General features: G+C 69.3%; 51 protein-coding genes and 4 pseudogenes (1 of these 55 cut by a window edge). 30 read left to right on the top strand and 25 right to left on the bottom strand.

Going from position 1 to position 57,165, the window contains the following annotated elements:
* Positions 1-104: 104 nt before the first annotated feature.
* Together ABZU99_RS19670 and ABZU99_RS19675 are read right to left on the bottom strand one after the other, a co-directional pair.
* Positions 105-710 carry a hypothetical protein gene (locus ABZU99_RS19670; protein WP_356050173.1) on the bottom strand — a complete coding sequence of 202 codons (606 nt, stop codon included), beginning with the start codon at positions 708-710 and terminating at the stop codon, positions 105-107.
* Positions 711-910: 200 nt separating this feature from the next.
* Entirely contained in the window at positions 911-2,650 is a 1,740-nt protein-coding gene (locus tag ABZU99_RS19675) for a PKD domain-containing protein (RefSeq protein ID WP_355944118.1), read from the bottom strand.
* An 855-nt stretch (positions 2,651-3,505) separates the two neighbouring features.
* On the opposite strand from ABZU99_RS19675, the gene ABZU99_RS19680 reads away from it, so the two are divergent.
* Entirely contained in the window at positions 3,506-3,874 is a 369-nt protein-coding gene (locus ABZU99_RS19680) for a VOC family protein (RefSeq protein ID WP_356050172.1), read from the top strand.
* A gap of 76 nt (positions 3,875-3,950) precedes the next feature.
* On the opposite strand, the gene ABZU99_RS19685 is transcribed toward ABZU99_RS19680, so the two are convergent.
* Complete coding sequence (locus ABZU99_RS19685; protein WP_356050171.1) at positions 3,951-4,253, bottom strand: transposase family protein; 303 nt, start codon at positions 4,251-4,253, stop codon at positions 3,951-3,953.
* 199 nt (positions 4,254-4,452) lie between these two features.
* On the opposite strand from ABZU99_RS19685, the gene ABZU99_RS19690 reads away from it, so the two are divergent.
* Positions 4,453-5,130 carry a hypothetical protein gene (locus ABZU99_RS19690; RefSeq protein WP_356050170.1) on the top strand — a complete coding sequence of 226 codons (678 nt, stop codon included), beginning with the start codon at positions 4,453-4,455 and terminating at the stop codon, positions 5,128-5,130.
* Between the two features lie 193 nt (positions 5,131-5,323).
* Here the strand turns inward: ABZU99_RS19690 and ABZU99_RS19695 are convergent.
* A pseudogene (locus tag ABZU99_RS19695) lies at positions 5,324-6,022 on the bottom strand (transposase); the annotation flags it as partial.
* 148 nt (positions 6,023-6,170) lie between these two features.
* Here ABZU99_RS19695 and ABZU99_RS19700 point away from each other — a divergent pair.
* From ABZU99_RS19700 to ABZU99_RS19720, 5 genes are all read left to right on the top strand, one after another.
* Positions 6,171-7,010 (top strand): class I SAM-dependent methyltransferase, encoded by an 840-nt coding sequence (locus ABZU99_RS19700; RefSeq protein WP_356050169.1) that lies wholly within the window; start codon positions 6,171-6,173, stop codon positions 7,008-7,010.
* Between the two features lie 2,010 nt (positions 7,011-9,020).
* On the top strand, positions 9,021-10,049 hold the full coding sequence (locus tag ABZU99_RS19705; RefSeq protein ID WP_356046051.1) for an extracellular solute-binding protein: 1,029 nt from the start codon (positions 9,021-9,023) through the stop codon (positions 10,047-10,049).
* Positions 10,050-10,051: 2 nt separating this feature from the next.
* A complete protein-coding gene (locus ABZU99_RS19710; protein WP_355944132.1) occupies positions 10,052-10,924 on the top strand; it encodes an ABC transporter permease in 873 nt (290 codons plus the stop codon).
* Positions 10,911-11,747, top strand: coding sequence for an ABC transporter permease (locus tag ABZU99_RS19715; protein ID WP_355944134.1), 837 nt, complete (start codon positions 10,911-10,913; stop codon positions 11,745-11,747). Before ABZU99_RS19710 ends, ABZU99_RS19715 begins: the two co-directional genes overlap by 14 nt.
* Positions 11,748-11,751: 4 nt before the next feature.
* Positions 11,752-12,876, top strand: a complete 1,125-nt coding sequence (locus tag ABZU99_RS19720; protein WP_355944136.1) for an ABC transporter ATP-binding protein — start codon at positions 11,752-11,754, stop codon at positions 12,874-12,876.
* A 116-nt stretch (positions 12,877-12,992) separates the two neighbouring features.
* Here the strand turns inward: ABZU99_RS19720 and panD are convergent, their stop codons facing one another.
* Positions 12,993-13,424, bottom strand: coding sequence for an aspartate 1-decarboxylase (gene panD / locus ABZU99_RS19725; protein ID WP_356046054.1), 432 nt, complete (start codon positions 13,422-13,424; stop codon positions 12,993-12,995).
* Positions 13,425-13,775: 351 nt separating this feature from the next.
* Here panD and ABZU99_RS19730 point away from each other — a divergent pair, with 351 nt between their 5' ends.
* A complete protein-coding gene (locus tag ABZU99_RS19730) occupies positions 13,776-14,612 on the top strand; it encodes a hypothetical protein (RefSeq protein ID WP_356046056.1) in 837 nt (278 codons plus the stop codon).
* A gap of 429 nt (positions 14,613-15,041) precedes the next feature.
* On the opposite strand, the gene ABZU99_RS19735 is transcribed toward ABZU99_RS19730, so the two are convergent.
* A complete protein-coding gene (locus ABZU99_RS19735; RefSeq protein ID WP_356046057.1) occupies positions 15,042-16,280 on the bottom strand; it encodes a hypothetical protein in 1,239 nt (412 codons plus the stop codon).
* A gap of 287 nt (positions 16,281-16,567) precedes the next feature.
* On the opposite strand from ABZU99_RS19735, the gene ABZU99_RS19740 reads away from it, so the two are divergent.
* The 4 genes from ABZU99_RS19740 to ABZU99_RS19755 all read left to right on the top strand — a co-directional run bounded on the left by ABZU99_RS19740 (position 16,568) and on the right by ABZU99_RS19755 (position 20,474).
* Positions 16,568-17,020: a VOC family protein gene (locus tag ABZU99_RS19740; RefSeq protein ID WP_355944143.1), complete on the top strand. Its 453-nt coding sequence runs from the start codon at positions 16,568-16,570 to the stop codon at positions 17,018-17,020.
* 165 nt (positions 17,021-17,185) lie between these two features.
* A complete protein-coding gene (locus ABZU99_RS19745) occupies positions 17,186-17,620 on the top strand; it encodes an archease (RefSeq protein ID WP_356046059.1) in 435 nt (144 codons plus the stop codon).
* A gap of 123 nt (positions 17,621-17,743) precedes the next feature.
* Positions 17,744-18,388 (top strand): protein-L-isoaspartate(D-aspartate) O-methyltransferase, encoded by a 645-nt coding sequence (locus ABZU99_RS19750; RefSeq protein ID WP_356046061.1) that lies wholly within the window; start codon positions 17,744-17,746, stop codon positions 18,386-18,388.
* A gap of 661 nt (positions 18,389-19,049) precedes the next feature.
* Complete coding sequence (locus ABZU99_RS19755; protein WP_355944149.1) at positions 19,050-20,474, top strand: RtcB family protein; 1,425 nt, start codon at positions 19,050-19,052, stop codon at positions 20,472-20,474.
* Positions 20,475-20,907: 433 nt separating this feature from the next.
* Here the strand turns inward: ABZU99_RS19755 and ABZU99_RS19760 are convergent, their stop codons facing one another.
* Positions 20,908-21,159, bottom strand: a complete 252-nt coding sequence (locus ABZU99_RS19760; protein WP_355944151.1) for a hypothetical protein — start codon at positions 21,157-21,159, stop codon at positions 20,908-20,910.
* Between the two features lie 676 nt (positions 21,160-21,835).
* On the opposite strand from ABZU99_RS19760, the gene ABZU99_RS19765 reads away from it, so the two are divergent.
* From ABZU99_RS19765 to ABZU99_RS19805, 9 genes are all read left to right on the top strand, one after another.
* Entirely contained in the window at positions 21,836-23,035 is a 1,200-nt protein-coding gene (locus tag ABZU99_RS19765) for an acetyl-CoA C-acyltransferase (RefSeq protein ID WP_355944152.1), read from the top strand.
* 112 nt (positions 23,036-23,147) lie between these two features.
* On the top strand, positions 23,148-23,777 hold the full coding sequence (locus tag ABZU99_RS19770; protein WP_355944154.1) for an HAD family phosphatase: 630 nt from the start codon (positions 23,148-23,150) through the stop codon (positions 23,775-23,777).
* 329 nt (positions 23,778-24,106) lie between these two features.
* Entirely contained in the window at positions 24,107-25,633 is a 1,527-nt protein-coding gene (locus tag ABZU99_RS19775) for an AMP-binding protein (protein WP_356046064.1), read from the top strand.
* A 216-nt stretch (positions 25,634-25,849) separates the two neighbouring features.
* Positions 25,850-26,542 (top strand): TetR/AcrR family transcriptional regulator, encoded by a 693-nt coding sequence (locus tag ABZU99_RS19780; RefSeq protein WP_355944158.1) that lies wholly within the window; start codon positions 25,850-25,852, stop codon positions 26,540-26,542.
* Between the two features lie 414 nt (positions 26,543-26,956).
* Positions 26,957-27,775, top strand: a complete 819-nt coding sequence (locus ABZU99_RS19785) for an SDR family oxidoreductase (RefSeq protein ID WP_356046066.1) — start codon at positions 26,957-26,959, stop codon at positions 27,773-27,775.
* Positions 27,772-28,569, top strand: coding sequence for an enoyl-CoA hydratase-related protein (locus ABZU99_RS19790; RefSeq protein WP_356046068.1), 798 nt, complete (start codon positions 27,772-27,774; stop codon positions 28,567-28,569). The genes ABZU99_RS19785 and ABZU99_RS19790 overlap by 4 nt, the downstream gene beginning before the upstream one ends.
* 1 nt (position 28,570) lies before the next feature.
* Entirely contained in the window at positions 28,571-29,839 is a 1,269-nt protein-coding gene (locus ABZU99_RS19795) for an acyl-CoA dehydrogenase family protein (protein ID WP_355944164.1), read from the top strand.
* A gap of 1 nt (position 29,840) precedes the next feature.
* Complete coding sequence (locus tag ABZU99_RS19800) at positions 29,841-30,623, top strand: SDR family oxidoreductase (protein WP_356046070.1); 783 nt, start codon at positions 29,841-29,843, stop codon at positions 30,621-30,623.
* On the top strand, positions 30,616-31,653 hold the full coding sequence (locus ABZU99_RS19805) for a phosphotransferase family protein (RefSeq protein WP_356046072.1): 1,038 nt from the start codon (positions 30,616-30,618) through the stop codon (positions 31,651-31,653). The genes ABZU99_RS19800 and ABZU99_RS19805 overlap by 8 nt, the downstream gene beginning before the upstream one ends.
* 445 nt (positions 31,654-32,098) lie before the next feature.
* On the opposite strand, the gene ABZU99_RS19810 is transcribed toward ABZU99_RS19805, so the two are convergent.
* From ABZU99_RS19810 to ABZU99_RS19820, 3 genes are all read right to left on the bottom strand, one after another.
* Positions 32,099-32,317, bottom strand: coding sequence for a hypothetical protein (locus tag ABZU99_RS19810; protein WP_355944170.1), 219 nt, complete (start codon positions 32,315-32,317; stop codon positions 32,099-32,101).
* A gap of 549 nt (positions 32,318-32,866) precedes the next feature.
* Complete coding sequence (locus ABZU99_RS19815; RefSeq protein ID WP_355944172.1) at positions 32,867-33,499, bottom strand: response regulator transcription factor; 633 nt, start codon at positions 33,497-33,499, stop codon at positions 32,867-32,869.
* Entirely contained in the window at positions 33,496-34,632 is a 1,137-nt protein-coding gene (locus ABZU99_RS19820; RefSeq protein WP_355944174.1) for a GAF domain-containing protein, read from the bottom strand. The genes ABZU99_RS19815 and ABZU99_RS19820 overlap by 4 nt, the downstream gene beginning before the upstream one ends.
* 271 nt (positions 34,633-34,903) lie before the next feature.
* Between ABZU99_RS19820 and ABZU99_RS19825 the strand changes: the two genes are divergently transcribed.
* From ABZU99_RS19825 to ABZU99_RS19845, 5 genes are all read left to right on the top strand, one after another.
* Positions 34,904-36,550 carry a fatty acid--CoA ligase gene (locus tag ABZU99_RS19825; RefSeq protein WP_356046075.1) on the top strand — a complete coding sequence of 549 codons (1,647 nt, stop codon included), beginning with the start codon at positions 34,904-34,906 and terminating at the stop codon, positions 36,548-36,550.
* 47 nt (positions 36,551-36,597) lie between these two features.
* Positions 36,598-36,759: a hypothetical protein gene (locus ABZU99_RS19830; RefSeq protein WP_355944178.1), complete on the top strand. Its 162-nt coding sequence runs from the start codon at positions 36,598-36,600 to the stop codon at positions 36,757-36,759.
* Positions 36,756-37,130, top strand: a complete 375-nt coding sequence (locus ABZU99_RS19835) for a DUF485 domain-containing protein (RefSeq protein ID WP_355944180.1) — start codon at positions 36,756-36,758, stop codon at positions 37,128-37,130. The genes ABZU99_RS19830 and ABZU99_RS19835 overlap by 4 nt, the downstream gene beginning before the upstream one ends.
* Complete coding sequence (locus tag ABZU99_RS19840; RefSeq protein WP_356046079.1) at positions 37,127-38,734, top strand: cation acetate symporter; 1,608 nt, start codon at positions 37,127-37,129, stop codon at positions 38,732-38,734. The genes ABZU99_RS19835 and ABZU99_RS19840 overlap by 4 nt, the downstream gene beginning before the upstream one ends.
* 237 nt (positions 38,735-38,971) lie before the next feature.
* Entirely contained in the window at positions 38,972-39,259 is a 288-nt protein-coding gene (locus tag ABZU99_RS19845) for a YiaA/YiaB family inner membrane protein (RefSeq protein ID WP_355944184.1), read from the top strand.
* Between the two features lie 793 nt (positions 39,260-40,052).
* Here ABZU99_RS19845 and ABZU99_RS19850 read toward each other — a convergent pair.
* From ABZU99_RS19850 to ABZU99_RS19875, 6 genes and pseudogenes are all read right to left on the bottom strand, one after another.
* Positions 40,053-40,310: a hypothetical protein gene (locus ABZU99_RS19850; protein ID WP_355944186.1), complete on the bottom strand. Its 258-nt coding sequence runs from the start codon at positions 40,308-40,310 to the stop codon at positions 40,053-40,055.
* 375 nt (positions 40,311-40,685) lie between these two features.
* Entirely contained in the window at positions 40,686-41,228 is a 543-nt protein-coding gene (locus tag ABZU99_RS19855; protein WP_356046205.1) for a DUF488 domain-containing protein, read from the bottom strand.
* 419 nt (positions 41,229-41,647) lie between these two features.
* On the bottom strand, positions 41,648-44,032 hold the full coding sequence (locus ABZU99_RS19860; RefSeq protein ID WP_356046082.1) for an excinuclease ABC subunit UvrA: 2,385 nt from the start codon (positions 44,030-44,032) through the stop codon (positions 41,648-41,650).
* Between the two features lie 248 nt (positions 44,033-44,280).
* Positions 44,281-44,489: pseudogene (locus tag ABZU99_RS19865) on the bottom strand (pyridoxamine 5'-phosphate oxidase family protein); the annotation flags it as partial.
* A 21-nt stretch (positions 44,490-44,510) separates the two neighbouring features.
* On the bottom strand, positions 44,511-44,921 hold the full coding sequence (locus tag ABZU99_RS19870) for a VOC family protein (protein ID WP_355944190.1): 411 nt from the start codon (positions 44,919-44,921) through the stop codon (positions 44,511-44,513).
* A gap of 5 nt (positions 44,922-44,926) precedes the next feature.
* Entirely contained in the window at positions 44,927-45,352 is a 426-nt protein-coding gene (locus ABZU99_RS19875; protein ID WP_355944192.1) for a helix-turn-helix transcriptional regulator, read from the bottom strand.
* Positions 45,353-45,717: 365 nt separating this feature from the next.
* On the opposite strand from ABZU99_RS19875, the gene ABZU99_RS19880 reads away from it, so the two are divergent.
* A complete protein-coding gene (locus ABZU99_RS19880) occupies positions 45,718-45,840 on the top strand; it encodes a hypothetical protein (protein WP_355944194.1) in 123 nt (40 codons plus the stop codon).
* Positions 45,841-47,075: 1,235 nt separating this feature from the next.
* On the opposite strand, the gene ABZU99_RS19885 is transcribed toward ABZU99_RS19880, so the two are convergent.
* The 4 genes and pseudogenes from ABZU99_RS19885 to ABZU99_RS19900 form a co-directional block, all read right to left on the bottom strand.
* Positions 47,076-47,300, bottom strand: coding sequence for a hypothetical protein (locus tag ABZU99_RS19885; RefSeq protein WP_355944196.1), 225 nt, complete (start codon positions 47,298-47,300; stop codon positions 47,076-47,078).
* A 178-nt stretch (positions 47,301-47,478) separates the two neighbouring features.
* Positions 47,479-48,474, bottom strand: coding sequence for an LLM class flavin-dependent oxidoreductase (locus ABZU99_RS19890; RefSeq protein WP_356046086.1), 996 nt, complete (start codon positions 48,472-48,474; stop codon positions 47,479-47,481).
* 139 nt (positions 48,475-48,613) lie between these two features.
* Positions 48,614-48,747: pseudogene (locus tag ABZU99_RS19895) on the bottom strand (MBL fold metallo-hydrolase); the annotation flags it as partial.
* A gap of 191 nt (positions 48,748-48,938) precedes the next feature.
* On the bottom strand, positions 48,939-49,967 hold the full coding sequence (locus ABZU99_RS19900; RefSeq protein ID WP_355944200.1) for an alpha/beta hydrolase: 1,029 nt from the start codon (positions 49,965-49,967) through the stop codon (positions 48,939-48,941).
* Positions 49,968-50,403: 436 nt separating this feature from the next.
* Here ABZU99_RS19900 and ABZU99_RS19905 point away from each other — a divergent pair, with 436 nt between their 5' ends.
* From ABZU99_RS19905 to ABZU99_RS19915, 3 genes are all read left to right on the top strand, one after another.
* Positions 50,404-50,625 carry a hypothetical protein gene (locus ABZU99_RS19905; RefSeq protein WP_355944202.1) on the top strand — a complete coding sequence of 74 codons (222 nt, stop codon included), beginning with the start codon at positions 50,404-50,406 and terminating at the stop codon, positions 50,623-50,625.
* A 210-nt stretch (positions 50,626-50,835) separates the two neighbouring features.
* Positions 50,836-52,278, top strand: a complete 1,443-nt coding sequence (locus tag ABZU99_RS19910) for a glyceraldehyde-3-phosphate dehydrogenase (RefSeq protein WP_355944204.1) — start codon at positions 50,836-50,838, stop codon at positions 52,276-52,278.
* A gap of 217 nt (positions 52,279-52,495) precedes the next feature.
* A complete protein-coding gene (locus ABZU99_RS19915) occupies positions 52,496-52,606 on the top strand; it encodes an SDR family oxidoreductase (protein ID WP_355944206.1) in 111 nt (36 codons plus the stop codon).
* Here the strand turns inward: ABZU99_RS19915 and ABZU99_RS19920 are convergent.
* From ABZU99_RS19920 to ABZU99_RS19940, 5 genes and pseudogenes are all read right to left on the bottom strand, one after another.
* Entirely contained in the window at positions 52,575-52,997 is a 423-nt protein-coding gene (locus ABZU99_RS19920; protein ID WP_355944208.1) for a hypothetical protein, read from the bottom strand. The genes ABZU99_RS19915 and ABZU99_RS19920 overlap by 32 nt on opposite strands.
* Positions 52,990-54,165: a zinc-dependent alcohol dehydrogenase gene (locus ABZU99_RS19925; RefSeq protein ID WP_355944210.1), complete on the bottom strand. Its 1,176-nt coding sequence runs from the start codon at positions 54,163-54,165 to the stop codon at positions 52,990-52,992. The genes ABZU99_RS19920 and ABZU99_RS19925 overlap by 8 nt, the downstream gene beginning before the upstream one ends.
* The gene (locus tag ABZU99_RS19930) at positions 54,162-54,512 is read right to left on the bottom strand and encodes a hypothetical protein (protein ID WP_355944212.1); all 351 of its coding nucleotides are present in this window, start codon (positions 54,510-54,512) and stop codon (positions 54,162-54,164) included. Before ABZU99_RS19930 ends, ABZU99_RS19925 begins: the two co-directional genes overlap by 4 nt.
* 252 nt (positions 54,513-54,764) lie before the next feature.
* Positions 54,765-55,044: pseudogene (locus ABZU99_RS19935) on the bottom strand (L-seryl-tRNA(Sec) selenium transferase); the annotation flags it as partial.
* Positions 55,045-55,125: 81 nt separating this feature from the next.
* Positions 55,126-57,165, bottom strand: the 3' portion of a protein-coding gene (locus ABZU99_RS19940) for a carboxyl transferase domain-containing protein (RefSeq protein WP_356046090.1). The gene runs 1,260 nt beyond the window's last position; only the last 2,040 of its 3,300 coding nucleotides appear in the window; its start codon lies off the right edge, out of view; its stop codon occupies positions 55,126-55,128.

Here is a 57,165-nt window from a genome sequence, read left to right on the forward strand (position 1 = left end):
GAACCGGGTCACCCCGGCCGCGCGCTGGCAGAACTCCACGCGGCCGGGCAGGGCGGCGAGGACGTCGATGGCCTCGCCCATCTCCCGCAGGGCACTCCGGCGGATCAGCTTGAGTCCGCCGTATCCGTAGGCAGGTACGGGCTCCGGTCGAACCGGGTCACCCCGGCCGCGCGCTGGCAGAACTCCACGCGGCCGGGCAGGGCGGCGAGGACGTCGATGGCCTCGCCCATCTCCCGCAGGGCACTGCGGCGGATCAGCTTGAGTCCGCCGTATCCGTAGGTGAGCCCGATCCGCTCCGGGCTGCGCGTACCGAACAGGTCCATCACCGTCAGCCGCGCCGCAGCCCGCTCGGTCTGGTCCTTGGCGAGCGTGGCGAAGCGGGCGGTGCCGTAGTGCGCGTAGAGCCGGTGGTTGCACACCCCGATCACCTCGTCGCCGTCCGGCAGGGCCGCGTCCGCCGGGTCACGCACGAGGCACTCGTCGCGCGGGGCAGGCACGACGCGCAGCCGCTTGGTGAGATCCACGCCCATCCGGCTGGCCGCCGCGCTGGTCCACGAGGCCGCGGTGGAGGAGTGGACCAGCACCTGTTCGCAGGCCGCCAGGCCGGCGGCGAACGCCAGCAGGACACCGCGCCCCAGACGCCGGTCGTCGAGCGCCGGATCGACCTGGAACACACCGGCGTCGGTGAAGAAGAACGGCTCGGCGAGCATTGGTCCGTGAATGGCCCAGATCTTGGTGCCGCCAGGCGCCCGGGGCCAACAGTGGCGGGGCCGACAGTGGCGGGGCCGACAGTGGCGGGGCCGACAGCGGCGGGGCCGAGGCGATCGACCGATACGGCGCGATCAGGTGCTGGCGCGGCCGTGCCGAGGGGCGGCCCGGCGCCTGCGAGCCGTCCCCCTGGACGGAGCCTTCATTCCGCGGTGACGGCCCGGGCGGCCTCGACCAGGACCGCCCCGCCATCCTGGCCGGTCATCACGACACGTGACAGCCAGGGCCCCTTGCGGTCGTAGGCGTGGGTGACGGTGGCCTCGCTGGTCTCCCGCTGCGTACCGTCGCCGAAGTACCAGTGGTAGCGGTACCCGACGGCGGGCGGCTTTCCATCCACCGTCACCGACATGCGCATCTCACTGCCGACGTGCGCCTTCTCCGGGACGTTCAGCTGCGCCCGGGGCCCGTGCCGGGGGAGGTGGAACCACTCGCGAATACTTGGGTTGAGGAGAATGGCGTCGGCGTACTGCCGGGCGCCCTCGATGTCGGGGTGAGCGACCGCCGCGGTCAAACACTGCGCCGGAGTCGGGCTGAGCTCGGGGCAGGCCCGCGTGCGGAGCGGGAACGCCGGGTCGGTCACCGGCGTGCCCCAGACCTTGGAGTCCCGGGTGAGAGCGGCATTGTCCACGGTGAACAGTCCGTCGGCGGCAGTCGCGTACGGACCGTCCGTGGAGGCATCGTTGGCGGCGGCCGCCGCCTGACGGTAGGCGGCGTTGACCAGTTGTGTGTACTGCTCGTAACGCTCGGCCACGCCGCCGAGGGCGCTCTTGCAGGAGGTCAGCCGTGCCCCGGTGACCCCCGGCTCCGAACAGGTCTTCACCGGGATCGGAGAACTGCTGCGGCTCAGCGCGTAGTAGAAGTCGGCCACGACCACCTTCGGCCGTCCCGGCAGGGAATGGGCTTTCTCGATCGCCGCCTGCATCCCGCGTCCGCCGTACCCGACCTTGGCGCCGCTGAAGTAGGGCACGTCCTTGGCCGGGTTCTCCGCTGCCGCGCCGATGCCGGAGCACTCGCGCTTCACCGCCTCGGGCAGGTTCTTCGAGCCGGGAGTGATGCCGACTCCGATGCCGAAGAAGGGATCGAGGTCGTTGATACACCCGTTGATCACGACCAGATCGAGACCGTAGCCGCCCGCCCGCGCCTGCGCGCCCGCCTTTTCCAATTGGCAGAACACGTCCGGCATTTGCTGGGTGACCTCGCCGAACTCCATCTCCCCGTCGCCGTCCGGGTCCTGCTTCTCCGTCGTGTCCAGACAGGCCGCGTCATCGTTGCCCGCGGGCAGCTCGGGCGCGTCGAGCACCGCTCCGGAGATCGAGTAGTCCATGTTCTGATGGCCCCGGCCGGTCTCGCGGCCGAGCAACTGACCCGTCAGATAGGGAAACTTCTGGTCGTGGTCCAGGCCCTGCCCCCAGACCACGGAGTCACCGACGGACGCCACCCGCACCGGGTCGCACCCCCGGCGTATCGTGTCCCGCCAGACCTTGCCGTAGCGGCCGGGCGCATGACCCCTGGACGAGGCGGTGATGCGGGCGTCGACCCGCAAGGCGGTCTCAACTGTGGGCACCCGGTCGAAGGGGATGCTGAACTCCGCCGTGCCGACATCGGCGGCCATGGCGAGGCGCCCGCCGGCCAGCCGCTCCTCACCGGCACGTACGCGCCACTCCACGGTGGCTCCGGCCTTCGCCGCGGCGGGGTCGTAGACCTGCACCCGGCCGTGCACGGCTCCGCTGCACACCGGATTCGGCGTCAAGTCCACGTCGAGAACGAGGGGGAACGCCGATCCCGGTAGGGCGCTGGTCTGCGCCGCGGCGGGGAGCCCGCCGAGGAACTGGCCGAGGAGCACGGCGGCCGCTCCGACCGCCGCGAAACGCCTCGCCGCCAATGAGCGAGCCGCCAATGAGCGATGGGCCACCCCCGGTCCGCTGGGAGCGGAACCCGCGCCTGTGCCCGCCCGCCTTGGCGCAACCCACCGCGACCAAGCTGATCTCACGCCAACACCCCTGTTTTCGCTGTCATTTCAGTCCGTGCGGAGTCACTGAATTCCGCATCGGTAGGGATGATGGCAGTCGGGAGACCGGCATGGACCGCGAGCGGGGGCCCATACCGAGTGAAACTGATCACTTACCCGCAGTTACGGCCTGCCAGGGCAAGGCGACCGAGTTGGGCGGCCTCAAGTACCGGCCGCCGGGCACCACGTTTCGAACCGGTGGTCGCACGGCCGCGGGCACCGGTCTCTCCCACACCCCAGACCGCACGGATCATGTTGTGCCGGCTTCCTCCCAGGTCGATGAGCCGTTCGGGCGCCGAGGGAACCTCGGCGGCCAGCAGGCGGAAGCCGCCGGGCAGGAGCATGTGAGCCTGCAGGAACTGGCGGGCCCCGGGCCGCTTCCAGTCGCTCCATAGCACCGGGGCGGGGCCCCGCTCCATAGCACCGGGGCCCCGCCGTTCGGCGGGGCCGGATCGCGGTCCAGCACCGTGACCCGCTGTTCCTCCACGGCCAGAATCATCGCCGTCATCAGGCCCGTCGGCCTGCGCCCAACACCAGCGTGTGCACCATTGAGGCTGCGCCATCTTGAAGTGGCTGGTCAGCGGGGTGGTGTGACCTCGTTTCGGGGTGCTCGTGCTGGTCGCGGGCGGCAGTCTGGGGTGTAGATCGTCCGGCGGGGCGGCTTTGCCGATGAGTTCACCGTCCTCGAACGGTCTACCCAGCGACACGACCGTTCGCGACAGGAGTGCCATGTCCACCATCCAGCCAGTGATCATCACTGCCGACCAGGACGTCCTGCTCGGCTTCTATACGAAATTGTTCGGCGCCGAGGAGATCTTCCGGGTACCGGCGGAAGGCCCGGCCTTCTACCTCGGCTTGCGCATCGGCGACACCGACCTCGGGCTGGTGGCCAAGGAGAACCCGGGGACTGGGGCGGCGCCGCGGATCCTGCTCAGCATCGCTGTCGACGACGTCGACGAGACGCTCGGCCGGGTGGCGGCGCTGGGCGGCTCGGTCCGTAGCGGCCCCAACGACATGCCGTGGGGACAGCGCGTCGCCCACATCCAGGACCCCGACGGCAACCCGGTGAACCTCATTCAGCCAATCCCGGACCGGTGACGCTGTTCCGGGGGCATGTGCTGAGTGTGGGCTACCTGCGGTAGAGATCAATTATCGGTAGTGGCATCGATGTTCGTCAGGCGAGCAGCGCGCGAAGCAGGTGGGTGGCGCGGGAGGGGTCAGTGCGGAGCTTGGTGAGGATCCGACAGTTCTTCAGGTGGGCAAAGCCGCGTTCGACGGGGACGCGTCCGGCGGCCAGGACGCGGTTGGCCTCCTTCTCGGCGGGTGCGAGCTTGCGGGCACGGGTGGCCTTCAAGCCGGTGACGACCACGGGGTCGTCACCGTCGTCGTCCAGGCCGATAAAGCCCAGGTCGGCCAGGGCGCAGAGACCGGCAGCAGCTTCATTGAGCGTTCCCTTCCTTCCATCGATCGGTCGCACCTCGTGGGTGTGTCATCACCGCCGCCGCGGGCGGCACGTCCAGCGACAACTGATCCCGTTCACGAGAAGCTCACCACCTTTCCAGAAACCCTCCTGGTGGCGGGCCCGTCCGTGCCAGGAGAGTGTCCTCCCTTCCTGGTACTAATCGATCTGTCACGATCAACAGGAAGGCATCTCAGTGCGATTGAAGTCAGGGCGAATGATGCAGGCAGTCGGACTCGCGGTACTTGTGCTGTCGCTCGCTCTCACCGGATGCAGCAAGAAGGGCAAGAAGGGCAAGACGCGCAATCGGTCGCATGCCACAGTCTCGTCGGGCAGGTCGGTGGGCGGTGCGCGGGCGGCCCAGGAGATGCTGCCGAATCATGAGGCGATGCCGACCACGCTGAGCACTCTGGACGGTGAGCCGATCAGCAGGGCCAAGGCACCGACCTCCTGCAAGGAGCCGACGGGCAAGTGCAGGGGCGCCAACGCGCACGGCAGCGTGACGTACAAGGCCGATGCCGGCAGGAGCAAGGTCGCCCAGTTCGACGTGATCGCCTACCGCAATGAGAAGGCCGCGAAGCGCGCCTACCGGGAGTGGGACAGCTACATAAACGGGGACTCGCACTCGGACGAATTCCGGAGCGAGAACATCAATCAGGTGATCGGCAACGAGCACATCGCCTTCGCGGACCTGCGTCCGGGGAAGTCAGGCCGCCATGAGGCGTTGTTCCGCCAGGGGAAGTACGTCGCCACGGTCGCCTACATCAATCATGAGCCGGCCAAGGTGATGCCCAGGACGCTTGCTGGCCTGGCGACCATGTTCGCCGAGCGGATCCACCAGAAGGCCACCGGAGAGACTCCATCTGCCTCGGCCGTGAACATCCCGGTCGTCTGACCGGCCCTGGGAACCGCCTTCCGATCCGTTCCGCCAGGAGCCTCGCGGACCTGACCACCCCTCGTCCTCGCGGTACCGGGCCCGCAGCTCCTCCTTCATCGACCGCTGGAAGGTGAACACAGGACGTGCACCACCAGCGGCTGCGTCTCACGAGGGGCTGTGGAAGCTCGGGGTCCTGCACACCGGCCGCTGGTCAGAGTGCCGTGTCAGCGAAAGGTGCTGATAAGGCGGTGACGGCCTGGTCGTACAGCGCGCGTACGGACCTGTCGGCGCGCGGGAGCGGCGGACGCGCCCACTCGATGACGTCCCGCTCGAAGCCGTTGCCCAGGTACTTGCTCATCGCCGCCCGCGTCACGGGGGTGTGCCCGGCGTCCATGGCGCAGGCGGTCTCCGGGGCCCAACGGCGCAGTATCGCCAACCTGCCCGCCAGCGCCCGCAGTTCACTCAGAGCAACGTCATCGGCCATGCCCGTACGGACGACGGCGGCCAACAGCGGGTACGTGGACAGGTACCGCTCCGGGACGCCGCGTGGCAGGACACCGCTGTCCATCAGCAGGTCGCGCAGGTGGGTAACGGTTCGCCAGGGTGTCTCTTGGTGCAGCCCTGCGTGGGTGGGCGGGATGGTGCCGGTGGCCAGGCCCCGGAGGAGGCTTCCGGAGACCTTGATCCGCAGTTTCGCCATCCTGATCGTCTGCTCGGCCGGGTTGTTGTCGAAGGGCAGGTTCAGGTCGTGGACCCAGCGCAGGTAGTCGTCCCGGCGGCTGTGCAGCCGCTTGAACAGGGCGTTGTGTTTGCACTCGGTCTTCGAGGAGCGGGCGGCGGTCGCCTCCACTCCGTCGCGGACCGCCGTCCGCAACGCCTTGAGCTCCCCGGCCTTGACCCGGTCGGCGACCGCTCTACGCCCGTGGCGCGGGCGGCGTCGGCGGTCCTCAAGGCGGCGTAGTACAGTCGGTTTCCTGACCTTGGGTGGTGGTCAGGGCTCGGCTGTCAGGGCTCTACGGAGCCGGGCGAGAAGCCGCCTCCTTGACGAGGGGAGAGCCATGGCGACAGCGAAACCGTCCGGGGTCTGGGCCACGGCCGTCGGGGTCGCCCGGGTGCGGGCACGCGAGACCCGGCGCGAGAACCCCTTGTTCCTGGACCCGCTCGCGGAGGCGTTTGCCGCCGCCGGCGGCCTGCCGGTGGACGGGGAGTCGCCGCGAGCGCCCGTGGACGACGCGGCCCGGCGGCGCTGGGGCGCGGTCGCGTTCTCGATCGTGGTCCGCACCCGCTTCCTCGACGAGCTGCTGCGCGACGCGGCCGACGCGGGCTGCCGCCAGGTGGTCCTGCTCGGCGCCGGCATGGACAGCCGGGCCTACCGGCTCGACTGGCCGTCGAGGACCCGCCTGTTCGAGATCGACACGGCGGAGCCGCTGGGCTTCAAGGAGTCGGTGGTCCGGGCCCAGCGGGCCGAGCCGCGCTGCGAGCGGATCACCGTACCGGTCGACCTACGCGAGGACTGGCCCGGTGCCCTGGCCGCTGCCGGGCACGATCCGGCGCTCCCCACGGTGTGGATCGCCGAGGGCCTGCTGATCTACCTGCCGCAGGATGCGGTCGAACGCCTGCTCGGGCAGGTGGGGGAGCTGTCCGCGACCGGCAGCCGGATGGGCCTGACGCTGGGTCAACCCGGTGTCCTCGAGCGCTTCGCGCAGGACACCGGCACCGCGGCGTCGATGTGGGTCTCCGAGATGCCGCCCGACCCGGTCGCCTGGCTGGCCGGTCTCGGGTGGGACGCCCGCGCGTACACCGTGCGTGAACGCGCGGCGGCGTACGGACGCCCGGTCACGGCGCCCGAGGAGCAGCCGCCGAGGCACGGCGGCCTGATCTCCGCGGCACGCCGCTGAGCACGGCGCACGTCCGCGCACGGCACTGGAGAGCTGCGACAGCAGCGCGCGGGCGGGGTTCGCCCGGCCGGTCCGGCCGCCGAAGCGGCCGGACCGGCGTTCTCAGCTCGCCGACGCCGTGGCGTCGGCCGGCGACCGCTCCTTCTCGGGCTCGCCGGGCGTCGGGGGCGTGCGCAGTACGAAGGCCGCCACGAGTACCGCCACCCGACGAAGGCGGCGCTGATCCCGTACGCCGGCAGGGAAAGACTGAGCGCTGCCGCGGACGCGGCGGCGACAGCGGCACGGCGGACAGCCATACGGCCTCCAGGATTTCGCTGTGACGCGTGCGGAGAATTGCCGAAACCCTGGCACCGTTCGAGTGGTGGATCAACGCTGAGCTGCAAGGTTTGCGCGAGATCTGAGGTTTCCCCTCAGTAACCAACCGAGGGGGGAGACGGCGCCGGGGTCCGCTTCGGAGCGGGGCGTGCGGGCGAGCAACGGCTCATCTCCCGGCGGCCCGTTGACGAATCCGCCGCGAGGAGCCATGGCGAGCAAGCCGTGGATGCGTACTCTGACCTGGCCGTCGCGTCGATGGCTGGATGCTTCGCGGTACGGCAGGAGCACACGATGGCCGCCTCCGCCCCTGCCGGTTCGTCCAGGACGGCCGGTTCGTCCAGGACGGCAGTGCGGCATCGCTTCCGGGCGTGGATGCCGGAGGGGCTGGCCGATATGGCCTAAGCGGTTACGGCGAAGTCAAGTGCTGATCCTTCTCGGCGTCCAAGCCCTCGGCCAGGCCGAACGGCGAGGGATCAGCGGCGAACTTCACCGCATCCGCTTAGCGCCATCCGGCGGTGACCCGCTCGGGGCCGCCACCGGCTTCACCGCCAGCGACGATGACCTCGACGCTGCCTGGTGCAGCGCCTTCCGGCCCGCCCATGTCGTCCGGGAGGCACGGGAACGCCACTGCGGTTCCTGGCCGTTGGCGCTGTTCACCGACAACGGCCCGCTGGAGCATGAGGGGTACTGCGGCTGTACCCCACGATGTTCGACGGATTCGGCCACCTACTGTTCAGCCACCACCTCGGACACCGCAGTTCGCTGCGGAGCGGATCCTGCCGCTGCGGAGCGGCCACATCGAGGGGGACGTGATCCTCGTCGAGGGGGCCGGTCCCTACGACCCGGCGGAGCGGGCCGCCAGGCTGCGGGCGCGGACGCGCCCGGGTACACGGGCGCGGGCTGAGCGGTCTCGGGCAAGTCCCGGGCTGCGACCCGGGCCGGCCGCTCTCGTCAGTCCATCGAGATCACAACAGAACGCTCATCGGATGACTCCAACTGTTGCTCAAGGGTTCGCATGGAGCGTGGGAACTGGGCATGTCGCTGTCAAGAAGACGCGACGCGGACGAACCGAGGCCGTGTGACGTCGGACCCGGATACTGGGGTGTGGGCGCGAGGGCGGGTGTGCCACGGCCCGCGTGGGGTTGCCAGGGGCCGGGAACGGTCGGCTGCGCTCTCGCGGAACGAACCGTAGGCCGGGCGTCGGCAGGCAGGGAAGTGTACGTATCATCCGCTCGCCCGGCAGCCGGTGGATGGTTCGCACATTTGGCTCCTTCCATTCCGCTGCCGGAGTCCGTGTCTGCGGCATTCCGGCCTCGGCCGGATGTCGCGCTGGAAAACTAATCGTTGACGGCCGGACAAGTGGACCCTATGGTGTGCGGCACGCGGTCGGTGGTGTGACGCAGCCCCCGCGGAGAACCAGGGATCGTTCGAGGTCCCAAGGTTCGCGATCGCGCCACGGCATATGCGGAACCCGCGATGCCACGGCGATTCTGCGACGGCCCCGGCGGCGCGGCCGCGCTCTCCACTCCGCCATGAGATGGCGCAGTTTTCCTTGCCCTGAAGTTTTCGTCGCTCGATTCCCGCATGCGTGAAACGCCGAGAGAGGCCGTGCCAAAAATGACGCAGTCAACGAAACACATCAGCCGGAGGTCGATACTGAGGACGGGGGTGGGCGCGGCGCTGGCGGCCCCGCTCGTGGCAGGACCTCTCACCTCCTGTAGCCCCAAGTCCTCCGCCGGCGGGCCGGCGAACAAGACTCTGACGGTCACCTCGTACGGCGGCTCCTACAATGACCAGCTGACGAAGACCATCCTTAAGCCGTTCCACAAGAAGACGGGTATCCGCCCGACGCTGCTGGCCAACACCAGCCTCGCGGCGCTCAAGACTCAGGTGCGCTCCGGCGATGTGCAGTGGGACCTGGTGGAGTTGACCGCTCCGGAGTACGTCCAGGCGGTGAAGGAAGGGCTGCTGGAGAAATTCGACTACGGCATCATCAGGGCCAAGGGGCTGCCTTCCTACGCGAAGGCGGAGTACGGCATCAAGTATCTGAGTTTCCTGTTCGTCATGGCGTGGGATCAGAAGCACGTGACCGACGGGCGGGCACCGAAGAACTGGGACCAATTCTTCGACCAGGGCAGATACTCCACCAAGCGTTCCGTATACGCACAGCTCTCGGACAGCTCGGTACTGGAAGCGGCGCGGCTGGCCGAGGGTGTCCCGTTCGACAAGATCTATCCGCTGGATGTGGAAGCGGCGCTGCGTTACCTGGGGCAACATCCCGGACGCGAGAAGCTGATCTACCACCGGGCGAACCAAGAGCCGGTGCAGCAATTGACCTCGGGCGAGGTGTCGCTGGCCACCAGCTTCAACAACCGGATCAACGCCGCCCGCAAGGACGGGGCCAAGGTGAACTTCTCCTCCGCGGGCGGTGTACTCGCGGGCGACTACTTCGTCGTCCCCAAGGGTGCCAGGAACAAGGAGGCGGCGTTCCGGCTGATGGATTTCATGAGCAACGACGCGGACGCCGGGGCCGACTTCGACCAGACGACGAACCTGACGCTGGCCAACACCCCCGCGCTCGCGAAGCTGCCCGCCCATGTCGCCGACACTCTTCCCACCAGCCCGAAGCTGGCGGACAGCATCCTGGTGCGGGACGACAAGTGGTGGGCGGACAACCTCAAGGCGACGGAGCAGAGGTTCAAGCTGTGGCAGGCGGGCAGCTGATCATGCCTCTCACCGCCGTCGCGCCGGCGCGGGGCCGCGCCGTGGTCCTCGGACGCCGCTTCCGCGTCCGCGGAACATGGGTGCTGCTCCTCGCGCCGATCGCCGCATTCGACGCCATCCTGTTTCTGACCCCGCTGGGGACGCTCGTCTCCTCCAGCCTGCACGACCACGGCTACCAGCGTGTGCTGGGAGATCCGCTGGTGATCAAAGCGCTGGTCAACACCCTGGAGATCAGTACAGCCTCCACGCTCGCGGCGCTTGTGATCGGCTACCTGTTGGCCTGGGTGATCTGGCGCAGTGGCCCGCTCCTGCGGGTCGTCATGTTCGCCCTGGTGCTGCTGCCCTTCTGGACCGGAGTCCTGGTGAAGAACTTCGCCTGGGCGGTTCTGCTGCAGGACAACGGTCTGGTGAACGGCGCACTCCAGGGGCTCGGGCTCACCGATCACCCGCTGACCCTGCTGCACAATCGTTTCTCCGTCGTGCTGGGCATGGTGCACTACCTCCTGCCCTACGCGGTGTTTCCGATCTTCGGCGCGCTGTCCGCGATCGACAACCGGCTGGAGCTGGCCGCGCGTTCCCTGGGCGCGGGGGAGGCGTCCGTGTTCCGCCGGGTCATCCTTCCGCTCACCGTGCCGGGCCTTTCAGCCGCGGGGCTGCTGGTGTTCATCATCAGCACGGGCTTCTTCATCACTCCGGTCGTGCTCGGCGGCCCGGGCGACATGATGATCGCCAACGAAATCGACTTCTATGCCATGGAGTTGACCGACTTCGCGGGCGCGTCCGCGCTCGCGCTCGTACTGACCGCCATCGTGAGCGTGCTCGTGGCGGTGTACCAGCGGATCCTCCGCGCGGGAGGTGCCCATGGGGCGGCGTAGTTCTCGGTTCTCCCCGACGCGGCTCGCCGCCGTACCGGTCTTCCTGTTCCTCGTCGTACCGACCGCGATCGTGGTCCCGATGGCGTTCGGCCACAGCCGGTACATCACCTTCCCGCCGGACCGGTTCTCCACCGACGCGGTCTCCGGATTCCTCGGTGACACGGCCTGGGTATCGGCTGTGCTGGCGAGCCTGCAGGCCGCGGGAATCGCCGTGGGACTCGCGGTGCTGCTGGGGGGCAGCGCGGCAGTGGCCCTGCACGGGCGGCGGTTCCGGGGGCGGTCCGCGGTGACCGGGGTGATCCTCGCCCCCATGATCGTCCCGGCCGTCGTGCTGGCGCTGGCCTTCTACCAGTTCTTCAACTCCGTCGGGCTGGTCGGCACGATCCTTCCGATCGGCCTCGCGCACGCCGTGATCGCCACGCCATACGCCTTCCTCACCGTGCGCGCCAGCCTGTCCGGCCTGAACCCGGCGCTGGTCCGCTCCGCACGCAGCCTGGGGGCCGGGACACTGTCCGTGACCCGGTTCGTCTACCTCCCGGTCATCCGGCCCGGTCTCATCGCGGGGGCGCTGTTCGCCTTCTCCGTGTCCATCGACGAGACAGTGATCGCGCTGTTCCTCCAGTCGCCGAGCGCGACCACACTGCCCGCGAAGATGTTCACCGACATCCAGTACAACCTGACCCCGAAGATCGCGGTCTCGTCGGCCATGTTGGTCACCGTCGCCACCCTCGGCCTTCTGGTCCAGGTCTTCTTCACACTCCGCCGCCGTTCCATCGCCCGGATGCTGCCGTTGACCACGGTGGCCGCCGACCAGACAGGGTGAGCTCATGACAACGTCCGTAACGTCCGTGACAGCCGACCCGCTGGCCGTCGGGAAACCGGAACACGGTTCCATCGAACTGCGCCAGGTACGCAAGACCTACGGCGACTTCGTCGCGGTGGACGACCTCGATCTGACCGTCCGACCCGGTGAGTTCGTCACCCTGCTCGGTCCCAGCGGTTCGGGCAAGACCACCACCATGATGATGGTCGCCGGCTTCGAGGATCTCACCTCAGGCATGGTGCTGATCAACGGTGAGCCGGTCGACTCACTCCCACCGAAGGACCGGAACCTCGGTGTGGTGTTCCAGAGTTACGCCCTGTTCCCTCACCTGAGCGCACGGGAAAACGTCGAGTTCGCGCTGCGCATGCGCAAGATACGGCCGGCGGAGCGCCGCCGGCGGGCCGAGGAGGCCCTCGAACGTGTCGGCCTCGCCGCGTTGGGCGACCGCAGCCCGCGCCAGCTCTCCGGGGGGCAGCAGCAGCGCGTCGCGCTGGCCCGCGCCCTGGTCTTCAACCCCTCGGCGCTGCTCCTGGACGAGCCGATGGCGGCGCTGGACAAGCGGCTGCGCGAGCAGATGCAGGAGGAGGTCAAGACCATCCAGCGGTCGCTGGGCATCTCCGTGCTGTTCGTCACCCACGACCAGGACGAAGCCATGTCGATGTCGGACAGAATTGTGGTGATGCGCGACGGGAAGGTCGTCCAGCAGGGCGCCCCCGAGGATGTGTACGCGCACCCCGCGACCGACTGGGTGGCCAATTTCCTCGGCGACACCAATCTCCTGCCGTGCACCATCGTGGAACGCACAGGCGACACCGCCGTCGTCGACCTCGGCCGGCTCGGGACCCACCGGGTGCGCGACCGCGGGGCCCAGGGGGATCGCTACGGGGTGTCCATCCGCCCGGAGCATCTGACTTTCCTCCCCGCCGAACGGGCGGAGAAGGGGGCAAGGGGACAGGTGGTGTCCTCCACCAACCTCGGCGCCACCATCCGCCACCGGCTGCGGGTGGGGGAACAGGAGCTGTTGATGCGTGAACTGTCCCCCAGCTCGCGCACCGCCGCCCAACTCGACGCGGAGGTGTGCGTCGGCTGGGATCAGGACAACGCCCAGCTGCTCACCCTCGACTCCTGAACGCGCATCCTTCGGGGTTCGGGGTGAGCGTGCTCCACGACTTTGACCTGGTCATCGAGGGCCGGGCCAGCGCCGCCGTCGGCCGCGATGTGGGCGCCACTGACCGCGCTATCGGCTTAACTCGCAGCCGGGCCGATCGCGCTGGGGCTCCGCTCGCTGTGAGCGGAGCCGGGCACTGGCTCAGTGGCGTCAGAGCCGAGCGCGACGATCCGGTTGTCCTGGTTCACATGCACGATCCGTGGACGCAACCGTTTGGCCTCGGCATCCTCGGCCTGAGCGTAACTGATCAGAATGATGAGATCACCAGGATGCACCAGATGTGCTGCCGCCCCATTGATCCCGATGACACCCGAACCCCGACGCCCCTCGATGACATAGGTCTCAAGTCGGGCCCCGTTGGTGATGTCCACGATGTGCACCAGCTCGCCGGGAAGTAGATCAGCTGCGTCCATAAGGTCGGCGTCGACCGTTACCGATCCCACATAATGCAGGTCAGCCTCGGTCACTGTAGCCCGGTGAATCTTGGACTTGAGCATGGTGCGCAACATGTTGCCACCTTTCCATATGCATGGTCGCGCCCCCTGACGGAGTGCGCGCCGACGGCTCGATGATAAACCGGCCCCGATAGTCGTTGAAATGCCGGGATTGATCATGACCACACGTGCACCTCGCGGTCCGGGCAGGGGACCACGCCGTGTACACCCACAAGGTGGAGACAGACCCGCCTTACCGGATGGCCTCCCGGAGGGGCGGCTGCCCGCATCCCACGGCCATCGGCCGGTGCATCCTCGCCCGCCGTCCCCCGAGGCCGACGTACGTGTCACGAGCATGTATGCGTCTCGCAGTGGGTCGTCCACCTGGTGAGTGGGCGGGCGTGCGGTTCACCTAGAGTGCCGATCATGTCTCAGTCAAAGATCATCGAGCGCATCGCTCAGCCCCCGCAGTCCACCCGGATGCCGTCCGGGCGAAAGAAGAAGACCCTGATCGCGGCCATCGGCATAGGCATGGCCGTCGCTCTGAGCGGGTGCAACGACGACACCGGCAAGGCCACGGCCAAGGACACCGACGCCGCGGGGTCGAAGGCACCTTCGGCGGGGTCCTCCCAGTCCTCTGCCCCGGCGAGTCCCTCGGGCGATCAGCCGTTGGTCGCGGGATGGCAGACGCAGACCGGGCAGAAGCACCACTTCCGCTACGACGTGCCCGCCACGGCCAAGAAGTGGAAGGTCCTCGACGAGGACGTGGCCCTCTCCTACACGGGCAAGGACGGCAAGCCGATCGTCGTCATGACCGGAGCCGCCAACTACCGTCAGGGCGGTTGCGAGTCGAGTCCCGGTCCCAAGGCAATCGGTGAGGCGGGCAAGGGGCAACTCGCCACCGTCGGCACCACGGGCGGCGGCAAGGACGGCACCCTCGAGGAGAACGCCCGTAACTGGGCGGGCAACTGGGGCTTCGCGGCGTACGGCGGTGAGGACCACAAGCCCAAGATCAAGGTCAGTGAGGCCAAGCCGTGGAAGCAGGGCGGTATCGACGGCTACACCGCGACCGCCCAGGTGACCGTCACCAACCGCCCGAGCTCGTGTGTACCGCCCAAGGCCGTCGTGCACAGCATCGCGCAAAAGCTCCCCGACGGCACCATGCACGGCTGGGTGATCTACGCGGACCAAGGAATTCCGAAGGCGCTGACAGCCGCCGAGATCAAGAAGATCATGAGCACCGTCCGGTCTACGAGCAGCTGACGCCCATTCGGTCAGGACCTCTGCTCCTCCTGTGGTGGCAGACGCGGGTCGGCGGCGAACACCGCCTCCGCCGCTTCCGTGGCTGTCCCTGGGGCGTGGGCAACCGTCCAGGGAGGCGCCCACGCTGATCCGACTCCGTGTCACGGCGAGGGTGCGGGGCTGCTGTGTTGCCTGAGCCCGACGGAGTGGGAGTGGGGCTTGGCGAAGGCGTTTTGCCGGGGCCGGGACCGGGACCGGGGCGGGTGGCGGATGACGACGGCCGTGACGCTGTTCCTCGACTGACGGCTGACGAGATCGCCATCTTCGACCCTTGCCGGGACGGAGCGTGGGGCACATTCACGCACTGGCCGGACCTCGACGAGCTGACCGCGCGGACCCCAGTGGGTTTACGGACAACACAGGCTCGGCCTACGGGGCGTTCAATGTTCTTCACTGGCGCCCGTCGCTCTTCATCAGAGGATCACTTCGCGCAGGCAGCGCGTCGGAGGCCCCGCCGCTCATGCGCAGCCGCTCGACCAGGAGGGGCAGCCCGACGACGACTATCAACCACACCTGCACGTAGAGCCTGTCGCCCTCCATCGCCACCGGGTGGGCCGCGGACGTCAGCAGGCCCGTACCGCCCACGGCGATCAGGCAAAGCGCGATGGGCACCGAGCGGCTCATCGCGCCCCAGACGCCCAGCACCAGGAGCAAGAGCAGGGAGGGAGCCAGTGCCTCTCTCTGTAGCCACTGCCACCAGTAGTTGGCATCGAGCCGGATCAGCAGGCGCCATGGGTTGGCGACTTCGGAATACGTCCAGTGGAGGGAGAAGGTGTCCTGGAGCGAAGCCTCCAATCCGGGCAAGCGGAGCACCCTGCTCATCGCAAAGGCGACCAGGGACTCGAAGAGCGAGACGATGAGCAGGCAGTGCGTACCCTTGTGACGGGCCTGTGGAACGAATATCAGCGCCATGGCACTCGCCGCCACCAGGCATGGCCCCACCAGGGCGAAGCTTGAGTACTTGACCGCGAAACCCAGCGCGAAGGCCCCCACGGACAGCAGAGCCCCCGCCACCCACCGCCCCTGGCACAGCCACACCGCACCGAGCAGCATGGCCGCCATGAGGGCAATCATCGGACCTTCCGTCATGGGGCGACTGCCCCACAGTCCTATCGGCGTGACGTAGTACAGGCACTGACCGAGCCATGCCACCGGAGGCGGTGCACGCAGCGCGCGCAAGAGCACCAGGACCAACAGCCCTCCGAGCGCCGTGAAACCCAGGGCAACGGCCGTCAGTCCCGCCTTGGCCCCCAAGAGCCGGACGAATGGTGCGGCCATCAGTGGATAGGCGGGGCGAGCGTGAAAGAGCGCCTCGTAGCGCGGATTGCTGGGGTTGAGGCCGGCCGCATGCTGAGCCAGGCAGTCCTGGAACTCATGGCGCCGCACCGGGGCCCGGAACTCGATCTGATGCAGCATGCGGCTTCGCTGAAGCATGGCCGCCGTGTCCGCGCAGTAGGCCCGCAGCGCTTTGTCCTGGGCTGTCCGGTAGGGGTCGCCCAAGAACTCGTACGCTGAGCGAGCGTAACGGTATGAGTCATTGGCGAAGCGCGTGCCTGGATAGGCGAAGACGTGTAACAACGCGAAGACGGCGACCGTCAGTAACGGGATGATCTTGGGTATTCGACTCATGATACACACCCTAAATGCGAACAAACAGGGCAACATCTCGAATGGTCCACCAGGGTCTTCCTTTGGGCTCATCGTGCGTCCCTGAGGAAGATGGGGCGGCCAGGCCACGCCATTGGCCGAGGCGGTTGATGCACCGTTCCCCGGTGTTGCACGGCCGCCGGCGGCCGGGTGAATCTTCGGACGTTATGCCCTGAGCGGTGCGTCGCCCATCGGGATCGGGCGGGGAGAGGTCGAAGATGTGCCTCGCACCGTGATCCCCGGAGAGGATCCCCGGAGAGAGGGACGGCATGGGCAGAGACGATATTCCAGCTCCTGGTGAGGGGGTGCTGGTGACGCATTTCCTGACGGTGCGTGACGTGGCCCGTTCGCGGCGTTTCTACAGCGAGGTGATCGGCGGGCAGGTCGTCCTGGCCGAGAATCCCTGCATCGTCAAGCTCTCCAACAGCTGGATCATCATGAACCCGGGCGGCGGTCCGACCCCGGACAAGCCGGATGTGACGCTGGTCCCGCCGAGTGACCCGCAGACCGTCTCCAGCTTTCTGAACCTTCGGGTCGCCGACATCGAGACGTGTTACGCGCAATGGAGCGCCAAGGGGGCTCGGTTTCTGACTCCGCCGATCGACCGGAGCGCGGAGATCCGTTGCTACATGCGCGATCCCGACGGCTACCTGATCGAGGTCGGCCAGGCCACCGGGATGCTGAAGGGCATTTTCGCCCGCACCGACGACACGTCCGGGTAGCTCCCGTGGTGCCTCCGGATGCCTGAACCAGAACTCCATTCTCGCGTCGGCCGCACCGCCACGCACCTGGGGCGACCTGACGCGGCCGACGCGCGTGCCCGGGCCCGCCGGACGACGATGGAGGCACGGACCGTTCCTGTGGATCCGTGAGGGGAAAGCAGTGTGATGAGGCCGGAGAGTTCGGCGCGGCGCGCTGGGCATCGCGGTGTTCCGCACACCGCGGACCTGCGGGTGGAGGCCTGGGCCCCAACGCGCGAGGAGTGCCTGGCGCAGGCGGTGCGGGGTGTCTGCGAGTCGTTCCTGGACCTGACAGGGGCAGCCGGTGTCCGCAGGCGGGACGTCGTGGTGCGGGCGGACAGGGACGAGGATGTGCTGGTCGCCCTGCTGGAAGAGGTCGTGTACTGGCTCGACACCGAGGGCGAGGTCCCGGTCGATGTGGAACTGACGCCGGTCACCGGCGGCTTGCGGGGCGGCCTGCAAATGGCTGATGCCGGGGCGCTTCCGGTGACGGGGGCCGCGCCGAAGGCGGTCACGCTGCACGAGCTGGCCTTTACCCGCGGGCCGGAGGGCTGGACGTGCTCGGTGACGCTCGACGTGTGAGCCTTGGGACTCCGAATGGCTGCGGGCCACCCTGGACCGGGTGAGCCACTGTTTCGGCTCCCGTGCCGACCATGAGTCCGACGGCGCACTCACCCTGAGGCCGTCGCACGGAAAGCAGCGAACATGACCGAAGCCGCCCATCGGCCCGAGGGTCTCGTGCGGGCCGTTCGAGCGGCCGGCATCAGCGACGAACGCCTGCTCCAGGCCGTACGAGCCACGCCCCGAGCGGCATTCGTCCCCACCGGCCATGTAACGCGCGCCTACCATGACGTGCCCATACCGATCGGGCACGGACAGGTGACCACGCAGCCCTCGCTCTCGGCCATCATGCTCGAGGGCCTTGACCTGAGCGGGGACGAGCACGTTCTCGAGGTCGGTACCGGCCTCGGCTTCCAGACCGCACTACTCGCCCGGTTGGCCGCCGATGTCGTGACCATAGAGATGTGGCCGGACATCGCACATCAGGCACGGCGCAACCTCGCCCGGCAGGGCATTCGCAATATCGAGCTGCGCATCGGGGACGGCAGCGGCGGCGTGCCGGACCGCGCTCCGTACGACGCGGTCATCGTGTCCGCCGCGTTCCCGGAAGTTCCCGCGCCGCTGGCCGAGCAACTGCGTTGCGGTGGCCGCCTCGTACAGCCTGTCGGGCCGGGTGGCCGGGAGCAGGTCGTGTCCTTTGTGCGTACCGCGACGGGGCTGGAGCGCCGGCGGGTACTTACGCCCGCGCATTTCGTCCGCTTGCAAGGACGGTACGGCTTCCCCTCCTGAGCCCTGCCGACCGCGTCTCCTGAGCCCTGCCGACCGCGTCTCCTCAGCCCTGCCGACCGCGTCGGGCCGCCGGCATTCCGGCGGCCCCCGCGCTGCGGCCGGGGTTGCTTTCACGACGGATCGTGCGCCGACACCATTCTCAAGTGGCCGACTCGGCAGTGCGCCTTGGCCGCGGTGAACGATTTCGCATGCGATTCGGCGCTGCCCGCGACGTCGAGCAGTGGTGTGGCTGCCACAGGGCTGGGACACTGGAAGTCCGTGCGGGCAACAAGCCTCTTCCCACGGGTCGCGCCTTCGAAGCAGTGGGCGCTCACCATTCCGCCACTTCTTGAATCTCCTGACCACTCCCGATATCGGTGTCATGCGCCGCCTGCGGCCGAGGTGCGGCAGCCGGTGAAGCGCAGGCATGGCCGCACGGACAGACCGCAAGGGAAGATCCGTGTCCGCCACACGCTCAGCCGATTTCGAGTACGCCATCCACACCGCGGACATCTGGCTGAAGGGCCGTGTCCGAGGCTTTGGAAACCGAGGACCGGCGCCTCGCCCACAGGGTCCTGCGCGCCTGGCTCCTCCAGTCGGCCTCCTGCCCGGGCTCGCCCGGGAACGGTGCGGGCCGACGGTGTCGCGTTGGCGGGAGAGCACCGGAGAGAGGGTGACGGGCATGGACATCACGCCGGTGGAGGAGGCCCCGTTCCGCTTCCGTATCGAGCGGCAGGGCCTGATGCGCGTGCCCGGGGTCGTCTTCGCGACGCGGGACCTTCTGCCGCAAGCGGCCGGGGACAGGGCGCTGGAGCAGGTCGCGAACGTAGCGACCCTGCCCGGCATCGTCCGCGCCTCGTACGCCATGCCCGACGTGCACTGGGGGTACGGCTTCCCGATCGGAGGCGTGGCCGCCACGGATATCGACGCCGGCGGAGTGATCTCGCCCGGCGGCGTCGGATTCGATATTTCCTGCGGCGTACGGCTGCTCGCCGCCGACACTGACAGGGGTCGGCTCGCGCCCCGGTTGCGGACGCTCATGGACATCCTCGGCGACGTGATCCCGCGCGGCATGGGACGCGGCGGCCTGTGGAAGCTGACCGGACGCCCGCAGATGGAGAAGCTGCTGATCGGCGGGGCCGAGTACGCGGTCGAACGCGGTCACGGCGTGCCACGCGACCTGGTGCGTTGCGAGGACCACGGAGCGCTCCCGGAGGCCGATCCGTCACAGGTCGGGCAACGGGCCGTTGACCGGGGACTCCAGCAGGTGGGCAGCCTGGGCTCGGGCAACCACTTCCTGGAGGTGCAGGTCGTGGACCAGGTGTACGACACGGACAGCGCGGCCGCCTTCGGCCTGCGCCCCGGCCAGGTGTGCGTGATGATCCACTGCGGCTCACGCGGCCTGGGACACCAGGTGTGCACCGACCACGTGCGGGTCATGGACAACTCGCTGCGCACCTACGGCATCTCCGTCCCGGACCGGCAGCTGGCCTGCACCCCGGTCGTCTCCCCGCCGGGCCGCGACTATCTGGGAGCGATGGCAGCCGCAGCCAACTACGGCCGTGCCAACCGGCAACTGCTCACCCAGGCCGTGCGCCACGCGTTCGCCACCGCTGCCGGGGTGGGCCTGGACCTGGTGTACGACGTCTCCCACAACACCGCCAAGATCGAGACCCATGACCTGGGCGGCGTACCGCGCCGGCTGTGCGTCCACCGCAAGGGCGCCACTCTGGCCCTGCCCCCCGGCCACCCGAGCCTGCCCGAGGACCTCACCGAGGCTGGGCAGCCCGTGCTGGTCCCCGGCACCATGGGCACCGCCTCGTACGTGATGGTCGGAACACCGGGGAACGACGCTTTTCTGTCCGCTTGCCACGGCGCGGGACGCGTATGGAGCCGCCACCAGGCACTGCGCCGGGTCCGGGGCGAGCAACTGCGCGGGGAACTGGAGGCCCGCGGCATCACCGTCCGCCCGTCTTCCTGGCGCGGGCTGGCCGAAGAGTCCCCGGACGCCTACAAGGACGTCGACGCCGTGGCCGCCGCCACCGAGGGCGCGGGACTGGCCCGGCTTGTCGTCCGCCTGGTACCGCTCGGTGTCGTCAAGGGATGAACTCTCACGCGATACAGTCCGCTTCCCCACGGGTGCAGGCTCTTCGGGCACCTGAATCGACATAGGGACAAGGACACCGCGGGGCGCGGATCCGGGACGGTGGCTGCAGGAGTCAAAGGTGCACAAAGCCCGCTGGCGGGGAATGAATCCCCAGCCAGCGGGCTTTCGCGCGTTACGGGGCCGGCCACTTCACCAGCCGCAGATGCCGTCTCGGCTCTTCCTTGGGGACCGCTTGGGGACCAAGGGCCCCCGGTCGGCGGCGAGGTGGCGAGGTGTGGTGAGGTGATGAGCGACCCGTGTCCCGCGATCAGGCGCGGCACGTGCGGCGGGACCCCGGCGTCAGCCATCCAGGTCGGGCCCGTGTGCCGTAGATCACGGCGCCGCGGAGGTTCATATGGCTCAGCAACGGTGGTCGCCGAATCCGCTCCAGATGTCAGCCGGGAGTGTTGAAACAGCTGACACTGATGACGACCGTGTTGTTGGCGGCAGGAGAGTTGTCCCCGACGTCCCCGGTGGTGGTGTCACCTGAGGTGACGTAGATGTCGCCGGTGTTGACGCTGCAATTCCGGACGGTGCTGGGAGGCGGAACTTGGTCTCCGTCACAGGCGGCCGCGGTGCCGGTCCCGAGGAGCACCAGGGTGCCGGCGGTTGCGGCCAGGAGGGCCGCCTTCTTCGCGATCTGCATAATTCCTCCGTATGCGTCGCAGCTGGAAATCAACTGGCGATCAGATTTAACAAGGGAAGTCGCGAAAAAGCCGTCTAGGAACGCTGACATTGATCTGCTCGGACCAATGGCCGTCCCTCTATCACCCCAATGACGCAGTCGCTGAGGCGGTGGCGGGACGCGTGGTCCTTCGCGGCCGCGCTGAAGCTCGGCGTCCGGGGTCGCCGGTTCGAGCTTCCACAGCGGGATGCCCGACCCGTTCCAGTGCACCTCCGCGCCGCCTCCCGTCGGTGCGTATCCGGGCTGGACGGATGTCACGGCGGCCGAGTGCGGGTGATGGGCGGGAGATGCCCGCGCGGTCGCATCACCGGTGTCGGGTCGGCCGGTGCGGTGGAGAAGGGGGGAACCAACAGCAGATGGTGACGCAGCTCGTTCCGGGGAGGTGGTGGAGCAGGCCGGCGAGGGACCCGGTTGAACATGACGCCGGATTCAACTATAAAAGTCGAGAGGCTGGCTCCCGTCACCCCTGCGGCCATGGCGCACGTCATCGGTCGAGGAGGAGACGGTCACCGACTGCTCACAGCGCCCCAGGTGGCGTTCGGCACCGCCTACCGGCATCGAGCCCGGCTCACGGAGCTCGGGATTCCAGCTCTGAAGCTGCCAGACGAACCGGACCGACAGGAAGCATGGAGTCGACATGAGGGAAGCAGTCATCGTTTCGACGGCACGGACGCCGATCGGAAAGGCCTACCGCGGCGCGTTCAACGACACCCAGTCGCAGGAGCTCGCCGCCCACGCCCTCTCGCACGCGGTGCGGCGCGCCGGGCTCGAGGGAGGCGAGGTCGAGGATGTGATCCTCGGCTGCGCCGTGCAGCAGGGGTCCTCCGGTGGCAACGTCGCCCGCCAGGCCGCTCTCCGTGCCGGACTGCCGGACACCGTGTCGGGGATGACGGTCGACCGGCAGTGTTCGTCGGGCCTGATGGCGATCGCGACGGCCGCCAAGCAGATCGTCGGCGACGGGATGCAGATCGCTGTCGGCGGCGGTGTCGAGTCGATCTCCTTGGTGCAGAACGACCACATGAACACCCACCGCATGGCTGATCCCTGGCTGGTCGAGCACAAGCCGAGCATCTACATGCCGATGTTGCAGACGGCGGAGATCGTCGCCGAACGCTACGGCGTGAGCCGGGAACGCCAGGACGAGTTCGCGCTGGTGTCGCAGCAGCGCACCGCGGCGGCGCAGGAGGCCGGGCGGTTCGACCAGGAGATCGTCGCGCTCGACAGCGTCAAGAAGGTCCTGGACAAGCAGTCGAGGGAGGTGCGGGACGAGGCCGTGACCCTGACCCGGGACGAGGGCAACCGCGCGTCGACCACACTCGAGGGCCTGGCCGGGCTGGCGCCGGTGCTGCCGGACGGTCAGGTGACCGCGCATTCCAGCGTGACGGCGGGAAACTCCTCGCAGCTGTCGGACGGGGCTTCGGCGTCGGTGTTGATGGAGTCGAAGGAAGCCGAGCGTCGCGGGCTGGAGCCGCTGGGCGTATACCGGGGCATGGCCGTTGCTGGTTGCGGGCCGGACGAGATGGGGATCGGTCCCGTGTTCGCCATTCCGCAACTGCTGAAGCGGCACAACCTCACCATTGACGACATCGGTCTGTGGGAACTCAACGAAGCGTTCGCTTCCCAGGCGTTGTACTGCCGTGACGAACTGAAGATCGACCCGGAGCGGTTCAACGTCAATGGCGGAGGAATCTCCGTCGGCCACCCGTACGGGATGACCGGCGCCCGACTGGTGGGGCACGCCCTGATCGAGGGCAAGCGCCGTGGCGTCCGGTATGTCGTGATCTCGATGTGTGTCGGCGGCGGAATGGGCGCAGCCGGGCTGTTCGAGGTCGCTTAGGTCCTCATGCGAATCGGCGGAACACGGCTGCCGTCGTCATGGCTGCCGTCGTATTGGCCGGCGGGAAGCCGGCCGCGAGAGAGGGTGTGCGCCTGTGGATACTGTGTCGAGCGTGGTGGGAAAGGCCCGAACCGCGGTGCTTGTGGACTTCGGCGGGGTCATCACCTCCAGTGTGTTGAGGGCTTTCACCGACTTCGGCGCCTCGCTCGGCGGCGACCCGCGCCTGCCGCTGGACCTCCTCAGCCGGGACCAGTCATCACGCACCCTCCTGGCCGACCACGAGTGCGGCCGTATCGACGCCGAAGCCTTCGAGCGAGGATTCGCCGAGCGTCTCCGTGTCCATGGCGCCGACGTACCGGCCGAGGGGCTCACGGCCCGGATGCAAGCGGGAATGTCAATCGACCAGGACGTTCTCGCCCTGCTCGGTGATCTTCGCGCCGCCGGGTATCCCGTTGCGCTGGTATCCAATTCGTTCGGGACCGGAACCTACGACGGCGTCGACCTCGCCGCTGTGGCCGACGCCGTCGTCATCTCCGCCGAGGTCGGGATCCGTAAGCCTTCCCGGCGGATTTACGCGATCGCATGTGAACGCCTCGGTGTCTCCCCCGAGGAGGCAGTCATGATCGACGATCTGCGGCAGAACCTCGACGGCGCGGCGCGGATCGGGATCGGGGGCGTGCTGCACACCGGTGCCGCCGACACCCGCCGCCAACTCGCCGAACGCTTCGGGATCACCGCCTGACCGATCGACCGGTCGCGGGAGACCGGGCGCGGGAGACCGGTCATGCCGGGTCGGCACCCGACCGCGGGTGCCCGGCCAAGCGGCCGGACGCCTGCCCCCTCCCGTCCCGCCGCCGGCCGAATCTCTTCCGGATGAGCTGCCGTACGCGGTTCGCGACGCTGGTATCGCCGTCATCCACGGCGAGATACCTGGGGGCTACGCACCTCCGGCCGCCGCCGGACGCCTCCGCTGTCCAAAGACTTGAAGTCGAGACCGGGTTCAAGTCTACTGATGGGCGAGGGTGAGATCCGTACCGCATCACCTGCTCACATCCCTGGAAGGCACCGTCCATGGCCAGTGTTTTCGACCCGGTCTGCCGCCACGCGGCCGCGACTCCCGACAACATCGCGCTGCGCGGCGGCGCGGATCAGTGGACCTACCGGCAATTGCGCGACGCGAGCTCACGGTACGCGGGCGCCCTGGCCGCCGCGGGCCTGTCCCCCGGGGACCGGGTGCTGCTGGCGGCGCCGTCGGTGCCCGAGTTCGTGGTGGCCTACCTCGGGATCCAGGCCGCGGGCTGTGTCGTGGTGCCGGTCAACACGATGTCCACCCGGGCCGAAGCCGAGTACGTCCTCGGCGACGCCGGTTGCTCGCTGGCGATCGCGTGGCACGCCCTCGGCCCCGCCGTCGCGGAGGCGGCCGAGACGCTCAAGGTGCCCTCCTGGACGCTGTCCCCCGGCGCGACGGTCACTGATGCTGCCACCCTCCCTGTCGTCGACCGGGACCGCGACGAGACCGCGGCCATCCTGTACACCTCGGGTACGACAGGGCGGCCGAAGGGTGCCCAGCTCACGGTCGGGAACCTGTTGTCCGCCGGGGAGATCGGCGCCGAGTGCAGCCGCGGATCGAGCGCCGACCGTACCGGCACCGGACTCCCGCTGTTCCACGTGTTCGGCCAGGCGTCGGTACTGATGGCGACCCTGACCGTGGGCGGCTCGCTGTCGTTGCTGGCCCGGTTCGACGCGGCCGCGATGCTGGAGATGCTGCGCCGCGACCGGCTCACCATCATGGCCGGCGTACCGACCATGTGGAACGCGATGCTGCACGCGGCGGGTGATGCGAGCCCGGCGGACTTCGCCGGGCTCCGCGTCGCCGTCTCCGGCGGCGCGTCGCTGCCCGGGGAGATCGCCCGGGCCTTCGAGGCCCGGTTCGGCTGCACCATCCTCGAAGGCTATGGGCTCACCGAGACCACCGCGTTGGGCACCTTCAACGACATCGACCGCGGCGGCAAGACCGGGTACACCGGCCGGGCGGTTCCGCGGCTGCGGGTCCAGGTGCGTGACATCGATGGCAACGAGTGTCCGCCGGGCACCGTCGGCGAGGTCCACATCAAGGGACCCACGGTGATGCGCGGCTACTGGAACCGCCCCGCGGACACCGCCGCGGTGATCTCGCCCGACGGCTGGTTCCGGACCGGCGACCTGGGTGAGACCGACACGGACGGCGACCTGCGCATCGTCGACCGGATCAAGGACTTGATCATCCGCGGCGGCTACAACGTCTACCCCGGTGAGGTCGAGGAAGTTCTCTACGAGCACCCGGACATCATCGAGGCGGCCGTGGTCGGCGTTCCCGACGACCATTACGGCGAGGAGGTCGCCGCGGTCGTCGCCGCCCGGCCCGGTTCGGAGCTCGGTGCCGCTGAGGTGTCGAGCTGGACACGAGAGCGCCTGTCCGCCTACAAGGTCCCGCGCATCATCCGGTTCGTCGACTCGCTGCCCAAGGGCCCGAGCGGGAAGATCCTCAAGCGTTCCATCGACCGTACGAATCTGGCCCGCGACCCCGCGCTCGGCGACGTACCCGCCCGCCGGCACTGAACATCCGTGGACGGACGAGATCGGTCCGCCGCGGAGCGGGGCTCGATCCGGCCGCATTACCCGGCTCTGATCTGTCATCAAGCGCCTCGTCGGTGAGTACGCCGAGGTGAACGGCCGGCTTCAGCGCATGTGGGCGTGTGGGCCGCGGCCGTCGCCCCGCACAACCCACCCTGCGAATTTGTGACTCCGACGTCGGATTCAAGTACACTTCTGAGGATGGATACCACCGCGCCCGAGGAGAATTACGGCGAGGAGGCACCGCCGGTGGCGCCTCTCTCGCCACTTCGCGAGCCGCCGCCGACGAAGCGCGGAGCGCGGACGCGCGCGGCTTTGGTGAAGGCCGCACGGAAGGTGTTCGAGCGGGACGGCTACCTCGACACCCGCCTGACCGACATCGCCAAAGAGGCCCATTGCGCGTCGGGATCTTTCTACACCTACTTCGCCAACAAGGAAGAGGTGCTTGCCGCCGTCCTCCTGGAGGCGCAGGAGGACATGATGCACCCCGGCGTGGGCCGGGTGCAGAGTACCGACGATCCGTATGCGGTACTCGAGGCGAGCAATCGCGCGTATCTCGAGGCATACAAGCGGAACGCGCGGTTGATGGGACTGCTTGAGCAAGTCGCCCAAGTGGAGCCGGAGTTCCGTAAGTTCCGAAGCCGGCGTGCGGATGCGTTCATCCGCCGCAACGCCCGCGGCATCGCCGACCTGCAGGCGCGGGGTGTCGCTGACTGTGAGATCGATCCGGTGATGGCCTCCCGCGCGCTGTCGGGCATGGTCAGCCTCATGGCCTATAACGCCTTTGTGCTCGGCGAAAGGCAAGAAGAAGGTACGCCGGTGGACTTCGAGGAGCTCGTGTCCACGGTCACCCGGCTCTGGGCGAACGCCCTGCGGTTCCCCGGCCACCGCTGATCCGGCCGTAGCGCCCACCGGGGCGGAGTCTTCCGCCCGCGACCGTTCGACGATCCTGGATCCTGGCGCCCGCGTCGGCGACGGGATCGGCTCGTGCGCGCCTTCACGCTCGACCACCTGGGTCGATACACCCGACGACACGGCCGCCGCGCCGGGCCGAGTCAGAGGCGTGGAGTCGGTGGGCGATGGTGCCCGTAAGCGGGCTCGCGGCGGGGCGCTCGTGGCCGACTGGCCATCTTTCGTGTGTGGTGGAGGCGTTGACCCGCTTCTGGTTCTTCAGTGGGGCGAGGCGGCCTTCTCCGTGGTGATGGGTTGAACTTGACGTCGGATTCAAATATACAGGTGGGGGGAGACGGTCGCCTCATCTCGGGCCGTGCTCCGGCACCGCATGCCCCGCCACGGAGAGGGTTCGCTGTGAACGTTGCAGAAAAGGTCGCCATCGTCACCGGTGGCGGTGGCGGCATCGGCGGCGCGCTGGTCACCCGGCTCGCCCGCGAAGGCGCCCGGGTCGTCGTCGCCGACCTCGACCCGGACACCGCGCGGGCGGTGTCGGAGACAGTCAACGCCGACCATCCGGGCAGCACCGTCAGCGCCGGCGCGGATGTGTCGGACACCGCCCAGATCCAGCAGTTGATCGCCCTGGCGGAGAGCGCGTTCGGTCCGGTCGACCTCTACTTCGCGAACGCGGGCATCGCCGGGGCACCCGGCCTCGACGCGAGCGAGAACGACTGGGACCTGTCCATCGACGTGAACCTGCGAGCCCACATCCGTGCGGCAACGCTGCTGGTGCCGCGGTGGCTCGAGCGCGGCGAGGGCTACTTCGTCAGCACCGCCTCGGCGGCCGGGCTGCTCACCCAGATCGGCTCCGCCACGTACGCCGTCACCAAGCACGCGGCCGTCGGCTTCGCCGAATGGCTGAGCGTCACCTACGGCGATCGCGGGGTCCATGTCAGCTGTCTGTGCCCGATGGGAGTGAACACCAGGCTGCTGCACTCGGGAGAGGACTCCGGGGATCCCCTGGGGAGAGCGGCCACGCAGGCCGTCACGTCCGCGGGTGACGTCCTCGAGCCGGCCGAGGTCGCCGACGCCGTCCTCGCCGCGATGGAGGACGAGCGCTTCCTGATCCTGCCGCATGAAGACGTTCTGGACATGTACCGGCAGAAGGGCTCGGACTACGACCGGTGGCTGCGCGGGATGCGCCGCTACCAGAGCTCCCTGCTGGCGCAGGCATGACCGGCGCGCCGGGCGAGCTCGTCCTCGCCGAACACCGCGGGCCCGTGCTGGTGCTCACGTTCAACCGGCCCGCCAAGCTGAACGCCTGGACCGACGAACTCGAAAACCGCTACTTCACGCTGCTCGACGCCGCCGAGGACGATCCGGACGTACGCGCCGTCGTGGTCACCGGCGCGGGACGCGGATTCTGCGCCGGTGCGGATCTCCAGCGGCTGCGGGCGGTCGGCGAGGTCTCCGAGGCGGACAGGGCGCGCCGTCGGCCGCGCGATGTGCCGCTGACCCTGCGCAAACCGCTGATCGGTGCGGTGGGCGGGGTGGCCGCGGGGCTGGGCATGGTGGAGGCGCTCTACTGTGACATTCGCTTCGGCTCGCCCTCGGCCCGGTTCACCACGGCGTTCGCGCAGCGCGGGCTGATCGCCGAGTACGGGATCTCCTGGCTGTTGCCCCGGCTGGTGGGGCACAGCCGGGCAACGGACCTGTTGCTGTCCAGTCGCATGGTGGACGCCGAGGAGGCACTCCGTATCGGACTCCTTGACCACCTGGTCCCCACCGGCAGTGTGGTCGACGCCGCTGTCGCATACGCCGCCGATCTGGCGGCGCGCTGCTCCCCGGCATCCATGGCCACTATCAAGAGCCAACTGCGCGACGACGCGGACGGCACCTACGCCGATTCCGTGACCCGGGCGGAAGGCGTCATGCTCCAGGCATTCCGCGGGGCCGATTTCGTCGAAGGCGTGGCCAGCCATCTCGACAAGCGCCCACCGAGTTTTCCCTCCCTACCCGTCAGGAGTTGAGATGTCCCTGTTTGAGACGTCGGACCGCGCCAAGAAGTACCAGGCGGATCTGCTCGAGTTCATGGATTCGCACATCTACCCCGCTGAGGCGGTCTACCACGAGCAGATGCGCGCGTCGGGTGACCCGAACTTCCACCCGCCGATCATCGAGGAACTCAAGGCGGAGGCGCGCAAGCGCGGACTGTGGAACCTCTTCCACCCGCACACGGAGTGGGGCCCGGGGCTGACGAATCTCGAGTACGCGCCGCTGGCGGAGATCATGGGACGCAGTCATATCGCGTCCGAGGCGTGCAACTGCAACGCTCCCGACACCGGCAACATGGAGGTGCTCACGTTGTTCGGCAGCGACGAGCACAAGGAGAAGTACCTGAAGCCCCTGCTCGACGGGACGATGGCCTCGGCCTTCGCGATGACCGAGCCGCGTGTCGCCAGTTCCGACGCCACCAATATCGAGCTGCGGATGGAGCGCGACGGCGACGAGTACGTGCTCAACGGCCGTAAGTGGTTCGCGTCCAATGCCCTGCACCGCAATTGCAAGGTGCTCATCGTCATGGGGAAGACGGATCCCACCGCTGCCCCGCACCGCCAGCAGTCGATGATGGTGGTCCCGATCGACGCCCCCGGGGTCACGGTGATGCGCGGGCTGCCGGTGTTCGGCTACCAGGACCGCGAGGGGCACGCCGAGATCGACTTCACCGACGTGCGGGTGCCGGCCAAGGACGTACTCAAGGGCGAGGGGGAGGGTTTCGCGATCAGCCAGGCCCGGCTCGGGCCCGGTCGTATCCACCACTGCATGCGGGCGATCGGCCAGGCCGAGCGGGCGCTGGAGCTGATGTGCCGGCGTGCGCAGTCGCGGGTGACGTTCGGCCGTCCGGTTGCCGACCGGTCCAACATCCAGGACTGGATCGCGGAGGCGCGTATTGATATCGAGATGATCCGCCTGCTCACGCTCAAGGCCGCGTACTTGATGGACACGGTCGGGAACAAGGAAGCGCGCACCGAGATCGCGGCCATCAAGGTGGCCGCCCCGAACATCGCGTTGAAGATCGTCGACCGTGCCATCCAGGTGCACGGGGGAGCGGGAGTGACCGAGGACTTCCCGCTGGCGATGATGTACGCGCATCTGCGGACGTTGCGGCTGGCGGACGGTCCCGACGAGGTCCACAAGCGGGCCATCGCCAAACAAGAACTGCGGCAGTACCGCGACGTGGCCACGGCAGCGGCGAGCGGCACGGGCGGCCCCGGCGGTCCCAAGGCGGCGGTGAACTGAGATGGCAGGACTCGATCTCACCGGTCGCACCGCCGTCGTCACCGGCGCATCGCGCGGTATCGGGCTGGCGATCGCCCAGGCCATCGCCGCGGCCGGCGGAAACGTCGTCCTCACCTCCCGGTCCCAGGAGGCGGCGGACGCCGCCGCGGCCCAGGTCAGGGGCACAGCGGTCGGCGTCGGTGCGCACGCGGTCGACGAAGAGGCGGCCCGGCGCTGTGTGGATCTGACGCTCGAGCGCTTCGGAAGCCTTGACATCCTCGTCAACAACGCGGGGACCAACCCGGCGTTCGGGCCGGTCCTCGACCAGGACCACGGTCGGTTCGCCAAGACCTTCGACGTGAACCTGTGGGCTCCCGTCCTGTGGACGGGTCTGGCCACGCGTGCCTGGATGGGCGAACACGGTGGGGCAGTCGTCAACACCGCGTCGGTCGGCGGCATGCTCCTCGAGGCGAACATCGGGCTGTACAACGCGTCGAAGGCCGCACTGATCCATCTCACGAAGCAACTGGCCCTGGAACTCTCGCCGAAGGTTCGCGTCAACGCGGTGGCACCGGGTCTCGTGCGCACGAAGCTGGCCGAGGCCCTGTGGAAGGAGCATGAGCAGGCCGTGTCCGCCTCGACGCCGATCGGGCGCATAGGGGAGCCTGCCGACATCGCCTCGGCGGTTGCCTTCCTCGTCTCGGACGACGCGAGTTGGATCACCGGCGAGACCATGGTGATCGACGGCGGGCAGCTGCTCGGTGACCCGCTCCCGTTCAGACAAGGAGTCGACATCGGTGTCTAGCGCGGACATCGCCGGAATCGACGCCGGGGCGGTGAGCCGCTGGCTCGAGGCCCTCGGCGTCGACTTTACCGGGCCGCTTGTCTTCGACCGGATCGGGCTCGGCCAGTCGAATCTGACCTACCTGGTACGGGACCAGGACGGCCGCCAGTGGGTGCTGCGGCGCCCACCGTTGGGTCGCCTGTTGGCGTCGGCGCACGACGTGGCCCGCGAGGCGAGGATTCTGACCGCGCTCAACGACACCGCCGTCCCGACCCCGCGGGTGCTCGGGCTGACCGATGATCCTGCCGTGACCGACGTCCCGCTGCTGCTCATGGAGTACGTGGACGGCCAGGTCGTCGACAGGATGTCGATCGCACGGTCGTTGACGCCCGAGCGCCGCCGGGCGATCGGGATGTCGCTGCCGCGGACGCTGGCAAAGATCCACACGGTCGATCTCGAGGCGACCGGGCTGACCGGTCTGGCCAGCCACAAGCCGTATGCGCAGCGTCAGCTCAAGCGGTGGTCGGGTCAGTGGGAGAGGTCCAGGACCCGCGAGCTGCCCGCCCTCGAGGACCTCACCCGGCGCCTTGTCGCGGCCGTCCCGGAGCAGCACGAACTGACGCTCGTACACGGCGACTTCCATCTGCGCAACGTCATCACCTCCCACGCCGGCGGGGAGGTGACCGCGGTGCTCGACTGGGAGCTGTCGACGCTGGGCGACCCGTTGGCGGACATGGGCAGCCTGCTGGCGTACTGGCCGGAACCGGGGGAGGAGGAGACCGGGGGAGATTTCCCCGCCTCCGTCCTCGAAGGCTTCCCCGACCGTGCCGAGCTCACTCAGGTGTACCTGACCGAAACGGGCCGGGACCCGGCGGCACTGAAATTCTGGCACGTGCTGGGCCTGTGGAAGGTGGCCGTGATCGCCGAGGGCGTGATGAGGCGGGCGATCGATGAACCGAAGAACAAGAGCGCGACAGGCACGCCCACCGTGGAACGTATCGATGCGCTCGTGGACAAGGCATGCCGGATCGCGGGTGAAGCCGGGATCTGAGAAGTATCGGCGAACTTGAGGGCCGCTCGGACATGCCCCGGCCGTCGGTGACGGTCTCACCCGCTCCGGCCCCGGTGGTCGTGGTGGGCGGCCCGTTGCGGCGGGCTCGTCGACGAACGGCCCGGACGTACTGGTAGCGGCGGCGGGGCAGCGGACGTCCGCGTACCGCGATCGGTAGTGCGCCTGGGACGCGGCGGCCGAAACCGCTGTTCGAGCGAGGGGAGACCCGTCACGCTTCCGCGCTCCACTGGCTATGTCAGCCTCTCCGCCCGGCCCACCACAGCGCCTGCTTCCTCGGGCCGCGCCCCGCGTCTGGTCAGGGAGCCTGATGGGCGAAGAGACGTGGACCGCCTCGGTTGCGGGCACGGGGCCGGCTTCCTGTCCTTGTGTATGTGGGCCACGGCCTGGACCGCGCGGTGTCGCGGTGGGTGGGGATCGGTGGTGATCAGCTTGTCCGGCACGAGCTGGAGTCCGACTCGCCCAGCAGATTGACAGGGACGGTGACGAAGGAGAATGCGCTGCTGCTGCACACACTGGGCAAGGTCACGTCCCTGGAGTTGTCGACGGTGACGCCGGGTGCGCCGTCGGCCGTGGCGTCGGCGGCGCCGGCGGCGAGGGCTGCGGTGGCGAGGGCGAGTGTGGACAGGGCGGTCCGGATGCGCATGGGAACTCCTTGCTGGGAGCGAGTGGCTGGATGTGACCGGCTTTGCGTATATGGGTGCCCTTTGGTGACGAGGTGGCGGCCTTGTATCGCCCCAATGGAGGAAGCCCGGCTCCGTAGCCGCCGGTCGGCCCGTTGGCCGTTGACGGGCTCGGCCGACACCTGGGGGAGGGGAGAGCCCTGTGGGTGCCTACGTTCGTGCTGGTCAGGCGCATGTTCGTAGGTGTGTAGGGTGCCGCCGGTCGGTCCATCGGCGGGACGTGGAGGCGGTTGAGCTGGTCTGGATCGGTGATGGGCTGGGGGAGCGACGCTGCCGCGTGGAGGGCGCGGTGGGACCGGTAGTGGTCGTCACACGAACTGCTGGACCGGTTTCTGCGCGACCTGCCGCCGGCCGCCGCCCCAACCCCGGACCAGACGGCAGACAGTAAGATCCGCCTCGACCTCAGTCCTCCTAAGCGGTTACGGCGAAGTCAAGTGCTGATCCTTCTCGGCGTCCAAGCCCTCGGCCAGGCCGAACGGCGAGGGATCAGCGGCGAACTTCACCGCATCCGCTTAGAGGATCCCGCGCTCGCTGGCGCGGGCGAGCGCCTCGACGCGGTTGCGGGCGCCCAGCTTCTCCAGTGTCCGCTGCAGATACGTCTTGACGGTGTTCCGGGTCAGCCCAAGGGCGTCGGCGATCTCCGGGTTGGTCTCGCCCATCGCCACCCGGCGCAGGATCTCGTACTCGCGTCGGGTCAGGCCACTGTCCTTCAGCCGTCTGGTCAGCAGCACATTGAGAAGGTGTTCCGGGCTGGTGCGGACCACCCGTTCCCCCGCGTGGGCACGGCGGACGATGTCCAACAGATCGGATCGGTCGGCGTCCTTGACGACGACGGCGTGCGCTCCGGCGTCGAGCGCCTCCTGCAAGGCCGCGTGGTCCGGGAAGGCGGTGAAGATCACGACTTTGACGCCGGGCACATGGGTCCGCATCCCCCGGATCACCTCGGGGGCGAGCATGTCGGGCAGCCGCAGATCGAGCAGGACGACGTCCGGCTTCAGCCGTTCGACCTCGCTGATCGCCGCCCGGCCGGAGCTGGCATATCCGGACACGGTGAGCCAGGAGGTGTTGCCCAGTGCCAGTGCGACGCCGTCGCGGACGATCGGGTGGTCGTCCACGACCAGGACGCGTACGGTCGGTTCGTTCATGCCGGAACCCACGCCTGGACGCTCACGCCGCCGTCCTCGTTGCGGCTGACATGGACCTCGCCGCCCAGCCGTTCCAGGCGCTCGGACATGGAGGCGTGGCCGAGGCCACCGGAGAGCCCGCGCGCCGACGGCGGGCCGACGCCGTCATCGGCGATGGTCACGCACACGCCCCCGGACAGGGTGAAGACGCTCACCACGACGGAACGGGCCTGCGCGTGTTTCTCAACATTCAGTAGGGCCTCCCGCGTCGCGTCCGCCAGCGCCTTGATGTGGGCCGGCGGAAGGCTCGGCATCTCGGTGACGGTGATGAGGCGGGCGATGATCCCGGTGCGTTCTTCGAAGGCCCGGCAGTCGCCGCGCAGCGCGACGCCAAGGGCCACCTGCTCCGGTGGCGCGTTGAGCGCGTGCAGCGATACGCGCAGGGCGGCGGCGGCTTGGGTGGCCTGCTCCTTCAGGTCGTTGAGGCGGGCGTGCACGCCGTCTCCTTCCGGCAGTTCGTCGGCCAGGGTGCGGATGCCGGCCCCGATGGAGAACAGCATGGCTCCCACCGTGTCGTGGAGTTCCAGCGCGATCCGACGCCGCTCCTCGTGCACGGCGACCTCGGCGGCGTGGCGGGCACGCTCCGCCATCACCGCGGCGGTCGCCGCCCGGCTCGCCGCCTGTTCCAGGGCTTGGGTGGTGCGGTCGCCGAACACGGAGTTCTCGCGGTTCGAGCCGTAGAGGACACTCAGCAGCCGGCCCTCGTGGAGGACGGGCACCGCGATCATCGCTCCCAGGCCCTCCGTCTCGGCCTGGGCGTTGAAGTCGTGGGTAATGGTGTCGGAACGGCGGTAGTCACTGACCCACAGCGGGCGGCGCCGGAGGAGCACCTGCCCCCCGAGCCCGCACCCCTGGGGTACGACCAGACCGTTCACAGCGGGAGTCCGGGCGTTCACCGTGTGCCCGAGCACGATCCGGTCCCCGCCGTCCGGTTCACCCAGCCAGGCCACGTCCACCCCGCTGAGCTCAGGCACATCGTCCACGATCCGGCGCATCGCGATGGACTGGTCGAGCAGGGCGAGGATCTCGCCGTATCCCTCGGTGAGCTCGCGCAGGACATCGGGCCATGGCTGATACCGCCTTTTGTCTGCCACGTCCGTCATGGTAGGTCGCCTCCCGAGGAGCGGACCAGGGACCGGTTGCGCGCTCCACTGCGTTGCATCCTGGCCTGGCGCCGCAGCCGGGGCCATCTCCGAATGGAGACCTCCGAAGAGATACCTCCCCCTGGAGCTACCCGTACGCACCGGCTGCACCCAGGATCACGCCAAGAGGCGCGCCGGCTCCTCCGCGGCTGTCCACCACCCCGCGCCCGGCACCCCTCACGCCTGAGCCGCTGCCTTCCCGACGCTAAGGATGACCTCGCAGATGTCCAGCCGTCCCCCCTTTCCCAGCACCATGCAGAACACGCCGCTGCTGGTTCGCAGGCTGCTGGAGAACGGCACACAGCAGCACGGCGGCAGCACGGTGATCACGGCCGCCGGCAACGGCACCAGGAGTGCGTCCTTCTCCCGCGTCGGCCGCAACGCCGCCAGGCTGGCGCACGCGCTGGCCGAACTCGGCGTGCGGCCGGGCGACCGGGTGGCCACGTTCATGTGGAACAACCAGGAGCACCTGGAGGCGTATCTGGCCGTGCCCGCCATGGGCGCGGTGATCCACCCCCTGAACATCCGTCTCTTCCCGGAGCAACTCACCTACATCGCCAACCATGCCGAGGACACGGTCGTCATCGTCGACGCCTCCCTGCTGCCGGCCTTCGCCGCGCTGATGCCCGATATGCGCACCGTGCGCCATGTCATCGTCAGCGGAGAGGCACCGGCTTCGGCGCTGCCCGACGGCCCGGCGCACGTCCATGACTACGGACGGCTCCTGGAAGGCCGGCCCGAGAGCTACGACTGGCCCGACCTGGACGAGAACCAGGCAGCGGGGATGTGCTACACCTCCGGCACCACGGGCAACCCCAAAGGCGTCGTCTACAGCCACCGCTCGCTGTACCTGCACTCACTGGGCATCAGCCTGCCGGACCTCATGGACATCTCCGCCCGTGACCGCCTGCTCGTCATCGTCCCGCAGTTCCACGCCCAGGCCTGGGGTCTGCCGTACGCGGCGTTCCTGACGGGAGCCTCGCTCGCCATGCCCGACAGGTTCCTGGCCCCCGCGCCGCTCGCCGAGTTCATCGCCGCCTCCCGCCCCACCAAGGGATGCGGTGTGCCCACCGTCTGGCAGGGCCTGGCCAACCATGTCCTGGCCCACCCCGAGGCCGATGTCTCCAGCCTCCAGGAGGCCGTCGTGGGCGGCTCCTCCTGCCCGCCCTCCCTGATGCGGACCTTCGAGGACAGTTTGGGGATCCGGCTGCTGCACGTCTGGGGCATGACCGAGATGTCGCCGCTGGGCACCCTGGCCCGCGCGCCGGAGGGCGCCGAGGGCGAGGACGCCTGGCGTTACCGGCTCAGCCAGGGCCGCTTCCCGGCGCCGGTGGAGGCGCGGCTCATCGGCCAGGACGGGGCCGTCCTGCCCCGGGACGGCAAGAGCGTGGGGGAACTGGAGGTGCGCGGCCCGTGGATCACCGGCTCGTACTACCTCGACAACGACCCGGAGAAGTTCCACGACGGCTGGCTGCGCACCGGTGACGTGGGGATGATCAGCGCCGACGGCTTCCTCACGCTCACCGATCGGATCAAGGACGTGATCAAGTCCGGCGGGGAGTGGATCTCGTCCGTCGAGCTGGAGAACCACCTCATGGCCCACCCGGACGTGGCCGAGGCATGCGTCGTCGGGGTCCCGGACGGCAGGTGGGGGGAGCGCCCCCTGGCCACGGTGGTGCTCCGGGACGGCCACACGGTGGCCTATGCGGAGCTGCGCGGCTTCCTGGCCGAGAAGGTCGCGGCATGGCAGCTCCCGGAGCGCTGGGCACTGCTCGAGGAGGTGCCCAAGACCTCGGTGGGCAAGTTCGACAAGAAGACCCTGCGCAGGCAGTACGCGGACGGAGAGCTGAAGGTCGACGTCATCCCGTAGGCCGTCTCCCCGTCCGTGACCAGCCGTTCCCATACCCAGGACACGCCATGAGCCGCATGACCGAGCATCCCGAACGCGATCGCCGGGAGGCGCCGGCCCGGTATCCGAGCGGGCTCGACCACGAGCTGTACTCCGACGCGAAGCCGCACCGGGCCATGGCCGGGGCCCTCTCCGGTCGTCGCGCCACGCCACTGCGGGCGGCGCGGTGACGCCCGGGGCCCCACCGCCCCCGCCGTGGGAACGGGGTTCGCGGCGGAAACCGGCTCCGTCCTCCGACAGGCGGCGCCACGCCGACCCGGGCCAGCGTCGGCCGCAGGCGGCACGACGGCGCCCGGTCTTCGCCGTCACGGGCGCTGTCGTCGGCCTGTACCTGTTCAACGCCCTGCTGGCGGGCGAGGTGCGGGGCGTGATGTCCGTACAGATCGCCGGACCGCTGAACATCGGTCTCGGCCTGGCCCTGTTCCAGTGCGTCACCACCGTCTGGGCGGCCCGCTGGTACGCCCACCACGCCACAACCGTCCTGGACCCCGAGGGCCGGCGCCTGAGGGCCCACGCCGAGCAGAGGAGGAACGCGCGGTGACCACAGCACAGCGGCTCACCGACTCCGGATCGTTCCCGATCTTCGTGGTCTTCGCCGCCTTCGTCTCCGGCACCCTGTTCCTGGCCATCTGGGTCACGTCGGACCGGGCCACTCCCGGCGACTTCTACGTCAGCGACGGCCGGCTGACCCCGGCGCGCAACGGTATCGCCCTCTTCGGCGACTACATGTCCGCCGCGACGTTGCTCGGCTCCCCCGGCCTGGTCGCTTTGACGGGATACGACGGGATCCCCTATCTCCTGGGACCGATCGTCGCCTGCATCGTGATGCTTCTGCTGGTCGCCGAGCCGTTCCACAGCGCCGGGCGGTACACGGTCGGCGACGTTCTCGCGCGGCGTCTGCGCCCGCGGCCGGTGCACTGGGCCGCGGGGATCGCCACACTCGTCATCTCCCTGGCGTACCTGATCGCCCAACTGGTCGGCGCCGGGGTGCTGGCGGCACCCATCCTGGGTCTGACCGGGCGGGGCGCGCAGCAGGCAGTGGTCGCCTCGCTCGGTGTACTAATGATCATTTACGTGATGATCGGCGGGATGCGGGCGACCACCGTGGTTCAGCTGGTGAAAGCCGTCATGCTGCTGACCGGAGGCGTCATCGTGGCCGTCCTGGTGATGTCGGAATTCGGCTGGAACCCGGCGGCTCTGATGAGCCGGGCGGCGGACAACAGCGGCTTGGGGGAGGCGTTCCTGCAGCCCGGCGTGCGGTACGGCGACGACGGTGCGGGCAAGCTCGACTCGGTGAGCCTTCAGCTGGCGCTCGTACTGGGGGCTGCCGGACTCCCGCACCTGCTCATGCGGCTCAACGCGGTACCCACCGCGCGTGCGGCACGCGGCTCGGTCCAATGGGCGACCTATCTGACGCTGGCGTTCTGCGTCATGGCCGGGGTGCTGGGGTTCGGTGCGGTGGCGCTGCTCGGCCGGGATGCCATCACGGCCGACAGCCCTTCGGGGAATTCGGCCGTACTGCTCCTGGCCGAGTTCCTCGGAGGGCCGTTCCTGCTCACGGTCATCTCCTGTGTCGCCTTCGCCACCATCCTGGCCGTGGTCGCCGGGACCGTGCTGGCCGCCTCGACCGCGCTGGCGCACGACCTCTACCAGGCCGGCTTCAGGGGCGGCGAGGGGTCGGAGAAGAGTGAACTCCTGTTCGCCAAGGGCGCGGTACTGGTAATCGGTCTCATCGCGACGGGGCTGTCCATGTACGCCCAGGGCCTGAACATCTCCCTCCTGGTGGGTCTCGTCTTCGCCGTTGCGGGGTCCACCGTCCTGCCGACGCTCATCTACACCCTGTACTGGAGGGGGTTCACCACCAGGGGGGCGCTCTGGGGCCTGTACGGGGGACTGTTCTCCTCGGTCCTGCTGGTGCTGCTCTCTCCCGCGGTGTCGGGAGGTCCGGCCGCGCTGCTGCCGACCGTGGACCTCGTGGTCTTCCCGCTCAGCAACCCCGCGGTGGTCTCCATCCCGTTCGGTTTCCTCCTGGGCTGGCTGGGATCGGTCCTGGACCGCGGAGAGCCGGGCGGGGCGGAGTTCGCCGAGACCGAGGCCCGGATTGTCACGGGGGCCGGCGCACGCCCGGACAACGATCCGGTCTGACGGAAGTGGGCCCGGGCCGCCGAACCATTGTGCCGAGCCGCCCAGCGATGGCGTCACCCGAGGTCGGCCCCAGCGAGGCTATTTCCGGACCGCTACGGTGCGCTGACCGGGGTCTCGGCGGTCCGGGGGGCGTCGCGGGGGCGCTGCGAGGTCCTGTGGCGTGCGCCTGATGTCTGAGTACGTACCTGAGTACCCGGTCGGATGCGGGGATGACCGCGTCCGCCGATCCTTGTCCGTATGAGTGAGACACCGGTCAAGCAGCAGAGTACGGCCGCGTTCTACGGTCAGGCGGTCGCCTCCTTCGCCGTCGCCATGGCGGCCACCGCCATCGGCATCTTCCGGCTGAACGCCGACGCCTGGGTGCGTGGCTTCCTGGCCATCGCCGTGCTCTACCTGGTGACTTCCGCCTTCACCCTGGCCAAGGTGGTCCGGGACCGGCAGGAGGCCGGGCAGATCGTCAGCCGGGTCGATCAGGCGCGGGTGGAGAGGCTGCTCGCCGAGCACGACCCCTTCGAGAAGCTGTGAACACTTCCGTACCGCTCGGGCGGGCACTCTCAGCTCCGCTCACGTTGGGGGGCCGGACGCTCCTTGGGGCGTCTCCGGACTGTGCGCGTGTCCGGTCCCGTGCGAGGCGTTGCGCCTGCGTTGCGGGCGGATGCGGGCTCACGAAAAGCGGCGTCTGCCAGGACGGGGGCAACTGGCCGACGCCGAGCTCAGAGGTGCGGCTGCCCATGCTGATGGGCGGTCACTCAAGGAACCTTTGGGGTCGTCAGCCCCGGGACGGACAGCCTGCCCAGTTCCGGCAGCCACAGGCCAGGCGCAGCGGCACGACACGTCATGGTGCCGCGCGGCGGACTCCTGGTGAAGACAGCGGGTTCGGCGGAGGCGCCGCCTGACGTCGGTGATCAAGGCTGCTGACCTGGCCGGATGAATCATCGGCACCCGCGTGTCCAGGAGATGTGCGGGCGGCGCGGTGTGCGGGCCGGTCAGCGGGCGAGATGAGGCCGTGGTGATCGCGAGGGCACACCACCCGGCCTGCCGACGGGGCCGTACGGATCGGGCACCGCGGGCGGCTTGGCCCTGTTGAGGAACGGGCTCGCGCGGGTGCGGGCACGGGCGGCCGCGGTGGGGTGTGTTGGGCTGCTGTGTGGACGCGCCGACGGTGGCCGCGCTGGATGCTCACGAAGGCACCTTGCGTACGAGCGGCACCGATGCGCTGATCCTGGTGCGGCGGTGAGTGCCGCGTTCCCCTCAACCCGAGAGGGCTGAGGGGAACGCCCTGGCTCAGCGACCGTGGTCGCCGAATCCGCTCCAGGCGTCAGTCAGTGGTGTTGAAACAGCTGACACTGACGACGAGCGTGTTGTTACCGGTGGGCGAGTAGTCCCCGACGTCCCCGGTGGTGACGTCACCTGAGGTGATGGAGACGTCGCCGGTGTTGAGGCTGCAAGCCTGGACGGTGGTGGGAGGCGGAACCTCCTTGTGGTCGCCATCGGTGGCGGCCGCGGTACCGGTCCCGAGGAGCACCAGGGTGCCGGCGGTTGCGGCCAGGAAGGCCGCCTTCTTCGCGATCTGCATAATTCCTCCGTATGAGTCGCCAGTCGGAAATCAACTGGTAATTAGATTTAACAAGGGAAGTCGCGCAGAAGCCGTCAAGGAACGCTGCAATTGGGCTGCTCGGCCCAATGGTCGTCCCTTCATCACCTCCAATGGCGCAGTCGCGTGAGGCGTGCGGGACGCCGAAGACCTCGCCGGGGCCGGTGGGTCAGTCGACGCGGATGCCCACCGAGTACGCAGTCGGGCACACCGTGGTCCTTATGGTCCTTCGCGGCCGGGTGTGTGTCCCAGGAGGGCGCGTGGTGTCCACACGGGCCACGGAGTCCTCACCACAGGCCTCACCGGAGTACGGGGTACCGCAGACGTACGGCATCGCCCTCGCCGGTCCGGCCGGCTTCACTCCGGGAGGGGAGGCTGGCCCGCGTCGTAGACGAGCAGGCGGGGTTCGGGCAGCAGGCGAGCCTCAGTGCTCGGGCGGTGCGGTTTCAGTGTTCCGTCGTGCATGAGGTGCAGGACCTGGATCTCGCGGGCGAGGACCAGGAAGTCGGCGATCATCTTGCGGTGGCAGCGCCACCACACGGACTCCGCGCACATGACCGCGGTGCGTTCGCCGGCCGACTCGGTGAGCAGGTCGTCGATCGCGGCGAGGAACTCGGGCGAGCGCATGTGGGCGGCGTACCCGCTGAAAGCACGGTTGCGCAGCGCGGTGTCGGGCGTGTCCGGGCGTGCCTTCCGCCAGCCGCCGAGCCGCTTCTCCCACCGGTAGGCGATGCCGGTCTGCGGCAGCCACCGTGACATCGCGTCACGGTTGGCGTCGGGATTGTGTCGGCTGCCGGGCGCCGTCCGCACATCGACCAGCCGGCGCACTCCGGCGCCGTGCAGCAGTCGCTCCATCTGCGTGGCGTCCGCGGTGCCGTGGCCGAAGGTCAGCAGTTGCATGTCACCCACGCGGCCCCTTCGCCCAAGCCGGGTTACCGCCTCGCGGCATCAGGCGCCGTCCATACGCATCGCGGCCGGGGCCGGACGGCTTGCGTGGTCCGCCGACGGCGCTCGGCTTCCTCGGAGCTGGAGGCTCCGCATATGCCATGACGAAGATCACCTTCCGGAGTGTGGCATCTCCCCATCTCAGTAGTACATGCGGATTCGTCGCCGGCGCCTGGTTCCCGTCGCCGGCGCCTGGTTCCGTGCCGTGGGACAGCGGCTTACCGGGCTGGGCGCCGTCGCGAGTTCTCCCGAGTTCGGTCACGAGTTCGGGGCAAGCCCCCGTCGCCGCCGCCATGCCCGGGCCCGCGATTGCCTCTACCGACGGCAGGCGGCCGCGAGTTGTGACTGTTTCACCGGGTCGGCGAGGGCCTCGGTCAGGTGCCGACGTAGGCCGCGAGGTGCTCGCCGGTGAGGGTGGAGCGGGCGGCGACGAGGTCGGCGGGGGTGCCCTCGAAGACGATCCGGCCGCCGTCGTGGCCGGCGCCGGGGCCGAGGTCGATGATCCAGTCGGCGTGCGCCATGACCGCCTGGTGGTGCTCGACGACGATGACCGACTTGCCGGAGTCGACGAGCCGGTCGAGCAGGCCGAGCAGCTGTTCGACGTCGGCGAGATGCAGGCCGGCGGTCGGCTCGTCGAGGACGTAGACGCCGCCCTTCTCGGCCATGTGGGTGGCCAGCTTGAGCCGCTGCCGCTCGCCGCCGGACAGCGTGTTGAGCGGCTGGCCGAGGCTGAGGTAGCCGAGCCCGACGTCGGCGAGCCGGTTGAGGACGCGCTGCGCGGCCGGTGTGTGCGCCTCGCCGGCGCCGAAGAACTCCTCGGCCTCCGTCACCGACATCGCCAGCACCTCGCTGATGTCGCGGCCGCCGAGGAGGTGGTCCAGCACCGATGCCTGGAACCGCTTTCCCTCGCACTCCTCGCAGGTGGTGGCGACGCCGGCCATCATCGCCAGGTCGGTGTAGATGACGCCGGCGCCGTTGCAAGTGGGGCAGGCGCCCTCGGAGTTGGCGCTGAACAGCGCCGGCTTCACGCCATTGGCCTTCGCGAACGCCTTGCGGATCGGGTCGAGCAGCCCGGTGTACGTCGCCGGGTTGCTGCGTCGGGAGCCCTTGATGGCTCCCTGGTCGACCGACACCACGCCCGCGCCGGCCGGGATCGAGCCGTGGACGAGGGAGCTCTTGCCGGAGCCGGCGACGCCGGTGACGACGGCAAGTACCCCGAGTGGGATGTCGACATCGACGCCCTGCAGGTTGTGCGCCGTCGCGCCGCGGATCTCCAGCGTGCCGGTGGGCTTGCGCACCGTCTCCTTGAGGGCGGCCCGGTCGTCGAGGTGGCGGCCGGTGACGGTGTCGCCGGCCCGCAGCCCCTCGACGGTGCCCTCGAAGCAGACGGTGCCGCCCGCCGTGCCGGCGCCGGGGCCGAGGTCGACGACGTGGTCGGCGATCGCGATCGTCTGCGGCTTGTGCTCCACGACGAGCACCGTGTTGCCCTTGTCCCGCAGCCGCAGCAGCAGATCGTTCATCCGCTGGATGTCATGGGGGTGCAGGCCCGCGGTGGGCTCGTCGAAGACGTAGGTGACGTCGGTGAGCGAGGAGCCGAGGTGGCGGATCATCTTGACGCGCTGCGCCTCACCGCCCGAGAGCGTGCCCGACGGCCGGTCGAGCGAGAGGTAGCCAAGGCCGATCTCCACGAACGAGTCGAGAGTCTGCTGCACCGCGGTGAGCAGCGGCGCCACCGACGGCTCGTCCAGACCGCGGACCCACTCGGCCAGGTCCCTGATCTCCATCGCGCAGGCGTCGGCGATGCTGACCCCCTTGATCTTCGACGACCGGGCGCCCTCGCTGAGCCGGGTGCCGTCACACTCGGGGCAGGTGGTGAAGGTGACCGCCCGCTCCACGAACGCCCGGATGTGCGGCTGCAGCGACTCCTTGTCCTTGGACAGGAACGACTTCTGGATCTTGGGGATCAGCCCCTCGTAGGTGAGGTTCACGCCCTCGACCTTCACCTTGGTCGGCTCCCGGTACAGGAAGTCCTGCATCTCCTTCTTGGTGAACTCGCGGATCGGCTTGTCCGGGTCGAGGAAGCCCGACTCGGCGTAGACCCGCACGGTCCAGAAGCTGTCCGACTTCCAGCCGGGGATGGTGAACGCGCCCTCGGCGATCGACTTGGAGTCGTCGTAGAGCTGGGTGAGGTCGATGTCGGAGACCGTGCCCCGGCCTTCGCAGCGGGTACACATGCCGCCGGTGCGGGAGAAGGTCGCCTTCACCGCCTTCTTGGCACCGCGCTCGACCGTGATCGCACCGCTCGCCCGGACCGAGGGGACGTTGAAGGCGTACGCGCTGGGCGGGCCGATGTGCGGCTTGCCGAGCCGGCTGAAGAGGATGCGCAGCATCGCGTTGGCGTCGGTGGCGGTACCGACCGTGGAGCGGGTGTCGGCACCCATCCGCTGCTGGTCGACGATGATCGCGGTCGTCAGCCCGTCGAGGACGTCGACCTCGGGCCGCGCCAGCGTCGGCATGAAGCCCTGCACGAAGGCGCTGTAGGTCTCGTTGATCAGCCGCTGCGACTCCGCGGCGATCGTGTTGAACACCAGCGAGCTCTTGCCCGAGCCGGAGACGCCGGTGAACACTGTCAGCCGGCGCTTCGGGATCTCGATGCTGACGTCCTTGAGGTTGTTCTCGCGCGCGCCGTGCACGCGGATCAGATCGTGGCTGTCGGCAACGTGCAGCGCAGGCGACTGAGTGTCCGTCCTCGTGGCCATGCTCATCGTGTCTCCATCTGTGAGGCGGGGCCGCCTTCGCGGTCTCCGTCGGCGTCGCCTTGCTCGATCTGGCCAGCTTCGAGCAGTGTGTCTGGTGCCTGATCGGCGGTGGCGGCCGGGGTGGTGCGACGCCCGTCCGGCTGACGCCGGCCGGGGTCGAGCTCGGTGCACGTATCACGGCATCCACGCCGCCTCGGCCCGTGGCGCCTCTGGGCTCCGGCCACGCGGCGCGCCCGGCCGAGGCATTCGCCCTCGATCATGGACACGTCGCGGGTGTGGCCGGCCCCAGCCGAACCGCCCGGGTGGCGGCCAGGTTCCTGCCGGTCGGGCTGTCCGTCGGCCTGGCCACCAGCAGCGCCTCGCCGTCCCGGTCGAAGGACAGCGGCACCAGGTATGGCGCACCGTCCGCCGAGGCCCTGGCCACCCAGACATCCACGGTGCCGTCTGTGCAGGTCAAGGCTTGCTGTCGCCGGACGGCTCAGCGGAGCTCGTTGAAGCGAAGCATATTGCCGGAGGGATCGCGGAAGGCGCAGTCGCGGACGCCGTATGGCTGGTCGGTCGGCTCCTGCAGCACCTCGCCACCCGCGGCGCGGACGCGCTCGAAGGTGGCGTCGCAGTCGTCGGTCCTGAAGATGACACCGCGCAGCAGGCCCTTCGCCAGCAGTTCCGCCATGGCCTGCTTGTCGGCGGGCGAGGCGTTCGGGTCCGCGAGGGGCGGTTCGAGGACGATGTCCACATCGGGCTGCGACGGCGCGCCGACAGTCACCCAGCGCATCCCCTCGAACCCGACGTCGTTGCGCACCTCCAGACCGAGAACGTCCCGGTAGAAGGCGAGCGCCTTGTCGTGGTCGTCGACGGCGATGAAGCACTGTGAAAGCTTGATGTCCATGCGATTCACGCTACGGGTGGTGGGGCAGGTTTTGCTTCTCCATTCCTGACCGGTCGCGTGTGGATCTTGGCGACGCAGGCCGGGATGGCGGCACCCTCGTCATGGCGGCGGGCCCGGTATGAGCTCGGGCTCTCGCCGACCAGCTCGGTGAAGCGCGAGCTGAACGACCCCAGCGATGTGCAGCCGACCGCGAAGCAGACCTCCGTCACCGTCAGGTCGCCCCGCCGCAGCAACGCCTTGGCCCGCTCGATTCGGCGCGTCATCAGGTAGCTGTACGGCGTCTCCCCGAAGGCAGCGCGAAAGCTGCGGGAGAAATGGCCCGGTGACATGAAGGCGACGCGCGCCAGCGCCGGAACGTCGAGCGGCTTCGCGTAGTCGCGGTCCATCAGGTCACGGGCCCGGCGCAGCCGGACGAGATCCTCCAACGTCACGCGACCACCATCCCACAGCACCGGGCGCCGCCGGTGCCGGCGAAGTGGACGCCTGGCTGCTCGAGAGCGCAGAGCGCCGAGGGCACGCCCCGTCGACTGCTGCGTGTGCGGGGTCGTCCCGGCCATGGGGGCGGGAGGCCTCGATGGCTGTCCCTGGGGCGCGGGCAACCGTCCAGGGAGGCGCCCACGCCGATCCGTCTGCGTGTCACGGCGAGGGTGCCGGGGCTGATGTGTTGCCTGAGCCCGACGGAGTGGGAGTGGGGCTTGGCGAAGGCGTTTTGCCGGGGCCGGGGCCGGGGCGGGTGGCGGATGACGACGGCCTGGGGGGTGAGGCCGTCCGGCTGGGCTGGTGATCGGAGGGCTCCTTGGACGGCTCGCTGGTGGCCGACGGCGAGGGGCTCGTCTTCTTCGCTGGTTCGGTGGGGGTGCCCGACGGCCGGGGCGGGGCTGTCGTACGCGGGGGACGAGTGACGCTGTTCCTCGACTGACGGCTGGCCCTGTCGGGCGGGCGAGTGACGGGCGAGACCGAGTTGGCGGGGGTGGACGCGGCAGGATCGGCCTCGTGCTCCGGGGGAGATCCGGTATCCGGCTCCGAGGCCGCATGCGAAGGGCCGGGGGAGCGCTGGGAAAGCAGTAGTGAACCGCCTGCCAGACTGCCGACGACCGCGAGGGCCGCCATGGCCGCCGCCCTGCGCCGGTGCCTGGTGCGGCCGGGGACGACACGGCGCCGCGGAGAAGGATCCGGCTCCCCCTGCGGGCGCCTGCCTGTGTCGGCTGCCGGGGTACCTTCGCGGGCGGCCCCGGGGCCGGGTGCGTCGGGGCCCGCGAATTCCAAGGTGCCGGACTCGAGTGAGCCGGACTCGAGCGTTGCGGTCTCGGGCGTAGCGGTCTCGGGTGTGGAGAAACCTTCTTCCTGACCGGGCCCGAAGACCTGTTCCGCGATGGTCTGCGCCCTCAGCGCTCGAGGGTCGGCCTGCCCGGCGAGCGGGTCGTACGCACCGCACTCCGGACACGTCACGACGCCGTTGAGAGTCCTGCGGCACGAGGAGCAGTAGTCCATCTCTTGCCTTTCCGTTGTCGACACGCACCGCCGCCTCTCCTGCGGTGATCCACCCGGGGGCAGCCCTCGGGTTCCGTGTCGGGTAGTGCCGGTGTCGAGGGCGGGTCTGCCGGCCCTCGCCCCGCCCGGGACGGTCTTCGCCTTCCGGACCAACGCTCACGGGCGGTTCGGTGGACCGGAGAGGTCAGCGCCGCGCCGGAGGATGTCAGGGCTCCGACCTCCCGCAGACGCACCGGCGGCCGGTCATATGTCACGGCTCATTTCGGTTAACGCCTCGGCTCCCCGCCGCGGCGATGCTTACCGCACCCTGAACAACCTGGGCATATGACCCTCACTCCGTTCCGCTGTGCGCCCGAGCCGTTCGGACGGTTGCTCTGTCCCAGGCCGAAAGCGGCCTGCTGACACGAGGTACGCCCGACCACGCCGCCGCGTTCAACGGTGGCCCCGGCTCGGGCGTCACCGTGGCCGGTCTCACACACCGACGACGGCTCCGGACGGTGGCCAGTCGCAGCAGCGCAATGGATCACGTGTCTGGCCGCCGGGCCGGCCACCTTCGAGGAGAACGACCACGGCCTGCTGCCCCGCACTCCAGGCAGGTCTGCGCCCACGGCCCGGGCCGCGAGCTCTGGGAGGTCTACGTCGCTGGTGGGGACGGTGTGGCCGTCACCGCGTGCGAGTTGCCGGCAGATGCTTGGCGACCTCGGCCACGGGTGCCACCCAGATGCGGTCGTCCTGCGCCAGTCGGCGGCAGACCTCTTCGAGGTCGCGGGCGCGCACGGTCTGCCGACATTGATCGCCGATGTCGTGGCCGGCCATGATCACCCACTCCCCACGGGTCATTCCCCTGTCCACAAGAGACATGAGCGTCTCGACGTCGAGTCCGTCCATGACGTAGGCGTCCAGTGTGCGAGGTCGCGGAGGTGCGGGAGGTTGCCGATCTGGGTGGCCTGCTGACGCGACCGAAGACCAGTGGTCGGCTGCGGCGGCAGTCCCGGAGGGCACCCTCGCTGAGGTGTCCGGCGTCATGCCGTATGCACAGTCGCCTCTGTGCCGGTGTGTGCGGGGCTCAGTGCTTCGGCGCCTTCAACGGCGTTGCGGCATGCTGTTTGACGAGTTCGTACGATCGCAAGCGGGCAGCCAACGCGTAGACAGGCGTGACCAGCATCAGTTCGTCCGCGCCGGTCGCGTCCGCCAGTTCCGTCAGGCGTCGCACGACGGTCTCGGGTGCGCCGTGCGCTTGATGGGCCCGGAAAGCCGCCAGCGCCTGCCGCTCTTCCGCGGTGAAAGGGTGTGCGGATGCCTCTGTGGGCGAGGGGAACGGGGCCTCGCTGTGTCCCTTGAGGAGCCCGGCCTTGACGACGTCCATGGGGCCGGCCAGCCGTACTGCTTCCTCCTGCGTCTCGGCGCAGACTGTTTCCACACACACCAACACGCGGGGGCGTTCACACCACTGGGAGGGGGAGAAACGCGCACGGTAATGGTCGAGTGCGGCGAGGGTGTTGTCGGGACGGATGTGATGGGCGAAGGCGATCGGCAGGCCGAGTTCCGCGGCGAGCGCGGCACCGGCGGTACTGGAGGACAGCAGCCACGGTTCCGGGAGCGGACCGAGCGCCACCTCGTCGACCAGGAACCGCAGCGTTGATGCCACGTCGTCCCGGTACTCGTCGTCCGTCGTGGGTCCGGCGCCGCGCCGCAGTGCCCGGGCGGTGGACTCGTCGAAGGTGCCAGGACCGCGGCCGATGCCCAGATCGATCCGGTCGGGGTGCAGTGCGGCGAGTGTGCCGAACTGTTCCGCCAGCATGATGGGGGCGTGGTTGGGGGCGAGTACGCCTCCGGACCCCAAGCGGATGGCCGATGTCGACGCGGCCGCATGAGCGGTCAGGACGACGGGTGGGAACGCGCCGATGGCGGGGGAATGATGGTGCTCGGCGTACCAGAGCCGCCGGTAGCCGAGGGTGTCGAGACGCCGGGCGAAGTGGGCGGTGTCACGTAACGTGTCCACGGCCCGCATACCGGCCTGGACCATGGCGACTTCCAGCGCGGAGAGCGGCAGGTCGATCATGAGGCCAGCATAGGGAGTGCCGGTGGCCTCGGGCAGCTGTTCGCCCGATTGTGCGGAGGACCCCGCGAAGCGTTCGGTGCTTCGACTGTGCGTGTGTCATGAGGCGCGCACGGCTCTGCGGCTGCCGCTGCTCAGCGCGGCCGCCGCGGAAGAGCGTGTCCCTGGTGAAGACCGTAGGCAGCACCGGCGCGTACAGGCTGACGGCGCCGGGGTATGCCCCTGGGTGAGGGCTGCCGTGAGCCGGTTTCCCGCCATGGACAGGGTCCGTCCCTCGGTCGCCCGGGCCAGGATGACCCTAAGCGGATGCGGTGAAGTTCGCCGCTGATCCCTCGCCGTTCGGCCTGGCCGAGGGCTTGAACGCCGACGCGCTGTGGCAGCGCGATGTGCTGGGTGATGCCTCGGCCCCCGACGGGGTTGTGGCCGGCCAACTCGTCTACTGGGAAGCGGTGTTGTCTGGGCTGTCTTCAAGACGGGCTCCGCGTATCCGCCGATCGACCGGACCGGTCCGGAAGATAGGCGCTGAGCCAGAGATCGAGCTCGGCGAAGATGCGCTCGCGCACGTCGGGCGCCGACAGTACCAGGTCGTGCACCCCGTCCCGGACGCGCACGGTGGTGACCCGCGGGCCCAGCCGGGGGGCGAGGCAGGCGATGTCGTCGGCGCGCAGGATGCCGTCGGTGCGGAGCAGGTCGTCGTTCCACTTGGTGGTACTGGTGCTGGCGGTTGAGGCCATCACCAGGACCGGGCAGTCGATCCGCAAGCCCCGGCGCACCCGCCGCTGACCCCGCTGGATCGCCGCCAGCCACCCGGCGTAGAGGGGGAAGCCCTCGGCGGGCTTGAGGGTCAGGTCGAACTCCCAATTGCCCCGGAAGTCGCGGTGGAGGCTGTGCACGTAGAACGGGTTGAGGGGAGCCGGGAGCTTGCGGGTGGCCGCGAAACGTCCGAGGGCGTGGACGACGGGGGCGCCGAGCGTGCGTATCAGCGAGGGGGCGGGCAGGGACAGGAACGGGCTGTTGAGGAAGAGCGCGTCGATCGTCCCCCGCCCAGCCCGCCGGTCGGCGTACAGCGCGCTGATCAGGCCGCCCGTGGAGTGGCCGTTGAGCAGCAGGGTGTCGTGCCCGTCGACCTCGCGGATGATGCGGACGGCCTCGTCGAGTTCCTCGTCGTAGGTGTCGAGGTCGCGGATGAAGTTCGGCGAGTGGTGCGGGCGCAATGAGCGGCCGTACTTGCGCAGGTCGAGTGCGTAGAAGTCGTAGCCGCGCTCGGCGTAGAAGTCGGCCAGGTGGGTCTGGAAGAAGTAGTCGATGTAGCCGTGCACGTAGAGCACGGCCCGGCGGCGGCCTCCAGCCGCCGCGCCAGGAGCTCCGGCCTGGCGGCGGACCAGGGTCGCGACGACATCGCCCTCGTCATCGGCGGCGAGCGGCAGGTCGACGGCCTGATAGGGCTCGCCCAGGATGTCGGTAAGGAAGTCCACGGCGCCGACTGTAATGGGCATGCCCGGCTCCGACGCCTCCGGAATCCCGTGGGCTTGATCACTGCCGGCGCGGGCGGCGATCTCGCCGCGGACCGCTGGACGGCCCCTCGGCAGCGGGTCAGCTGAGCGGTAGGCGCCGCTTTACCTCGCTCGACCTGGCCCGTATCGCGGAGCTGGGTCAGACGACGGTGGATTGGCTGCTGACCGGTCGCGAGCCGCAGCGGCCGGGGGTCGTGTCGTGCGCCCCTCCGCGGCCGTGGTCAGGGGCGCGGCGCCGCAGCAAGACGGCGTGCGGGCGGCGTGCGGACGGCGGGGGGAAGTGGCGATGTGCCCGATCCGTTGCCGAACACGATCCCTGCCCCGGTCTGCTCGGCGACCGGGACTCGGAGGGTACCGGAACGTAAGATCAGTACGCCGGGGCCGCACGGACAGGTCCGGTTGGCGCATACTTACAACAATGACAAAGCCAGCTGTGACCAAGCGCCGTCTACCCTCCAGCCCCTTCAAGGCGCAGGAAGCGCCACCTGAGAAGCACTTCGCCGTCGCCGACCGCGTTACCCACGATGTGCACGGCCTCGGTCGGGTCATCGAGGTCGAGGAGGGAATCGCGGTGCTCGTGGACTTCGGCTCGCGACGGGAACGGATCACGAGTCCGTACGCCAAGATGACCCTGCTGTAAGGCTGCGGTGTCCGGTCGAGGCGGAGATCGCAGTCGCCGCCTCCGGCATCTGCCCGGATATGTCCACGCTGACCAGGAGCGGCGTCCAGCTCCCTGTGCCGCTGTGGCGCGGGGGCCCGAGCGGGGGATGCCGCTCAGGTGGCACCGTTCGAATGATCAAAGTGGCGACGAGCTACCATCTGAGCACCGCCTAGCTCGAAAGATGGACTTGTGACCCACGAGGACTCGTTCACCAACTGGAAGAACCGCGAGGAGATCGCGGAGTCGATGATCCCGATCATCGGGAAGCTGCATCGGGAACGGGATGTAACGGTCCTGCTTCACAGCCGCTCCTTGGTGAACAAGTCGGTGGTCAGCATCCTCAAGGCGCATCGATTCGCCCGGCAGATCGCCGGCGAGGAACTCTCGGTCACCCAGACGCTCCCGTTCCTGCACGCTCTCACTACGCTCGATCTCGGCCCTTCTCAGATCGACATCGGCATGCTTGCCGCGATGCACAGGACCGACGACCGGCATCTCTCGGTGGAGGCGTTCACCGCCGAGGCCGTCGCCGGCGCCACGGGTGCCAACAAGATCGAGTGCCGCGAGCCGCGCGATGTCGTCCTCTACGGGTTCGGTCGCATCGGCCGCCTCCTCGCCCGCCTGCTCATCGAGAAGGCCGGCTCCGGCAACGGTCTGCGGCTGCGGGCCATCGTCGTCCGCAAGGGCTCCGGCCAGGACATCGTCAAGCGGGCCTCGCTGCTGCGCCGTGACTCCATCCATGGCCAGTTCCAGGGCACGATCACCGTCGACGAGACGAACAGCAAGATCATCGCTAACGGCAACGAGATCAAGGTGATCTACTCCGACGCCCCGACGTCGGTGGACTACACGGCGTACGGCATCAAGGACGCCATCCTCATCGACAACACCGGCAAGTGGCGCGACCGCGAGGGCCTGTCGCAGCACCTCCGCCCCGGTATCGCCAAGGTCGTCCTGACCGCGCCGGGCAAGGGCGACGTCCCCAACGTCGTCCATGGCGTGAACCACGACATGATCAAGCCGGATGAGCAGATCCTGTCCTGCGCGTCCTGCACCACCAACGCGATCGTCCCGCCGCTGAAGGCGATGGCGGACGAATACGGTGTTCTGCGCGGCCACGTGGAAACCGTCCACTCGTTCACCAATGACCAGAACCTGCTGGACAACTATCACAGCTCAGACCGCCGCGGCCGCTCGGCGCCGCTCAACATGGTCATCACCGAGACCGGTGCCGCCTCCGCCGTCGCCAAGGCGCTGCCCGACCTCAAGGCGAGGATCACCGGCAGTTCGATCCGCGTCCCGGTGCCGGACGTCTCGATCGCGATCCTCAGCCTGCGGCTGGCGCGCGAGACCACGCGTGAGGAGGTCCTCGACTACCTCCGCAACGTGTCGTTGACTTCGCCGCTCAAGCGCCAGATCGACTTCATCAGCGCCCCCGACGCGGTCTCGAGCGACTTCATCGGCTCGCGCCACGCCTCGATCGTCGACGCCGGCGCAACCAAGGTCGACGGCGACAACGCCATCCTCTACCTGTGGTACGACAACGAGTTCGGCTACTCCTGCCAGGTCACCCGCGTCGTCCAGCACGTCTCCGGGGTGGAATACCCGACCTACCCGGCCCCGGTGGTCTGATTTCGGTGGACTGACCGATCCGGTGTCCCGGCAGGCGGGGCGGCAGTGGGCGGCATCCGATCCGGATCGTCAACGTCAGCACGATCGGGATCGGATGCCGCCCAGCCGGCCGTAGCCGGGATGTCGGTCCACGGCGGTTCGGCGAAGCGGGGGTACGGGTCAATGCCGTCGTCCCGGGGCCGATCCGCAGTGAGAAGGTCAGACCCTGCTCAAGCGCATGGGCTCCACCACCGAGATCGCCCAGGTCATCCTCTTCCTAGCGAGTGACCGCTCCGGCTACCCGACCGGGTCCACCGTCACCGCGGACGGAGGGCGCGCGGTCGTCTGACGGGGTGACGGCCCGAACGTCGCCAGGCGATGAGCCAGCCGGTCTCGACGACCGCGTCGACGATGTGCGCACGGCGGACCTTGCCCGCGGGGACATAGACCACATCGGCCACCAGCAGAGTGGCGGCTGTGCCGATCCCGATCCGACGTGCCTGAGCCAGGCATTCGGGCGTGGACAAGGTGCGGAGCTGGTTCCAGCCGTTGGAGACCAGCAGTCCCGCCACGGTGCGCACCAGCCAGTCCTGCTCACCTTTCGCCCTCCTGGGACCGAAGAGGCCCTCGAAGCTGCCAAGGTGCAGCAGGGGCCACGCCCCGCAAACGAGGTTGAACAGCCCCTGAGCCCGGGCCACCAGCGCAGGATTGATGACGAGGCTCCTCGTTGGCTCACTCACCGGGCCGGATCACCACGCGCACACAGCCCTCCGTCTTGTGCTTGAACATGGCGTAACCCTTCGGCCCCTGGTCCAGGGACACCGTGTGGGTGGCCAGGTGGGAGGTCTTGAGCTCTCCGGCCGCTATGCGGCTCAGCAGCATCGGGATGTAGCGCTGGCCGTGCTGCTGGGCGCCGCGCACGGTCAGGCCCTTGTTCATCGCGGCTCCCAGGGGGAACTTGTCGACCAGGCCGCCGAATACGCCGAGCACGAACACCGTGCCGCCCTTACGGCAGGCATGAATGGCCTGCCGTACCGCGGTCGGCCGGTCCGTCTGCAGCCGCAATTGCTGCTTGGCCCGGTCGTACAGCCGGGAAAGGCCGACGCTGTCCGCCTCCATGCCGACCGCCTCGATGCATACGTCAGGACCGCGTCCGCCGGTCCGCTCCCGCAGCTCCGGCCCGATGTCCGTCGCGGTGTAGTCGAGGGTTTCGCAGCCGATGTGCCGCTCGGTCATGGCCAGCCGCTCGGGGATGCGGTCGACGCAGATCACCCGCTCGGCGCCGAGCAACATCGCGGCACGCGCCGCCATCTGTCCCACGGCTCCGCACCCCCACACCGCCACCACATCTCCAGGACCGACGCCCCCGAGGTGAGCTCCCATCCATCCGGTCGGTGCCGAGTCGGAGGCGAACAGGGCACTGGTGTCGTCGATCCCCTCGGGAACCGGAAATGCCCCGTAGTCGGCGAAGGGCACCCGTATGTACTCGGCATGGCTGCCGCGCAGCCCGCCCATGATGTGGGAGTAGCCGAAGATACCGCCCGTGTCGTGGCCGAAGAGGGCCTGGCCGAGACCTGGGTTGGTGTTGCTGTTGTCGCACAGGGACCACAGGTCGTTGGCGCAGTACCAGCAGCGCCCGCAGCCGACGAACGAGCAGACCACCACACGGTCGCCAACGGCGTGGCGGCGCACCCTGGGGCCCCTTTCGACGACCTCGCCGAGGAACTCATGGCCGATGACGTCACCGGCTCGCATCGCGGGGATGTAGCCCCCGATCAAATGGAGATCCGACCCACAGGTGGTACCGGCGATGAGCCGTACGATGACGTCCTGCTCGTTCCGCAGCTCGGGGTCGGGGACCCGCTCGACCGCCAGCTTGTTCACACCTTCCCAGCACAGAGCCTTCACAGCACTCCCTCCCCACCGGACCGCCGGGTCAGCAGGCCGATGACCTTGCCGCCCGGGGACTCATGTGTCGTCGGCGGAGCGTCGGGAAGCAGGATCTCTCCCGCCTCGAGCAAGGATTTGGCCTCGCGCAGGGCCGTCCGTACCTCCTGGCGCGGATCCTGACCGGCCAGCCTGCCCGGCAGCGAGGAGGCGAGCTTCGGAACCGGTTCCTTGGGCCGCGCCGCCACTTCCGTTCCACGGTTGCCCGGCGCGGGACGAACCCGGATCTCCAGCCGGTCTCCACAGCGCTCCAGCGGTTCCGGCAACGTCGGCACCTGCACCTCGCCGGGCGCACGGTAGATGGTCACCGTCAGCCATCGGCCGCCACGGGAGCCGGCCCCCCGCGATGACCTGCGACAACACCACCAGACCCCCGTCCCCAGGGCCGCCGCCGCGGATCCGATCACAGCCGTCCGGACACGTCTCATCGGGCTTCTCCCGTCCTCGATCAGTCCGTGAGTCCCCCCTATCCGCCGTCCGATTCACCTTCGCCTGCGGGGGGTGCCGGATTCCTGACGGCTGCCGCCCCCACACCGGCGAGCATGTTGCCCACCAGCCGGGCGGGAGAGTCGCCGCACGAGGTCGGCGCGCCCCAGCAGGAGGCCGCACTGCGGACCGCCCAGCAGCTTGTCGCCGCCGGCGGTCAACAGGCAGGCACCGGCGCGCAGCCAGGTGGTCGCTGGAGGAGTGGACCTTGAGGATGAACCCGGTCCCCGGTGTCACGGCCGAGGCGTGGTCCGCGGGGGCGGTGCGGTTGGTCGTGCCGACTTCCCGCAGCCGAGCACCGGTGCTCACCAGGAGGTCCGGCAGCCGGAAGCCGTCCCCGACCTCCACCCGTTTCGCCTCGGCACCCAGCGTGGTCAGCGTACGGTCGGGACGAGGTCTGGCGGGGAGCCACACTGTGGGTGCCCCGGATGGCGATCACCAGGTGTCGATGAACGGGCGGCGCTTGGTGCCGGCCGGGATCGACTCCGTACGCCGGTCGTCGACGGCAGCGGTGATCCAGCGGCGCGAGTCGGCCGGGTCGATTACGTCGTCGACCTCCAGCGCGGCCGCGGCGTTGACGGCCTTGCCGCGGTCATAGAGCTCGGCCAGAAGCCGCTCGTACTCCCGGTCGCGTTCGCCCGGGTCGGAGATGGCCGCCAGCTCTTTGCGGTAGCCCAGCCGTACCGCGCCCTCCAGGCCCATCGCGCCGAGCTCCCCGCTGGGCCACGCCGCGGTGGCCACCGGAGCGTGGGTGCTGCCGCCGAGCATGGCCATGGCGCCCAGGCCGTACGCCTTGCGCAGGATCAGGGCGACCACGGGCACGGACAGGTTCGCACCGGTCACGAAGAGCCGGGAGAAGTGCCGGACGGTCGCGGTGCGTTCCGCGTCCGGGCCGACCATGAAGCCGGGAGTGTCACACAGGGACACGACCGGCAGTCCAAAGGCGTCGCAGAGCTGGAGAAAACGGGCCGCCTTGTCCGCCGCGTCGCGGTCGATCGCCCCGCCGAGGTGATGCGGATTATTGGCCAGCAGGCCCATCGGGCGGCCCTCGATCCGCACCAGGGCGGTCAGCGCACCCTGGCCGAACCCCGGGCGCAGTTCCAGGACGGAGCCGGTGTCCGCCAGGCCGTGGACGACCGCGCGCATGTCGTAGGCGCGGCGGCGGTTCTCCGGCACGGCGTGGCGCAGCGGGCGCTGGTCCGGGGCCTCCCAGTCGCCGAGCGGGCCCTGGAAGTACGACAGGTAGCGGCGCGCCGTGTCCACCGCCTCCGCCTCGTCCTCGACCGGCAGGTCCACCACCCCGTTCGCCACCTGGACCTCTCTCGGGCCGACCTGCTCCGGCCGGAAGACCCCGAGCCCACCGCCCTCGATCATGGCGGGCCCGCCCATGCCGATCGTGGCCTCGGGAGTCGCGATGATCACGTCGCAGCACCCGAGGAGGGCCGCGTTGCCCGCGAAGCACCGGCCCGACGCGATGCCCACCAGTGGCACCAGCCCGCTCAGCCGCCCCATCTGATGGAACGTCGTGAGGTCCAGACCGGCCACGGACGTGGTGTCCGTGTCACCCGGCCGGCCGCCGCCGCCCTCCGCGAACAGCACGACGGGCAGCCTCCGACGTTCGGCGAGCTGCAGCATCCGGTCCGTCTTGCGGTGGTTCTGGGCGCCTTGGGTCCCGGCCAGGACCGTGTAGTCGTAGGACATCACGACGCACGGATCGCCGCCCACGGTGGCGACCCCCGTGACCATGCCGTCGGCGGGGGTCGAGGCGATCAGGTCCTCCAACGTGCGGCGGCGGCGCTGGGCGGCGATGGCGAGCGCGCCGTACTCGGTGAAGCTGCCGTCGTCGCACAGGTCCGCGATGTTCTCGCGAGCGGTGCGGCGGCCGATGCGGTGGCGTGCCGACACCGCGTCGGGGCGGGCCGGGTCCAGCCCGATGGCGTGCCGGCTCAGTGCCTCCGCCAGGTCGGCCCGTACGAGGTCGGGGTCGGGGCGTTCCTCCGGCTCCCCCGCGCTCGGCCCGTCTTCCTCCGGGTCCGGGTCCACGAAGAGCAGCGGCTGTCCCTCGCCGACCGAGTCGCCGACGGCCACCGCTGCCCGTCGTACGGTTCCGGTGGAGACCGCCCGGACGACGTGCTCCATCTTCATCGCCTCGATGACGGCGACCTGACGGCCGGCCAGAACGTGGTCACCGGGCGCGGCGTCCACGGCGATGACGGCCCCGTGCATCGGGGCGACCACCGTTCCCGGCGCGGAGGTGGCCCCGGCCGCATCCGTGCCGGGCTCCGTGCTGAGCTCCGCGCCGGGCTCCGTGCTGAGCTCCGCGCCGGGCTCCGTGCCGGGATTCGCGCTGGAGTCCGTCTCCGCCGCCGCGAGGAGTTCGGGCAGGTGCCGGGTGACGAAGTCGGTGTCGGCGCCGCCTCGGGTGAAGGCCGGATGCGCCAGGACCGCGGACAGCAGCGGGATCCCGGTCCGTAC

The organism is Streptomyces sp. NPDC005266 (assembly GCF_040607655.1).
In the GTDB taxonomy this organism is placed as follows: domain Bacteria; phylum Actinomycetota; class Actinomycetes; order Streptomycetales; family Streptomycetaceae; genus Streptomyces.

Bases quoted from the DNA above. Each gene is read 5' to 3' on its own strand.
- ABZU99_RS19670 (WP_356050173.1), bottom strand. From the start codon at position 710: ATGCTCGCCGAGCCGTTCTTCTTCACCGACGCCGGTGTGTTCCAGGTC.
- ABZU99_RS19680 (WP_356050172.1), top strand. From the start codon at position 3,506: ATGTCCACCATCCAGCCAGTGATCATCACTGCCGACCAGGACGTCCTG.
- ABZU99_RS19690 (WP_356050170.1), top strand. From the start codon at position 4,453: ATGATGCAGGCAGTCGGACTCGCGGTACTTGTGCTGTCGCTCGCTCTC.
- ABZU99_RS19700 (WP_356050169.1), top strand. From the start codon at position 6,171: ATGGCGACAGCGAAACCGTCCGGGGTCTGGGCCACGGCCGTCGGGGTC.
- ABZU99_RS19710 (WP_355944132.1), top strand. From the start codon at position 10,052: ATGCCTCTCACCGCCGTCGCGCCGGCGCGGGGCCGCGCCGTGGTCCTC.
- ABZU99_RS19715 (WP_355944134.1), top strand. From the start codon at position 10,911: ATGGGGCGGCGTAGTTCTCGGTTCTCCCCGACGCGGCTCGCCGCCGTA.
- ABZU99_RS19720 (WP_355944136.1), top strand. From the start codon at position 11,752: ATGACAACGTCCGTAACGTCCGTGACAGCCGACCCGCTGGCCGTCGGG.
- panD (WP_356046054.1), bottom strand. From the start codon at position 13,424: ATGTTGCGCACCATGCTCAAGTCCAAGATTCACCGGGCTACAGTGACC.
- ABZU99_RS19730 (WP_356046056.1), top strand. From the start codon at position 13,776: ATGTCTCAGTCAAAGATCATCGAGCGCATCGCTCAGCCCCCGCAGTCC.
- ABZU99_RS19735 (WP_356046057.1), bottom strand. From the start codon at position 16,280: ATGAGTCGAATACCCAAGATCATCCCGTTACTGACGGTCGCCGTCTTC.
- ABZU99_RS19740 (WP_355944143.1), top strand. From the start codon at position 16,568: ATGGGCAGAGACGATATTCCAGCTCCTGGTGAGGGGGTGCTGGTGACG.
- ABZU99_RS19745 (WP_356046059.1), top strand. From the start codon at position 17,186: ATGAGGCCGGAGAGTTCGGCGCGGCGCGCTGGGCATCGCGGTGTTCCG.
- ABZU99_RS19750 (WP_356046061.1), top strand. From the start codon at position 17,744: ATGACCGAAGCCGCCCATCGGCCCGAGGGTCTCGTGCGGGCCGTTCGA.
- ABZU99_RS19755 (WP_355944149.1), top strand. From the start codon at position 19,050: ATGGACATCACGCCGGTGGAGGAGGCCCCGTTCCGCTTCCGTATCGAG.
- ABZU99_RS19760 (WP_355944151.1), bottom strand. From the start codon at position 21,159: ATGCAGATCGCGAAGAAGGCGGCCCTCCTGGCCGCAACCGCCGGCACC.
- ABZU99_RS19765 (WP_355944152.1), top strand. From the start codon at position 21,836: ATGAGGGAAGCAGTCATCGTTTCGACGGCACGGACGCCGATCGGAAAG.
- ABZU99_RS19775 (WP_356046064.1), top strand. From the start codon at position 24,107: ATGGCCAGTGTTTTCGACCCGGTCTGCCGCCACGCGGCCGCGACTCCC.
- ABZU99_RS19780 (WP_355944158.1), top strand. From the start codon at position 25,850: ATGGATACCACCGCGCCCGAGGAGAATTACGGCGAGGAGGCACCGCCG.
- ABZU99_RS19790 (WP_356046068.1), top strand. From the start codon at position 27,772: ATGACCGGCGCGCCGGGCGAGCTCGTCCTCGCCGAACACCGCGGGCCC.
- ABZU99_RS19795 (WP_355944164.1), top strand. From the start codon at position 28,571: ATGTCCCTGTTTGAGACGTCGGACCGCGCCAAGAAGTACCAGGCGGAT.
- ABZU99_RS19800 (WP_356046070.1), top strand. From the start codon at position 29,841: ATGGCAGGACTCGATCTCACCGGTCGCACCGCCGTCGTCACCGGCGCA.
- ABZU99_RS19810 (WP_355944170.1), bottom strand. From the start codon at position 32,317: ATGCGCATCCGGACCGCCCTGTCCACACTCGCCCTCGCCACCGCAGCC.
- ABZU99_RS19815 (WP_355944172.1), bottom strand. From the start codon at position 33,499: ATGAACGAACCGACCGTACGCGTCCTGGTCGTGGACGACCACCCGATC.
- ABZU99_RS19825 (WP_356046075.1), top strand. From the start codon at position 34,904: ATGTCCAGCCGTCCCCCCTTTCCCAGCACCATGCAGAACACGCCGCTG.
- ABZU99_RS19830 (WP_355944178.1), top strand. From the start codon at position 36,598: ATGAGCCGCATGACCGAGCATCCCGAACGCGATCGCCGGGAGGCGCCG.
- ABZU99_RS19845 (WP_355944184.1), top strand. From the start codon at position 38,972: ATGAGTGAGACACCGGTCAAGCAGCAGAGTACGGCCGCGTTCTACGGT.
- ABZU99_RS19850 (WP_355944186.1), bottom strand. From the start codon at position 40,310: ATGCAGATCGCGAAGAAGGCGGCCTTCCTGGCCGCAACCGCCGGCACC.
- ABZU99_RS19855 (WP_356046205.1), bottom strand. From the start codon at position 41,228: ATGCAACTGCTGACCTTCGGCCACGGCACCGCGGACGCCACGCAGATG.
- ABZU99_RS19860 (WP_356046082.1), bottom strand. From the start codon at position 44,032: ATGGCCACGAGGACGGACACTCAGTCGCCTGCGCTGCACGTTGCCGAC.
- ABZU99_RS19870 (WP_355944190.1), bottom strand. From the start codon at position 44,921: ATGGACATCAAGCTTTCACAGTGCTTCATCGCCGTCGACGACCACGAC.
- ABZU99_RS19885 (WP_355944196.1), bottom strand. From the start codon at position 47,300: ATGGACGGACTCGACGTCGAGACGCTCATGTCTCTTGTGGACAGGGGA.
- ABZU99_RS19890 (WP_356046086.1), bottom strand. From the start codon at position 48,474: ATGATCGACCTGCCGCTCTCCGCGCTGGAAGTCGCCATGGTCCAGGCC.
- ABZU99_RS19900 (WP_355944200.1), bottom strand. From the start codon at position 49,967: ATGCCCATTACAGTCGGCGCCGTGGACTTCCTTACCGACATCCTGGGC.
- ABZU99_RS19905 (WP_355944202.1), top strand. From the start codon at position 50,404: ATGACAAAGCCAGCTGTGACCAAGCGCCGTCTACCCTCCAGCCCCTTC.
- ABZU99_RS19915 (WP_355944206.1), top strand. From the start codon at position 52,496: ATGGGCTCCACCACCGAGATCGCCCAGGTCATCCTCTTCCTAGCGAGT.